General features: G+C 62.2%; 52 protein-coding genes and 3 tRNA genes (1 of these 55 only partly in view). 18 read left to right on the forward strand and 37 right to left on the reverse strand.

Annotated elements, in window-relative coordinates; all coding sequences use genetic code 11:
* The 10 genes from V7714_RS11320 to V7714_RS11365 form a co-directional block, all read right to left on the reverse strand.
* A partial coding sequence (locus V7714_RS11320) for a hypothetical protein (RefSeq protein ID WP_335709817.1) occupies positions 1–426 on the reverse strand: 426 nt, incomplete at its 3' end.
* 357 nt (positions 427–783) lie between these two features.
* A complete protein-coding gene (locus V7714_RS11325) occupies positions 784–1,824 on the reverse strand; it encodes a sulfate/molybdate ABC transporter ATP-binding protein (protein WP_335709818.1) in 1,041 nt (346 codons plus the stop codon).
* 136 nt (positions 1,825–1,960) lie between these two features.
* Positions 1,961–2,839 carry a sulfate ABC transporter permease subunit CysW gene (gene cysW, locus V7714_RS11330; protein WP_335709819.1) on the reverse strand — a complete coding sequence of 293 codons (879 nt, stop codon included), beginning with the start codon at positions 2,837–2,839 and terminating at the stop codon, positions 1,961–1,963.
* Between the two features lie 9 nt (positions 2,840–2,848).
* On the reverse strand, positions 2,849–3,682 hold the full coding sequence (gene cysT, locus V7714_RS11335; RefSeq protein WP_335709820.1) for a sulfate ABC transporter permease subunit CysT: 834 nt from the start codon (positions 3,680–3,682) through the stop codon (positions 2,849–2,851).
* 62 nt (positions 3,683–3,744) lie between these two features.
* Entirely contained in the window at positions 3,745–4,746 is a 1,002-nt protein-coding gene (locus V7714_RS11340) for a sulfate ABC transporter substrate-binding protein (RefSeq protein ID WP_335709821.1), read from the reverse strand.
* Positions 4,747–4,839: 93 nt separating this feature from the next.
* Positions 4,840–5,994, reverse strand: coding sequence for a trans-sulfuration enzyme family protein (locus tag V7714_RS11345; RefSeq protein WP_335709822.1), 1,155 nt, complete (start codon positions 5,992–5,994; stop codon positions 4,840–4,842).
* A 75-nt stretch (positions 5,995–6,069) separates the two neighbouring features.
* Entirely contained in the window at positions 6,070–7,437 is a 1,368-nt protein-coding gene (locus V7714_RS11350) for a cystathionine beta-synthase (protein WP_335709823.1), read from the reverse strand.
* A gap of 150 nt (positions 7,438–7,587) precedes the next feature.
* Complete coding sequence (locus V7714_RS11355) at positions 7,588–8,112, reverse strand: hypothetical protein (protein ID WP_335709824.1); 525 nt, start codon at positions 8,110–8,112, stop codon at positions 7,588–7,590.
* Between the two features lie 76 nt (positions 8,113–8,188).
* Complete coding sequence (locus V7714_RS11360; protein ID WP_335709825.1) at positions 8,189–8,827, reverse strand: peroxiredoxin; 639 nt, start codon at positions 8,825–8,827, stop codon at positions 8,189–8,191.
* 132 nt (positions 8,828–8,959) lie between these two features.
* Positions 8,960–9,958 (reverse strand): sulfate ABC transporter substrate-binding protein, encoded by a 999-nt coding sequence (locus tag V7714_RS11365; RefSeq protein WP_335709826.1) that lies wholly within the window; start codon positions 9,956–9,958, stop codon positions 8,960–8,962.
* Between the two features lie 293 nt (positions 9,959–10,251).
* Between V7714_RS11365 and V7714_RS11370 the strand changes: the two genes are divergently transcribed.
* From V7714_RS11370 to V7714_RS11380, 3 genes are all read left to right on the forward strand, one after another.
* Positions 10,252–11,403, forward strand: coding sequence for an efflux RND transporter periplasmic adaptor subunit (locus V7714_RS11370; RefSeq protein ID WP_335709827.1), 1,152 nt, complete (start codon positions 10,252–10,254; stop codon positions 11,401–11,403).
* Positions 11,404–11,486: 83 nt separating this feature from the next.
* On the forward strand, positions 11,487–14,573 hold the full coding sequence (locus V7714_RS11375) for an efflux RND transporter permease subunit (RefSeq protein ID WP_335709828.1): 3,087 nt from the start codon (positions 11,487–11,489) through the stop codon (positions 14,571–14,573).
* A 104-nt stretch (positions 14,574–14,677) separates the two neighbouring features.
* Positions 14,678–15,988 carry a deoxyribonuclease II family protein gene (locus tag V7714_RS11380; RefSeq protein ID WP_335709829.1) on the forward strand — a complete coding sequence of 437 codons (1,311 nt, stop codon included), beginning with the start codon at positions 14,678–14,680 and terminating at the stop codon, positions 15,986–15,988.
* A gap of 236 nt (positions 15,989–16,224) precedes the next feature.
* Here V7714_RS11380 and V7714_RS11385 read toward each other — a convergent pair whose 3' ends face one another.
* Both V7714_RS11385 and V7714_RS11390 read right to left on the reverse strand, forming a co-directional pair.
* Positions 16,225–18,060 (reverse strand): S8 family peptidase, encoded by a 1,836-nt coding sequence (locus V7714_RS11385; RefSeq protein ID WP_335709830.1) that lies wholly within the window; start codon positions 18,058–18,060, stop codon positions 16,225–16,227.
* A gap of 574 nt (positions 18,061–18,634) precedes the next feature.
* Positions 18,635–18,988, reverse strand: coding sequence for a ferredoxin (locus V7714_RS11390; RefSeq protein ID WP_335709831.1), 354 nt, complete (start codon positions 18,986–18,988; stop codon positions 18,635–18,637).
* A gap of 104 nt (positions 18,989–19,092) precedes the next feature.
* On the opposite strand from V7714_RS11390, the gene V7714_RS11395 reads away from it, so the two are divergent.
* The 3 genes from V7714_RS11395 (at position 19,093) to V7714_RS11405 (ending at position 22,871) form a co-directional block, all read left to right on the forward strand.
* Positions 19,093–21,021 carry a lytic transglycosylase domain-containing protein gene (locus V7714_RS11395; RefSeq protein ID WP_335709832.1) on the forward strand — a complete coding sequence of 643 codons (1,929 nt, stop codon included), beginning with the start codon at positions 19,093–19,095 and terminating at the stop codon, positions 21,019–21,021.
* A 130-nt stretch (positions 21,022–21,151) separates the two neighbouring features.
* Positions 21,152–22,099 carry a complex I NDUFA9 subunit family protein gene (locus V7714_RS11400; protein ID WP_335709833.1) on the forward strand — a complete coding sequence of 316 codons (948 nt, stop codon included), beginning with the start codon at positions 21,152–21,154 and terminating at the stop codon, positions 22,097–22,099.
* Between the two features lie 118 nt (positions 22,100–22,217).
* On the forward strand, positions 22,218–22,871 hold the full coding sequence (locus V7714_RS11405) for a glutathione S-transferase family protein (RefSeq protein ID WP_335709834.1): 654 nt from the start codon (positions 22,218–22,220) through the stop codon (positions 22,869–22,871).
* Positions 22,872–23,002: 131 nt separating this feature from the next.
* Here the strand turns inward: V7714_RS11405 and V7714_RS11410 are convergent, their stop codons facing one another.
* Complete coding sequence (locus V7714_RS11410) at positions 23,003–24,817, reverse strand: monovalent cation:proton antiporter-2 (CPA2) family protein (RefSeq protein ID WP_335709835.1); 1,815 nt, start codon at positions 24,815–24,817, stop codon at positions 23,003–23,005.
* A gap of 132 nt (positions 24,818–24,949) precedes the next feature.
* Positions 24,950–28,669, reverse strand: a complete 3,720-nt coding sequence (locus tag V7714_RS11415; RefSeq protein ID WP_335709836.1) for an EAL domain-containing protein — start codon at positions 28,667–28,669, stop codon at positions 24,950–24,952.
* A gap of 444 nt (positions 28,670–29,113) precedes the next feature.
* Here V7714_RS11415 and V7714_RS11420 point away from each other — a divergent pair, with 444 nt between their 5' ends.
* The gene (locus tag V7714_RS11420) at positions 29,114–29,797 is read left to right on the forward strand and encodes a DUF6901 family protein (RefSeq protein ID WP_335709837.1); all 684 of its coding nucleotides are present in this window, start codon (positions 29,114–29,116) and stop codon (positions 29,795–29,797) included.
* Positions 29,798–29,884: 87 nt separating this feature from the next.
* Here V7714_RS11420 and V7714_RS11425 read toward each other — a convergent pair whose 3' ends face one another.
* From V7714_RS11425 to V7714_RS11470, 10 genes are all read right to left on the reverse strand, one after another.
* Positions 29,885–30,163 (reverse strand): HU family DNA-binding protein, encoded by a 279-nt coding sequence (locus tag V7714_RS11425; RefSeq protein ID WP_284194967.1) that lies wholly within the window; start codon positions 30,161–30,163, stop codon positions 29,885–29,887.
* Between the two features lie 453 nt (positions 30,164–30,616).
* Positions 30,617–31,024: a hypothetical protein gene (locus V7714_RS11430; protein WP_335709838.1), complete on the reverse strand. Its 408-nt coding sequence runs from the start codon at positions 31,022–31,024 to the stop codon at positions 30,617–30,619.
* A gap of 12 nt (positions 31,025–31,036) precedes the next feature.
* Positions 31,037–32,266: a porin gene (locus tag V7714_RS11435; protein ID WP_335709839.1), complete on the reverse strand. Its 1,230-nt coding sequence runs from the start codon at positions 32,264–32,266 to the stop codon at positions 31,037–31,039.
* Positions 32,267–32,331: 65 nt separating this feature from the next.
* Entirely contained in the window at positions 32,332–33,852 is a 1,521-nt protein-coding gene (ubiB, locus tag V7714_RS11440; RefSeq protein ID WP_335709840.1) for a ubiquinone biosynthesis regulatory protein kinase UbiB, read from the reverse strand.
* A 33-nt stretch (positions 33,853–33,885) separates the two neighbouring features.
* A complete protein-coding gene (locus V7714_RS11445; RefSeq protein WP_335709841.1) occupies positions 33,886–34,596 on the reverse strand; it encodes an alanyl-tRNA editing protein in 711 nt (236 codons plus the stop codon).
* Positions 34,593–35,171, reverse strand: a complete 579-nt coding sequence (locus V7714_RS11450) for a ubiquinone biosynthesis accessory factor UbiJ (RefSeq protein WP_335709842.1) — start codon at positions 35,169–35,171, stop codon at positions 34,593–34,595. Before V7714_RS11450 ends, V7714_RS11445 begins: the two co-directional genes overlap by 4 nt.
* 3 nt (positions 35,172–35,174) lie before the next feature.
* Positions 35,175–35,795: an NYN domain-containing protein gene (locus V7714_RS11455; protein ID WP_284194973.1), complete on the reverse strand. Its 621-nt coding sequence runs from the start codon at positions 35,793–35,795 to the stop codon at positions 35,175–35,177.
* A gap of 97 nt (positions 35,796–35,892) precedes the next feature.
* The gene (locus V7714_RS11460; RefSeq protein WP_335709843.1) at positions 35,893–36,537 is read right to left on the reverse strand and encodes a hypothetical protein; all 645 of its coding nucleotides are present in this window, start codon (positions 36,535–36,537) and stop codon (positions 35,893–35,895) included.
* Positions 36,538–36,569: 32 nt separating this feature from the next.
* The gene (gene ubiE, locus V7714_RS11465) at positions 36,570–37,310 is read right to left on the reverse strand and encodes a bifunctional demethylmenaquinone methyltransferase/2-methoxy-6-polyprenyl-1,4-benzoquinol methylase UbiE (RefSeq protein WP_290333355.1); all 741 of its coding nucleotides are present in this window, start codon (positions 37,308–37,310) and stop codon (positions 36,570–36,572) included.
* Entirely contained in the window at positions 37,307–37,681 is a 375-nt protein-coding gene (locus tag V7714_RS11470) for a DUF971 domain-containing protein (RefSeq protein WP_335709844.1), read from the reverse strand. The genes ubiE and V7714_RS11470 overlap by 4 nt, the downstream gene beginning before the upstream one ends.
* 189 nt (positions 37,682–37,870) lie before the next feature.
* On the opposite strand from V7714_RS11470, the gene phoB reads away from it, so the two are divergent.
* From phoB to tal, 3 genes are all read left to right on the forward strand, one after another.
* On the forward strand, positions 37,871–38,557 hold the full coding sequence (gene phoB / locus V7714_RS11475; protein ID WP_284194977.1) for a phosphate regulon transcriptional regulator PhoB: 687 nt from the start codon (positions 37,871–37,873) through the stop codon (positions 38,555–38,557).
* Between the two features lie 85 nt (positions 38,558–38,642).
* Complete coding sequence (gene phoR, locus V7714_RS11480) at positions 38,643–39,956, forward strand: phosphate regulon sensor histidine kinase PhoR (protein ID WP_290333357.1); 1,314 nt, start codon at positions 38,643–38,645, stop codon at positions 39,954–39,956.
* Positions 39,957–40,144: 188 nt separating this feature from the next.
* The gene (tal, locus tag V7714_RS11485; RefSeq protein WP_335709845.1) at positions 40,145–41,218 is read left to right on the forward strand and encodes a transaldolase; all 1,074 of its coding nucleotides are present in this window, start codon (positions 40,145–40,147) and stop codon (positions 41,216–41,218) included.
* A 62-nt stretch (positions 41,219–41,280) separates the two neighbouring features.
* On the opposite strand, the gene V7714_RS11490 is transcribed toward tal, so the two are convergent.
* The 10 genes from V7714_RS11490 to folD form a co-directional block, all read right to left on the reverse strand.
* The gene (locus V7714_RS11490; protein ID WP_335709846.1) at positions 41,281–43,185 is read right to left on the reverse strand and encodes a potassium transporter Kup; all 1,905 of its coding nucleotides are present in this window, start codon (positions 43,183–43,185) and stop codon (positions 41,281–41,283) included.
* A 175-nt stretch (positions 43,186–43,360) separates the two neighbouring features.
* Entirely contained in the window at positions 43,361–43,918 is a 558-nt protein-coding gene (gene ampD, locus V7714_RS11495) for a 1,6-anhydro-N-acetylmuramyl-L-alanine amidase AmpD (RefSeq protein WP_335709847.1), read from the reverse strand.
* A complete protein-coding gene (locus tag V7714_RS11500) occupies positions 43,902–44,354 on the reverse strand; it encodes a GFA family protein (RefSeq protein WP_335709848.1) in 453 nt (150 codons plus the stop codon). The genes ampD and V7714_RS11500 overlap by 17 nt, the downstream gene beginning before the upstream one ends.
* Positions 44,351–44,983, reverse strand: a complete 633-nt coding sequence (gene nth / locus V7714_RS11505) for an endonuclease III (protein WP_335709849.1) — start codon at positions 44,981–44,983, stop codon at positions 44,351–44,353. The genes V7714_RS11500 and nth overlap by 4 nt, the downstream gene beginning before the upstream one ends.
* Before the next feature lie 22 nt (positions 44,984–45,005).
* Positions 45,006–45,356, reverse strand: a complete 351-nt coding sequence (locus tag V7714_RS11510) for a PilZ domain-containing protein (RefSeq protein WP_335709850.1) — start codon at positions 45,354–45,356, stop codon at positions 45,006–45,008.
* 36 nt (positions 45,357–45,392) lie between these two features.
* Entirely contained in the window at positions 45,393–45,623 is a 231-nt protein-coding gene (locus V7714_RS11515; protein WP_335709851.1) for a hypothetical protein, read from the reverse strand.
* Positions 45,620–46,363: an RnfABCDGE type electron transport complex subunit B gene (locus V7714_RS11520; protein WP_335709852.1), complete on the reverse strand. Its 744-nt coding sequence runs from the start codon at positions 46,361–46,363 to the stop codon at positions 45,620–45,622. Before V7714_RS11520 ends, V7714_RS11515 begins: the two co-directional genes overlap by 4 nt.
* Positions 46,360–46,932: a GNAT family N-acetyltransferase gene (locus V7714_RS11525; RefSeq protein WP_335709853.1), complete on the reverse strand. Its 573-nt coding sequence runs from the start codon at positions 46,930–46,932 to the stop codon at positions 46,360–46,362. The genes V7714_RS11520 and V7714_RS11525 overlap by 4 nt, the downstream gene beginning before the upstream one ends.
* Before the next feature lie 3 nt (positions 46,933–46,935).
* Entirely contained in the window at positions 46,936–47,961 is a 1,026-nt protein-coding gene (locus V7714_RS11530) for a quinone-dependent dihydroorotate dehydrogenase (RefSeq protein WP_335709854.1), read from the reverse strand.
* Between the two features lie 13 nt (positions 47,962–47,974).
* Complete coding sequence (folD, locus tag V7714_RS11535) at positions 47,975–48,829, reverse strand: bifunctional methylenetetrahydrofolate dehydrogenase/methenyltetrahydrofolate cyclohydrolase FolD (protein ID WP_335709855.1); 855 nt, start codon at positions 48,827–48,829, stop codon at positions 47,975–47,977.
* Between the two features lie 120 nt (positions 48,830–48,949).
* Here folD and V7714_RS11540 point away from each other — a divergent pair.
* The 5 genes from V7714_RS11540 (at position 48,950) to V7714_RS11560 (ending at position 52,355) form a co-directional block, all read left to right on the forward strand.
* A tRNA-Pro gene (locus V7714_RS11540) sits at positions 48,950–49,026 on the forward strand.
* A gap of 41 nt (positions 49,027–49,067) precedes the next feature.
* A tRNA-Arg gene (locus tag V7714_RS11545) sits at positions 49,068–49,144 on the forward strand.
* A 52-nt stretch (positions 49,145–49,196) separates the two neighbouring features.
* Positions 49,197–49,272 (forward strand) — tRNA-His (locus V7714_RS11550).
* A gap of 597 nt (positions 49,273–49,869) precedes the next feature.
* Positions 49,870–51,252 carry a DNA cytosine methyltransferase gene (locus V7714_RS11555; protein WP_335710006.1) on the forward strand — a complete coding sequence of 461 codons (1,383 nt, stop codon included), beginning with the start codon at positions 49,870–49,872 and terminating at the stop codon, positions 51,250–51,252.
* 38 nt (positions 51,253–51,290) lie between these two features.
* The gene (locus V7714_RS11560) at positions 51,291–52,355 is read left to right on the forward strand and encodes a PmeII family type II restriction endonuclease (protein ID WP_335709856.1); all 1,065 of its coding nucleotides are present in this window, start codon (positions 51,291–51,293) and stop codon (positions 52,353–52,355) included.
* A 389-nt stretch (positions 52,356–52,744) separates the two neighbouring features.
* Here the strand turns inward: V7714_RS11560 and V7714_RS11565 are convergent, their stop codons facing one another.
* A complete protein-coding gene (locus V7714_RS11565) occupies positions 52,745–52,867 on the reverse strand; it encodes a hypothetical protein (protein ID WP_335709857.1) in 123 nt (40 codons plus the stop codon).
* 311 nt (positions 52,868–53,178) lie between these two features.
* Between V7714_RS11565 and V7714_RS11570 the strand changes: the two genes are divergently transcribed.
* The 3 genes from V7714_RS11570 to V7714_RS11580 all read left to right on the forward strand — a co-directional run bounded on the left by V7714_RS11570 (position 53,179) and on the right by V7714_RS11580 (position 55,654).
* On the forward strand, positions 53,179–53,556 hold the full coding sequence (locus tag V7714_RS11570; protein WP_335709858.1) for a DUF2237 family protein: 378 nt from the start codon (positions 53,179–53,181) through the stop codon (positions 53,554–53,556).
* A gap of 55 nt (positions 53,557–53,611) precedes the next feature.
* Complete coding sequence (can, locus tag V7714_RS11575; protein ID WP_335709859.1) at positions 53,612–54,259, forward strand: carbonate dehydratase; 648 nt, start codon at positions 53,612–53,614, stop codon at positions 54,257–54,259.
* Positions 54,260–54,382: 123 nt separating this feature from the next.
* Positions 54,383–55,654: an Hsp70 family protein gene (locus V7714_RS11580; protein ID WP_335709860.1), complete on the forward strand. Its 1,272-nt coding sequence runs from the start codon at positions 54,383–54,385 to the stop codon at positions 55,652–55,654.
* A gap of 107 nt (positions 55,655–55,761) precedes the next feature.
* Here the strand turns inward: V7714_RS11580 and V7714_RS11585 are convergent, their stop codons facing one another.
* Together V7714_RS11585 and V7714_RS11590 are read right to left on the reverse strand one after the other, a co-directional pair.
* Positions 55,762–57,117, reverse strand: coding sequence for a sigma-54-dependent transcriptional regulator (locus V7714_RS11585; RefSeq protein WP_335709861.1), 1,356 nt, complete (start codon positions 57,115–57,117; stop codon positions 55,762–55,764).
* Positions 57,114–57,495 carry the end of a two-component system sensor histidine kinase NtrB gene (locus V7714_RS11590; protein ID WP_335709862.1) on the reverse strand. The gene runs 1,202 nt beyond the window's last position, so the window shows 382 of its 1,584 coding nt (coding positions 1,203–1,584); its start codon lies beyond the right edge, outside the window; its stop codon occupies positions 57,114–57,116. The genes V7714_RS11585 and V7714_RS11590 overlap by 4 nt, the downstream gene beginning before the upstream one ends.

Here is a 57,495-nt window from a genome sequence, read left to right on the forward strand (position 1 = left end):
GCCGTAGTCGCGTACGCTGCCGGCGCGATCCAGGAGGATGAAATAGGTGATGCTGCCCTTGGGCCGTGGCTCGACAGAGGCAGGCTGGCGCTTGGTCATGTCGAGGTAGAGGCGCAATTGGCCAATGTAGTCGGCGGTGGCGGCGCCCATGGCGTCGCTAAGGGTGATGAGGCTAACTGGATCTGCGTGCTCAGTGCCAACCTCGGGAGCGCCGGGGGCCGACACGGTGGCCAGGTCGACTTCAGGGACGGCAAACTCCATCGCCGGGGTCACCTCTGGCGCGGTCTCGCGAGCGGCAGACGGCAATGCTGCGTCGCTGCCAGCTTCGGGCAGCAGGCCAAGACTCAGGGAGATGACTTGCGCTTGCGGCACGCCAGCGGGCAAGGCGGTATGCAACAGGCCGAGCAACAGCAAGGCATGCAACATGACGGCCACCCCCATGCCAAGGGCGGGCTTCAGCTGGGGAGTATTTGCGCTATCGGGGGTAGCGGGACGGCGGAGGGAATAATAGGGGATTGCGGGTAAATAATGCTGGGTACTGACCATGAAACTATCTAAGCAATACTGATAACTTTATATTTTAGCACATAAAACAGGCAGGAGCCATAAATACCCTTTCTTATCAATTAAGTAGCCGCCCGCTTCGGCCAGGCGCCTTATGCCGATCAAGGCAACATCCGCCCAGGTCACCCACCCAACCCGCCATGCGGTATTGACCAAACCAATAGCCCAGCATTAGATGACTGCCAGCCACCACACAGCCTAACAGGGCGGCCCGTAGCGCTAAATCGCATAATCCTCAGCAAACACCCTGGCCGAACGTGGCCGTATATAGACCCGCTCACCCGAGGCATAGCGCTGGCCGGCGTAGGCATCGCGGCTCAGTTCGGCCTCGACCGGGTCGCCGTTTTCCAGGCTCAGTTCCAGCCGCACGATAGAGCCGATAGCCCGGACATGATCGATCTTGGCAGCCAGTGTCTGCGGCGCCGGCTCGCGCAGCAGTTCGATATCGTGTGGCCGCACGTAGGCCACGGCGCCGTCGCCTGCCACGGGGTGCTCGCCCACCTGGGCAAAACCGCCATGTACCCGGCTGTGGAACAGGTTTACATCACCGAGGAACTGATAAACGAAGGGGGTGGCGGGCGTGTCATACACCTGTTCGGGCGTGCCTACCTGCTCTATCCGCCCCTTGTTCATCACCACCACGCGGTCGGCCACTTCCAGCGCCTCTTCCTGGTCATGGGTCACGAACACCGAGGTCACATGCACTTCCTCGTGCAGGCGCTTGAGCCAGCGGCGTAGCTCCTTGCGCACCTTGGTATCCAGCGCGCCAAACGGTTCGTCCAGCAGCAATACCTTTGGCTCTACAGCCAGGGCGCGGGCCAGGGCGATGCGCTGGCGCTGGCCGCCTGATAGCTGGGCCGGGTAGCGGTCAGCCAGCCAGTCCAGCTGCACCAGATTGAGCAGCTTATGCACCCGCCGCTTGATTTCGGTATTGTTGGGCCGTGTGTGCTTGGGCCGTACCCGCAGGCCAAAGGCCACGTTCTCGAACACCGTCATATGCCGGAACAGAGCGTAGTGCTGAAAGACAAATCCTACCTGGCGCTCACGCACATGGGTGTCGGTGGCGTCTTCGCCATGGAACAGTATCTGGCCGCTATCCGGCGTCTCCAACCCGGCGATGATGCGCAGCAGGGTGGTCTTGCCACAGCCCGATGGCCCCAGCAGCGCCAACAGCTCGCCGGTCTCAACCTTGAGATTGACCTTGTCCAGGGCAGTAAAGCTGCCGAACTGCTTGGCGATCGATTGGATTTCTATGCTCATTGCGAGTCACCTGTAAGAGCCTGCTACGGGTTTAATTCGTTGAAAACTGATGCCAGTTCGATGGCTGACGCGTGCCGGCGAGGATGGGCGCCATCCCACACCGGCCTCCCTAAGCTGCATGCCATGCCTTACCTCGTCATGTTTCGTAAACGGCTGCGCGCTCCGCCGCCATCTGCCGTTCGGTCTGCCATTCCACCCAGGTCTTGGCCACCAGGGTCACCAGCGCCAGCAGGGCCAGGATGGAGGCGCAGGCAAACGAGGCCACAAAGTTGTACTCGTTGTAGAGTATCTCCACATGCAGCGGGGTGGTGTTGGTCATGCCACGGATATGACCGCTGACCACCGATACCGCGCCGAACTCGCCCATGGCCCGAGCATTGCAGAGGATCACGCCATACAGCAGCCCCCACTTGATATTGGGCAGGGTGATCTTCCAGAAGGTCTGCCAGCCACTGGCACCCAGCACCATGGCCGCCTGCTCTTCTTCGGTGCCTTGCGCCTCCATCAGCGGGATCAGCTCACGCGCAATAAAGGGGAAGGTCACAAACATGGTGGCCAGTACGATGCCGGGCACGGCAAAGATGATCTTGATATCGTGCGCTTGCAGCCAGGGGCCCAGCCAACCTTGGGCACCAAAGATCAGCACATAGATCAGGCCCGCCACCACCGGGCTGACCGAGAACGGCAGGTCTATCAGGGTGATCAGCAGGCTCTTGCCCTTGAAATCAAACTTGGCGATAGCCCAGGCTGCCGCCACCCCGAATACCAGGTTGATCGGTACCGAGATAAGCGTCACCGTCAGCGTCAGCTGCAGAGCCGATAGTGCATCGGGCTCCTTCAGCGCCTCCCAGTAAAGCGCCCAGCCCTTGCGCAGGGCTTCGGCAAAGATGGACGCCAGCGGCAGTACCAGGAAGAAACCCAGGAACAACAGCGCGCCCGTCAGCAGCAGCCAACGCACCCATACAGCCTCCTGGGTGGCGGCCGAACGAACCGTGGTTGTGGAAGTGGCCTGCATGTCGGCTCCTTACTTGCGCATGCCGTGGCGGCGCGCATGCCACCACTGGATCAGGTTGATGGCCAGGATCAGGACAAAGGAAATCAGCAGCATCACCGTGGCGATCGCCGTTGCCCCGGCATAGTCGTATTGCTCCAGCTTGCCTATGATCAGCAGCGGTACGATTTCCGACTCCAGCGGGATATTGCCGGCGATGAAGATGACCGACCCGTACTCGCCTATGGCCCGGGCAAAGGCCAGGGTAAAGCCGGTCAGCAAGGCAGGCAGCGCTGCCGGAAAAATGATCTTGCAGAAGGTCTGCCAGCGATTGGCCCCCAGGCAGGCTGCGGCCTCTTCCAGCTCGGCCTCCAAGTCCTGCAGCACCGGCTGCACCGTGCGCACCACAAAGGGCAGGCCGATAAAGGTCAGCGCCACCACCACGCCCAGCGGCTTGAAAGCCACCTGTATGCCCAGCTTGGCCAGTTGCTCGCCTATCAGCCCATTGGGCGCATACAGGGTAGTCAGGGCAATGCCCGCCACGGCGGTAGGCAGGGCGAATGGCAGATCAACCAGCGCATCGACAATGCGCTTGCCAGGAAAGGAGTAACGCACCAGCACCCAGGCCACCAGGAGACCGGCAAACAGGTTGATGACGGCGGCGATCAGGCTGGCGCCAAACGTCAGCTGGTAGGCCGCTACCACCCGCTCGCTGCTGACCACCTGCCAGAACTCGCCCAGGCTCAGGCTGCTGGTCTTGATCACCAGGGCCGACAAGGGGATCAGCACCAGCAGGCTGAGGTACACAATGGTGTAGCCAAATGCCAGGTTGAAGCCGGGCAGGACGCTGGGTTGTTTGAATCGCATGGGGGCGTCAGATCATCGGGGAGTGGAAGGCAGGGGGCGCCACGGCGCCCCCGATGCGGCGATTACTTCTTGGTATAAACCTGGTCGAAACTGCCGCCATCGTCGAAGTGGGCCTTCTGGGCACGACGCCAGCCGCCGAACACTTCATCCACGGTAAAAAGCTTGATGGCGGGGAACTGGGCCGCATACTTCTTGGCGATGGTCGCATCCTGCGGGCGCAGGTAGTTCTGTGCCGCAATCTCCTGTGCCGCCGGAGTCCACAGGAACTTGAGATACGCTTCGGCCGCCTTGCGCGTGCCCTTCTTGTCCACCACCTTGTCCACCACGCTAACCGGGGGTTCGGCACGGATGGACAGCGAGGGGTACACCACCTCGAACTGGCCACGGCCAAATTCGCGGGCAATCATTTCCGCCTCGTTCTCGAAGGTCAGCAGCACATCGCCTATCTGGCGCTGCATAAAGGTAGTGGTTGCGGCACGGCCGCCCGAATCCAGCACCGGCACGTTCTTCAACAGACCTGCCACAAAATCACGGGCCTTCTGCTCGTTGCCGCCCGGCTGGCGCAGGGCATAGCCCCAGGCGGCCAGATAGCTGTAGCGGCCATTGCCGGTCACCTTGGGATTGGGCATCACCACCTGCACACCGGGCTTGACCAGATCAGACCAGTCCTTGATCTGCTTGGGATTGCCCTTGCGCACAATCAGCACCTGCAGGCTGGTAAACGGCAGGCTGTTGTTGGGCAGGCGGCTGGCCCAGCTTTCCGGTATCAGCTTGGCCTTGTCGTGCAGGGCATCGATATCCGGCGGCATATTCATGGTGATCACATCGGCTTCCAGGCCATCTATCACCGCCCTGGCCTGCTTGCCCGATCCGCCATGCGACTGCTGTATCACCAGATCCTCGCCGGTCTTGGCCTTGTAGGCTTTGATAAAGGCCGGGTTCAGATCCTTGTAGAAATCGCGCATCACGTCGTACGAGACATTGAGCAACTCGGGGCCTGCCAGAGAGGCCGCCGACAGCGCAGAGGCCACTGCCGCAGTAAGCAATCGGGTCAGCTTGGTCATATCAGTCACGCCAGATGAAAAAAAGGACGGACTGAGGATATCAGCCCGCCCTTATTCCCATTTAGAATGCTTAATTAAACCTTAATAACCAGATCAACCTATCTGGGCCAGCCCCTGGCGCAAGTCGTCTATCAGGTCGTCCACATGCTCCACCCCAACCGACAGGCGCAGCAAATTGGGGCCGACACCTCGACGCAAGCGGTCTTCCTCGGGAATGGACGCATGGGTCATGGCCCATGGCAGATTGACCAGGCTCTCCACCCCACCCAGGCTCTCGGCCAGGGTAAACAGCTTGAGCGCCGCCAAAAAGCGCCGCACACCAGCCTCGTCTGCCTGCAGGCGTACCGAGACTATGCCACCAAAGCCGCGTGGGAACTGCTGCCTGGCCAGCGCATGCTGGGGATGGCTGGGCAGCCCGGGGTAGATCACATCGGCCACCCCGGCCTGCTGCCCCAGCCATTCGGCTATCGCCTGGGCGTTGCTGCAATGCCGCTGCACCCGCAGCGGCAGGGTGCGCAAACCTCGCAGGGCCAGAAAGCTGGAGAACGGGTCCAATACCCCACCGACAGCATTTTGCAAATAGCCCAGGCGCTCGGCCAGTTCGGCGGTGCGGACGATGGCAGCGCCGCCGATCACATCCGAATGACCATTGAGGTACTTGGTAATCGAGTGCAGCACGATATCCGCGCCGTATTCCAGCGGGCGCAGCAGATAGGGCGTGGCGAAGGTGGCATCCACCACCACCAGGGCGCCAACAGCATGGGCGGCGTCGATGGCTGCCCGCAGGTCGATCAGCTTGAGCAGGGGGTTGGTCGGTATCTCTATCCACAAGAGCTTGGTGGTGGGCGTGATGGCGGCACGCACAGCAGCGGTATCCTCGGGCGCCACATAGCGCACCTTGAGTCCGGCACTGCGATTACGCACACGCTCGAACATGCGGTAGGCACCGCCGTAGAGGTCATCCACCGCCACCACTTCGCTGCCGGCATCCAGCAGCTCCAGCACAGTAGACATGGCCGCCAGGCCCGAGGCAAAGGCAAAACCGGCGACGCCGCCTTCCAGCTCGGCCAGTGCCTTTTCAAATGCGCACCGGGTGGGGTTGCCGCTACGGGCGTATTCATAACCACTGTGCTCGCCCGGCGCGCGCTGGGCATAGGTCGAACTGGTATAGATAGGTGGCATCACCGCGCCAGTCGCGTCCGGGGTGTAGCCCGCGTGCACACTCAAGGTATCCAGGTGTTGTGTCATCGTGTCCTGCTCCTGCTTGGGCCAGGGTCATGGCCCGGTTATCGCGTCAATTACCTGCCTGTCGGTGCCATGCGCCTAGCGCCAGCGTTGCCGCCAGTGGTTGATCAGGTCGGCCTGGGTAATCAGGCCCAGAAAGCGCCCTCGCTCCACCACAATGGCCACATGGCCCTCGTTGAAGGTGCGCAGCAGCTTTTCGGTGCTGTCGGTCGGCGACAAGGTTTCCAGCTCGGTGCTCATGGCCTTGCGCACCGGCAACCGGAAATGCTCGGGCTCATCATGCACCGCCAGCAATAAATCCCATTCGTCGATGATGCCCACCACCTCGGCATCGCCCTCCACCACCGGCAGTTGCGACACATCATGGCGGCGCATGCGGGCGTAGACATCGGCCAGGGTTTCGTCGGGCCGGCAGGTCACGGTTGCCCCCAGATCATGGCGACGGGTGATCAGGTCGGTCAGGTTGCCCTGCTGCGGCAGATGCTTGAGCCCCTGGTCTATCAGCCAGCCCTCGTTGTACTGCTTGGAAAGATACTTGTTGCCGCTATCGCAGATAAAGGTCACCACCCGCTTGGGTTCGGTCTGGGCCCGGCAGTAGCGCAAGGCAGCCGCCACCAGGGTACCGCTGGACGACCCGGCCAGCACGCCTTCTACCTCCAGCAACTGCCGTGCGGTATCGATACTCTCTTCATCGCCTATGCGATAAGCACGATGCACCGCGCTGAAATCGGCCATGGGCGGAATGAAGTCCTCGCCTATGCCCTCTACCCGCCAGCTGCCGGCCTCGCCGTAGCTGCCGGTTTCCACATAGTCGGCCAGCACCGAGCCCACCGGGTCGGCCAGCACGAATTCCACGTCCGGGTCGGCCCGCTTGAAGAAACGCGACAGCCCGGTCAGGGTGCCGGCCGAGCCCACGCCCACCACCACGGCATCCACATCATGCCCCAGTTGCTGCCACAGCTCCGGCCCCGTGCCGTGCTCATGCGCAGCGGGGTTGGCCGGGTTGTTGAACTGGTCGATGTAGTAGGCGCCGGGGGTTTCCTGGGCAATGCGGCGGGCGTAGTCCTGGTAGTACAGGGGGTGGCCCTTGTTCACATCCGAGCGGGTAATGATAACCTCGGCCCCCAGGGCCTTGAGGTGGAATATCTTCTCCAGGCTCATTTTGTCGGGCACCACCAGCTTGAGCTTGTAGCCCTTGCGGGCCGCCACCAGTGCCAGGCCCAGACCGGTATTGCCGGCCGTGGCTTCAATGATGGTGGCCCCAGGCTGCAGCTTGCCTTCGCGTTCTGCCGCCTCGATCATGGTCAGGGCTATGCGGTCCTTGATGGAGCCGCCGGGGTTATGGCTTTCCAGCTTGACGAACAGCTCGCACGGGCCGGTATCCAGGCGGGTGAGCTGTATCAGCGGGGTCTGGCCTATCAGGCCTAGCATGGGATCAAAAGACATGATGAGTCTCTATAACAGGGCTAAGGCCACTGGCCGATTGTGTCGGCACAGCGCCGGAAAAGGGCAGATCCAGCTCCTGGGCGCATGACGCACCGGGGCGGCCGGAAGCCGACATAATGCAGCAAGCAGCCTGCGGTAAGGTGGCTTGGATCAGGATAGCCGGGAAAAGTGCAGCGTAAAGCCTTCACCGAGGTAGCCATCCAGCGTGGCCTGGGGCAAATCCGGTGGCAGCTCCAACACTATGCCGGCGGGCGTCAGGTCGAAATGCGACAGCATGCGGGCAAACGTGCGGCCATGCGCCGTCTTGACGTAATCGAACAGGCGGGGGTGGATGGCAATGACCAGCGGGTCTCGCCGGCCCGCCACCTTGAAATGATTGAGCGCGTGTATCAGCCGGCACAATCGGTCCAGCTTGAGCAGGCCGTCTTCACCCGCCGCCAGGGTAAACAGCTTGCCGGCCGGAAAAGGTTCGCCATCCGGCCCACGCACCTGCAAATCGGCCCGGGCGAGGTGGGCGCCGCCCACCTCGATACGGCTGAAATGACTGCGCAACTCGCACTTGAAGAAACGCCCCACCACACCGCCTTCGTCCAGCACCAGCGGATAGCCTGCTACCCACTGGGTCGGCAGGCTGCCTATCAAGGCAGCCAGCGTCGCCTGCTGATCAGGGCTCATGATGCCTGCACCCCGGCGGTAATCCGAACGGCGTCAAAGGCGTGGCCTAAAAGCGCGTGCTGCATGATGGGCTCCCTCAGCGGTTAGGCTGCGGTGTCAGGCGCAGATAGGGTCGCAAGGCACGGTAGCCCCGTGGAAAGCGGCGCTGTATTTCCTCCGCATCGGTCAGGCTGGGCACGATCACCACATCATCGCCATCCTGCCAGTTGGCGGGGGTGGCAACCTTGTGGTTGTCGGTCAGCTGCAGCGAATCGATCACCCGCAGTATCTCGTGGAAGTTGCGCCCGGTGCTGGCAGGGTAGGTCAGCGTCAGCCGTATTTTGCGCTCCGGGTCGATCACGAATACCGTGCGCACCGTCAGGTTGGCCAGCGAGTTGGGATGGATCATGTCGTACAGCGTGGCCACCTTGCGGTCGGCATCGGCCAGAATGGGGAAGTTGAGTTTGACGTCCTGGGTCTCCTCAATATCGCCCACCCAGCGGTTGTGTGATTCCAGGCTGTCCACACTGACAGCCAGGGCCTTGACGTTGCGCTTGGCAAACTCCGCCTTGAGCTTGGCGGTAAAGCCCAGCTCGGTGGTGCATACCGGGGTGAAGTCGGCCGGGTGCGAGAACAGCAGCACCCAGCTATCGCCGGCCCAGCTATGCAGCGTGATCGGGCCGTCGGTGGATTCCTGAGTAAAGTCGGGGGCGATATCGCCAAGGCGCAGGGTCATCTTTCTCTCCTCTGATCAATACGGGGTAGGGGCTCAGTTTGCTAGGGCAACGGGGGTACTGCAGCTAGGCCGGCCCATAGGGCCGCGCCATGCCCGGCAGATCATGCGCGCCCGGCCACCGCGCACCAACTATCACTTGCTATAGATTTGGTCGAACACACCACCATCGCCAAAGTGGGTCTTCTGCACCTTGGCCCAGCCGCCAAACACCGCATCGATGGTGAACAGATTGACCTTGGCGAACTTGCTGGCGTACTTGGCCGCCACATTGGCGTCGATGGGACGGTAGTAATTCTGCGCCGCAATCTCCTGTCCAGTGGGAGAGTACAGATACTCGAGATAGGCCTGCGCCACCTTGGCCGTGCCACGCTTGGCGGCATTCTTGTCGACCACGGCAACAGTAGGCTCAGCCAGGATGGACACCGAGGGCGTGACGATGTCGAACTTGTCCGGCCCCAGCTCCTTCACCGACAGATAAGCCTCGTTCTCCCAGGCGATCAGCACATCACCAATACCCCGCTCGACAAAGGTCACGGTCGAGCCACGGGCGCCGGTATCAAGCACCTTCACATTCCGGTACAGCTTGCCCACATAGTCCTTGGCGCGGGCCTCGCTACCGCCCGGCTGCTTCAGTGCCCAGCCCCAGGCGGCCAGGTAATTCCAGCGCGCACCACCGGAGGTCTTGGGGTTGGGGGTAATCACCTCCACGCCCGGCTTTACCAGATCGCCCCAATCACGGATGTCCTTGGGGTTGCCCTTGCGCACCAGGAACACAATGGTAGAGGTATAGGGGGCGCTATTGTGCTTGAGACGCTTCTGCCAATCAGCCGGCAGCAGCTTGGCCTTGTCGGCAATCTCATCGATATCGCCGGCCAGTGCCAGGGTCACCACATCGGCCTCCAGCCCATCGATCACCGAGCGTGCCTGCTTGCCTGAACCACCGTGCGATTGCTTGATCTTGACGTCATCACCGGTCTTTTTCTTCCAATCAGCGGCAAAGGCCTTGTTGAAGTCCTGGTACAGCTCACGGGTCGGATCGTAGGAGACATTGAGCAAATCGATACTGGCAGCCTGGACAGACAAGGGCAGCAGAGCAGTGGCGACAAGGGCAGCAAGGATCTTGCGGGACATGGTGCGCTCCGGTTGTTTGTTTTGATGTCGCCACTGTACCGAAGACCATAAATTACAATAATGAATTTGAAATTAGATTTTTATTCCATTTAGAAATATCGTGGGTTTTTCCGGTCACCCGCGCCGTCGCCGTTTGCAGCTTGAATCCGGATACATGTTTATAAACATCTTCGTCATCGGCCAGCAAGGATGCCGATGCTAAACTCAACAAAGCCTGAACTGAACACACTCGCAGTCTGTTGCTAGTGCCATCACTTGGGCCGTCCCACCTTAAACTGTTCCAGAGGAATACCATGTCACGCCCCATTGTTCCCTGGCTGCTTGGCGGCAGCCTTGTTGCCGTCGTCACCTGGGCTGCCATCAAACCCGCTGGCGGCCAGGCAGACAAAGGTGGCCCCGGCGACAAGCCCACCCTGGTCAGCACGGTATTGAGCCAGGCCCAGGATGTACCCTTGCGCTTTGAAGCACAGGGCACCGTCACCGCCTTGAACATGGTGGAACTGCGGCCGCAGGTATCCAGCACCATACGCACCATCCATATCCGTGAAGGCCAGGACGTCAAGGCAGGCCAGCTGCTGTTCACCCTGGATGCCCGCGAGGACAGCAGCCGGGTCGAGCAAAGCAGTGCCGAGCTGGCCCAGGCCCGTGCACAGCTGCAGGAAGCCGAGCGCAACCTGGCCCGCTCCCGCGAGCTGTTGAAACAGCAGTTCATCTCGCAGAGCGCCGTTGACAGCGCCCAGTCCACCGCCGACAGCCTGCGCGCCAGTCTGGCAGCCAAGCAGGCCGCATTGGGCTCGGCCAAGGTGGGGCTCAGCTACCAGAGCATCAGCGCCCCGTTTGCCGGCCGGGCCGGCGCCATCGACTTCCACCCCGGCTCGCTGGTACAGCCCGGCATGGCACAAGCCTTGACCAGTGTTACCCAGCTCGACCCAATAGCCGTCAGCTTTACCCTGCCCGAGCGCGAGCTGCAGCGGCTGCTGGCCGCGCAGCAGGCCGGCCAGGCCCCGGCCTATGTCACGCTGGACAACGGCGAGCGAATCCTGGGCAAGCTCAGCTTCATCGACAACAACGTCAATGCCGATAGCGGCACCATCCGCCTCAAGGCGGAGTTCCCCAATGGCAAGCACCAGCTTTGGCCAGGCTCTTTCGCGCGGGTGGCGGTAGACCTGGGCATGGAAAAACAGGCCGTCACCCTGCCCGCCGGCGCCCTGCAAACCGGCCCGCAAGGCCAGTTTGTCTACCTGGTGGCGCCCGACAATACCGTCAAGCCCCAAGCCATCAAGCTCAGCCGGGTCATTACCCAGGACGGCAAGCAATATGGCGTGGTCAGTGGTCTGCCCGCCGGCAAGAAGGTCGTGGTGGAAGGCGGCCAGAACCTGCGCCCCGGTGCCGCTATCAGCGAAGGCAAGGCCGGTGGTGAAAAACGTCAGGGCAAACCAGGCTGACCACCCCAGCGGCACCGCCTACCACACCATGCCCCCAGGGCCTGCCCGGCAGCACCGCCCTGATAACGCAGCGTAGAGCCCATATGCATCTCTCAGAAATCTGTATCCGCCGTCCTGTCATGACCACCCTGCTGTCGGTGTCGGTCGTGCTGCTGGGCCTGTTTGCCTACCAGAAGCTGCCGATTGCAGCGCTGCCGTCCTACGACACGCCCACCATCAATGTCTCGGCCAATCTGGCTGGGGCCTCGCCCGACACCATGGCGGCCTCGGTGGCGACACCGCTGGAGAAGCAGTTCTCCACCATTGCCGGCCTCAAGCTCATCACTTCCACATCACGCCAGGGCTCCACCAATATCACGCTGGAGTTCGACGACGACCGCGATATCGACAAGGCTGCCGTCGACGTGCAGGCTGCCCTGCTGCAGGCACAGCGCAGCCTGCCCGAAGACATGGTGGACCTGCCCTCCTACCGCAAGGTCAACCCGGCCGATGCGCCCATCATCCTGATCAGCATGACCTCACCGTCCATGCCACTGTCGGAGCTGAACAACTATGCCGAGAACCTGATCTCACCCAGCTTGGCCACCATAGCCGGGGTGGCACAGGTGAATGTGTTTGGCCAGCGCAAGTACGCCGTACGGGTGAGCATGGACCCCGACAAGCTAGCCGCCCGCGACCTGACCATGGCCGAAGTCGCCGCTGCCTTGCGCGCCGCCAATGCCAATAGCCCTGTCGGTGTGCTGGATGGGCAGCGCCAGCAGCTCATCATCGAAGCCAACAAGCAGCTGAGCCGCGCCGAGGATTTCCGCAATCTCATCGTCGCCCTCAAGAACGGCACCCCGGTGCGCCTGGGCGAGCTGGCACGGGTGGAAGACAGCATCCAGTCGGTGACATCGGCTGCTTATATCAATGGCGAGCTGGGGGTGGTCATGGGCGTGCAGCGCCAGCCCAGTGCCAATACCGTGGCCGTGGTAGACCGCATACGAGAGGTCATACCCGGCTTGGTCGAGCAGATGCCGGACTCGGTCAGGCTGCAGTTCCGCAATGACCGCTCCACCTCCATACGCGAGGCCATCCACGATGTGAACTTCACCCTGGGCCTGACGGCGGCCCTGGTGGTGCTGGTGATCTTCCTGTTCCTGCGCCGCGCCACCGCCACGCTCATCCCCACCGTCACCCTGCCGATCTCACTGATCTCCACCTTCGCCCTGATGGCCTGGCTGGGGCATTCGCTCAACAATATCTCGCTGCTGGGCATTACCCTGGCGGTGGGCCTGGTGGTGGACGACGCCATCGTGGTGCTGGAAAACATCGTCCGCTATATAGAAGAAGGCATGAAGCCTTTCGACGCCGCCATCAAGGGCGCCCGCGAAGTAGGCTTCACCATCGTCTCCATCTCGCTCTCGCTGGTGGCCGTCTTCATCCCCATCTTCTATATGCCGGGGGTGATAGGCAAGCTGTTCCACGAGTTTGCCCTGGTGGTGAGCCTGGCCATCCTGGTCTCGGGCGTGGCCTCGCTGACGCTGATTCCGCTGCTCTGCGCACGCTTTCTCAAGCACGAGGACGAAAGCAAGCCGGCCAATGCCGTCAGCCGTGCCTTCGAGCGCTTCTTCGACGGCCTGCTGGGTGCCTATCGCGACACGCTGGACATCGCCCTGCGCCACCGTCCCTTTGTCCTGGGCGTGGCGATGGTGACCTTTGGCCTCACCGCCTGGTTCTTCTACACCATACCCAAGGGCTTCTTTCCCGAGGAAGACATCAACCAGATCACCGCCCGCAGCGAGGCCGCGCTGGATACCGCCTACCCAGCCATGCATGCACTGCAGAAGCAGGCCGAGACCCTGGTACGGCAGAGCCCCCATGTAGACCAGGTGGTCTCCATCGTCGGCGGCGGCTTCAACAGCAATAACGGCGGCCGCATGTTCATTACCCTCAAGCCCAAGGGACAGCGGCCCGACATGCAGACCGTCATTGCCGACCTGCGCAAGCGCACCGGCAATATCGCCGGCCTGCGCATGTTCTTCAGCGCTGACCAGAATCTGCAGATAGGTAGCGTGCAGTCCAACAGCAAGTTCCAGTACGTGCTGCAGAGTGTGCAGTCGGACGAGCTGTACGAATGGTCAGACAGACTGCAGAAAGCCCTGCGTGAGGAGCCCCTGCTCACCGACATCAGCAGCAATGCCCAGCGCAAGGGACTGCAGGCCACGCTCAAGATAGACCGCGAGCAGGCTGCACGGCTAGGCGTCAGCATGGCCACCCTGCGCGATACCCTGTACGCCGCCTTCGGCGACAGACAGGTCGCTACCATCTATACCTCGGCCGATGACTATGCCGTGATGATGCGGTTTGACGACGCCTACCGTACCGACGAAACCGCCTTCGAGAAGGTCAGGGTACGCGCCAGTACCGGCCAGTTGGTGCCGCTGAAAGCCTTTGCCCAGGTAGAGCGGACCGTAGGCCCGACCTCGGTCAATCACCGTGGCCAGCTGCAGGCCGTCACCTTGTCGTTCAACCTGGCACCCGGCGCCACCTTGGGTGAGGCGCTCAAGCGGGTCGATGCCATCAAGGCGGAACTGGGTGTACCTCAGACCGTGCTGACTACCCTGGGCGGTGATGCCGCTACCTTCCAATCCAGCCAGACCAGTCAACTGGCCTTGATATTGATCGCACTGGCGGTCATCTATGTACTGCTGGGGGTGCTGTACGAGAGCTATATCCACCCCATCACCATCCTGGCCGGCCTGCCGTCGGCGGCGGTAGGGGCACTGGTCACCCTCAGGCTGTTCAATATGGAACTGACCCTGATCGCTGTGATCGGCATCCTGCTGCTGATAGGCATCGTCAAGAAGAACGCCATCATGATGATCGACTTTGCCATCGAGGCCCGCCACCGGGGCGAGACCGACCCGGTGAAGGCCATACGTGACGCCTGCCTGCTGCGCTTCCGCCCCATCATGATGACCACCCTGGCCGCCATGATGGGTGCCCTGCCCATCGCCGCCGGCCTGGGGGCAGGGGCCGAGCTGCGGCAACCGCTGGGTCTGGCGGTCGTCGGTGGGCTGGTGTTCTCCCAGCTGATCACCCTCTATATCACGCCAGTGCTCTATCTGTTCTTTGACGGCCTGCAGGCGCGCTTCAGTGGCAAGCCCGCACCGGCACACCCTGGCTGAGGGTCTGACGCCGCGCGCACTTCCCCCATATGGATGATGGCATAGCACCCTTGCCCAGCTAAATTGCAGAGATCGTGGCGGTGGCGCCAGCAACGGGGGGAGTCATGGGCAAGGTGCACAGCGTTGGCAACAACGGGCGGCATGCGGGCAGCGTCCGCGCAAGCTGGCCAGCCCACCGGCTGGCACTGCTGACACTGGCCGTCTCAGCTATGCTGGCCCACGCAGCACCCAGCCCTATCCTGGCTGCAGGCCAACCGGTCGATTGGTGGTTCGCCTTCAAGTTCAACGCCCAGACCTTTCCCGGCTGCGGCCAGGCGGCGGCTGTCAATACCTGCGCCTTTGGCGGCACCCTGCAGGCGCCCCTGCAGGCACCGTCTTCGGGCTATAGCCAGCAATATGTCTATGCCAGCAGCGCCAACGCCGTACTGCAGCAGGGCAGCAACTGCCTGGGTACGACGCCCACCGACCCGGTAGGCGCCACCTTCGGCCAGGTCTACCAGGGCAGCAGCTATTACGTGGTATGGAACGACCAGTTCTATTCCGCCCCCGATGTCGCCCACTGCGGCAAGAGCTGCAGTGCGCCGTGGGGGCATTCGAAAGGCCTGCTCGCCTGGGATGACACGGGCAATGGCCTGGTCATGCAGGTCAGCACCCCCTCCTGGCCGGCGGCAGCCAGCCAGGCAAGCCCGCGCAGCGGTGATGGCAATACCCTGGGCTGCATAGCCTCGACCGACAACATCATGGTCAGCCAGCATTTCTTTGCCCTGCGCCTGAATCGCGCCGATGTCCGTAGCATCCTGCTGGCCATGCAGACCGCCAGCGTGGTGACCGACCCCACCAACCCGCAGATTGTGCGCAATGGCGGCCCGCAGGAGATTCAGGATCTGGTGTCGCAGCTAGGTACAAAGTCGCAGGCACGTACCGTCACCTCCGTCCCCCTCTCCACCGGTGTGCGCATCATCGCCAAGCCCGCCCGCCTGCAGGTGCCTCCCTGGCAGCTGGTATCGACCGAACTGCAGAGCGCCGCCCTCAAGGTAGCCAGTTGGTGGGAGGCCGACAAACCCAGCCAGGTTATCCCCAGTACCGACGGGTCCACGGCGCCCGCCTGCTGGGACAGCAGCCTGGCCAAGCCCGGCCCGGTGATCAATGTCTTGGCCGGCCTGTGGGGCGGCACGCCATTCAGCCTGACCGGCGGATTGGGCAAAAACCACAACCATGCCAAGCTGGGCATCAGCACCTCGGGCGACCGGCCCTACGCCATCTTCGGCGACATGAACCAGGAAGGCACACTCGCAGGCAAATGCGGTGCCTCGCAAAATGGCCGGGGAGGCATGTTCTTTGTGGTCGAGGATGCGGCACTCAACCGCAGCCTGGGCGAGTTGATCGGCGGCGCGGTATCGCCGCCCACCAATTAGCGCCGACCGAGCGCGAATGCAGAAGTGCGCCCATGCTGGGCGCACCATGAAAAGGCCGACACCATGGTGTCGGCCTGGGTATTGCATGGCAGGATAGCCGGCGCGTACCGGGAGTAAGGTTGCAGCGCTGGTCGGTCAGGAAACCGCCCAGCCCCCTGTGTGCAACCTTGACTTACGGCCAACCATCCAGCGGGGCCAGAGCTGGCCCCGCCTGCAGTACATCATGCAGCGACCGATTACCAGGTCAGCTTCAGGGTGTACTTGCCGTTGGTGCTGCCGGTGCCGCCCGAGTAGTAGTACACACGAGCGTAGTAGGTAGCCGAAGCGCTGCCGTTGTTCTTCACCGAAGCGCTATCGACCTTGCCTGCGCCCAATTCGCTGGATGCCACTTGGCTGCCTGCGGAGTTGTACAGGTAGAGGTCGTAGTCAGCGGTGGTCGAACCCGGGGTCATGACTGCAGCCAGGGTCTTGCCAGCAGGCAAGGTCACCTTGAAGTAGTCGGTGTCGCTGCTGGAACCCATATTGCCGCTAACGGTGGTGCCGCTGGTGGCCACGCTGTTGGCAGCGGTACGGGTGTTGTTCGACTCGGTCTCGTTCATGGTGGTGCCGCCGCCCGGAGGTTGGGTGGTACCGATGGCAGCCTGCACGGCAGCATAGGCGTCCAGCATGCCAGTGCCGCAACCGCTACAGGTGGCCACGAAAGGACGAGCCGACGACTTCAGCTTGGCTTCCACTTCATCCGGCGTCAGCGTGGGCTTGGCCGCAATCATCAGGGCAGCAACAGCGGCTACGTGCGGGGTAGCCATCGAGGTACCCTGGTAGTAAGCGTAGTTGTCTGCACCTGGCGTGGTGGTACCGGCGTTCAGGGTCGACAGGATGCCGTTGGCGTCACCGCTGCTTTGGTCGCCGCCAGGGGCAGCGATATCCACCAGGGTGCCGTAGTTGGAGTAGTAAGCGCGAGCACCGGTCTTGCCATAGGCAGCCACGGCCACCACGCCCGAGCAGTTGGCCGGGCTGGAGTTGCTGACGTTCTGGTTCTCGTTACCAGCGGCCACGATCACCACGGCGCCATTGGCACGTGCGGCGTTGATGGCGTTCTGGCTGGTGGTATCACAAGCACCGCCACCGCCCAGGGACAGGTTCAGCACCCGTGCCTTGTTCGGGTTGGTGGGCAGGCCGCTGACAGTACCGCCTGCTGCCCAGATCATGGCATCGGCGATGTCCGAGGTATAGCCGCCGCACTGGCCCAGAACGCGCATCGGCACGATCTTGGCATTGGGGGCAATACCGGCAACGCCAGCGCCATTATTGGTCACGGCAGCAATGGTGCCGGCAACGTGGGTGCCGTGCCAGCTGGAGCCGTAGGCGGGGTCGCCTTGCTGGCACTGGTTGGCGGCGGTGTAGTCACCGGTATCCTTGGCATCGCTGTCGCGGCCATTACCATCGTTGGAGACGGCGGTATCGTTGATCATGTCGTAGCCGCCCACCACATTGGCAGCCAGGTCGACGTGAGGACGATAGCCGGTATCGATCACAGCCACATTGACGCCGCTACCGGTGGACAGATCCCAGGCGTTCAGCACATTGATGCCGACCGAGCTGGTCTGCAGGGCCCACATATCAGCCCAACGGCTGTCGTTAGGCGCAGCAGCCATGGCCGTCATCACGCGGTCAGCTTCAGCGTATTCAATATTGGCATCAGCCTTGGCCATCTGCTCGGCCAGGGTGGCGACTTCCTTCACCTTCATGCGCTTGTCCAGCTTCCAGACCTGGGTGCCCAGACCACCGGCGCGCAGGAAAGTCACGTTGCCGCCGAAACGGGCAGCCACGGCTTGCAGACGGCTTTGACGCTCGGCCTGGATACCGGCCTGCAGCGATGCAGCGCTTGGGCCAGCCAGTTGAGCGGCGCTCAGACCGGTAGCCTTGTACTTCAGGATGATGCGATTCGTCATGTCGATGGTGTTCGACTTGGACGAACCCGAACCCGCTACCGCCGTGCCAGCCAACATGGCCAACGCGAGGGCGACACCGCCTTGCTTGAACAACGGTGCCCACTCAGTGTTTCTTCTCATTGCTTATTGCTCCGTTTGCACTGCTACTTCGCGCCGGGGCTCCGCCGACGCTGGATGTAAACCACCGACCCTCCCCCATGGATGTGGGGCGGGGACGTGGAGCCTGGGGGGTGTTCGGTCGGCCAGCGTCAGGCTGGCAAGGGCGAGTCGGCCGCAGCATGGCGGCACACGGCAATAGCGTGGTAACCCGGCGATAGCGCCAGGGCGGGGGAAAGCGCAACAGCGCTCGCAAACCAGGACATGCCTAACCCTCCGACAGCAGGAAGAAGCGAAAACACTCTCCCCACCGTGACGAAAACGGTGAGCCGGGCAACGGCCCGGCGGCTTGTGTTCAGTTACTGGAATTGCATTGGGGAAGCCTGACTGTCGCCATCGGGCTTGTGGCCCGGATCTGACTGTCTTCAACCCGCGCAGCGGCGAGAACTCACGCGGCGGGTAAAACCGGTCTATGTGCCGGTTGGTGTGGGATGCAATCTAAGCGACATCGTGCCGTACCAACAATTTTTTGTAGTTGCGCTGTTTGCAAACTGCAACACATGACAGTGAAGAACCGCACCAATCAAGGCGCTGCCGCTCACCAGTCCACTTTAAGCAAACCGGGTGGCAGCACCACATGGCAAGCCAGCCTGGGCAGCGCTGGCGTATCGGCCAAACATGTTGCAGCGCACTGTTCTGCGGTCAACAGGCCCTGGCGCGCCAGCACATTGCGCTCCTTGCCCGACATCACGACCACGGCATCCTTTTGTACCGGATAGGCCGTCAGATGAACCAGACACGCACCACAAGTGCCACGGCCACACCGCCAGTACAGTGGCAGACAGCCGTCACGGACCAGATCGCGCACCGTATCGATCAGCAGACTGCCTGTCTCGGCCTCGGTCTCCAACGGCGCGGCCATGCCGCCACCTTGCAATATCAACTTGGTCATAGGCTTCATGGAATGACAGTCGGCGCCGCTATGCAAGTTTTGCCTGATAACCCTTGCTATAGCTTGTGTTACAGTCGATTCAACCTTGCCCGAATGCCCGCCTTATGAAGCCTGCCCTGCCCGCCCTGCTGCTTAGCCTTGCCACCCTGTTCAGCCACGCCGCCCTGCCCGACGACATGAGCGCAGCGCGCGACGCAGCCCGCACCGGCCGCCTGACCCAGGTAGCCGACCTGACCGAGCGTATCGACGGCACCCCGCTGGAGATGTACCCCCGCTACTGGTTGCTCAGCGCACAGATCGACGATGTCGCCGATAACGAAGTCAACGACTACCTGGAGCGCTATCAAGGCAGCCTGCTGGCCGACAGGCTCAGGGGCGACTGGCTCAAGAGCCTGGGCAAACGCGGCAACTGGGTGGTTTTCGCACGTGAATGGCCCAGGCTGTTGCAGTGGGAACCCGCCAGCGAGCTGCATTGCTATCGCCTGCAACTGGCCATGCAGCAAGGCGACATGGCCACCGTGCTGCGCGAGGGCAAGCCACTGTGGTTCAGCGCCAAGGGCTTAGCCGACGCCTGCGCTCCGATATTCGACCAGCTGTTCAAGCTCGGCTACCTCAACAATGAATCGGCCTGGGCGCGCATACGGTTGGCCTTTGATGCCAACAACCCCGAGTTCGCCATTCAGTTGCTGCCCAGGCTGGACAACCCCGCTGGCATGGATGCGCGTACCGTGCGTGCCATTGCCGCCAAGCCGGACAAGGCTGCCACCCTGCTGGCGCTCAACAGCCGTGGCGGCCGCGAACTGGCCTTGTTCGCCGTCGACCGCTTGGCGCGCAGCGCGCCCGATGCCGGCGTATCCCTGCTGGGCAAGCTGAGCGAGCGCCTGCCGGAAGCCGACCGCCGCCATGCCTGGAGCCAGATTGCCTACCAGGCGGCCCGCAAGCTCGATGACAGGGCGCTGGACTGGTTTGCACGCGGTGCCGCCCCAGCCCAGCTCGATAACGAAGGACGCGAGTGGTATGTGCGCAGCGCGCTGCGCCAAGGCGACTGGGCCAGCGTCGCGCTGGTGATCGACGCCATGCCTGCCGAGCAGCAGCGCGACCCCGCCTGGCGCTACTGGCGCGCCCGTGCCTACCAGCAAGCCGGCAACACCGTAGAAGCCAACCGCCGCTACGCCGAATTGATGGCGGAACATCATTTCTACGCCCTGCTGGCACGTGACGAGATCGGCCCCGTGGTCGATGTCACTGCCGGCCGCTACAAGCCCAATGCCGAAGAACTGCAAGCCATACGCAAGCTGCCCGGGGTGCAGCGCGCCCTGCTGCTCAATGACATGGACTGGCGGCTGGATGCCCTGCGCGAATGGAACTGGACCATGCGCGGACTCAGCGACAGGCAGTTGCTGGCCGCCGCCGAGGTCGCCCGCCAGGCGCAGTGGTACGACCGCGCCATCTATTCAGCGGAACGCACGCGTGAAATCCACGATTTCAGCCTGCGTTTCCTGGCCCCCTACCGCGATGTCACTCAGAGCTATGCCCGGGAGCTGGAACTGGACGATGCCTGGGTCTACGGCCTGATACGGCAGGAGAGCCGGTTTGTCACCGTGGCACGCTCACATGTGGGGGCGCAGGGTCTGATGCAGCTGATGCCGGCAACCGCACGCTGGGTAGCCAAGAAGGTCGGTGTCAGCTACAGCCCAGTGGCCGTCAATGAGATAGGCACCAATGTGCAGCTGGGTACCTTCTACCTCAAGCATGTGCTGGAAAGCCTGGGCAATCAGCCCGTGCTGGCCACTGCTGCCTATAACGCCGGCCCAGGCCGCGCCCGCGTCTGGCGCGCCAACCGCGCACTGGAGGGCGCCATCTACGCCGAGAGCATCCCCTTCAGCGAAACGCGCGACTACGTCAAGAAGGTAATGAGCAACGCCATCTATTACTCCCAAGCATTTGGCCGGGGCGAGACCTCGCTGAAGAAACGGCTGGGCGTCATTCCACCCAAGGGTGGCGTGGATGTATCGCTGGGCGATACCCCCTAGCCAGCCTCTGGCCCCTCCTGGCGGATCAGCCAGGCAGGGGCGCAGCCAGCGGGTTGCCAAGTCCTCCCCTGGCTGGCCTCGCCGTGTAAAACCGGCTAGAACAATACATACCCTCTCGCTGGAGCCCACCATGCCCGTCCCTAGCAATGCCCGCCTGCTGGTCATAGGCGGCACCGGCTTTGTCGGCACCTCGCTGGCCGAGCGGCTGGCCGCCCGTGGCCACACCGTCACCCTGCCCACCCGCGACCGCGAGAAAGTCCGCCAGAACCTCATCCCACTGCCCGGTGTCGAGGTAGTGAATGCCAATGTGCACGATGCCGCCACCCTGGCGGCACTGATGCCCGGCCACACAGCCGTCATCAATCTGGTCGGCATACTGCACGGCTCGCCCGAGCGCTTTCGCCACGCCCATGTGGCACTCAGCGACAAGATCATGTCGGCCATGGCCACCGCTGGCATCAAGCGCTATCTGCATATGAGCGCGCTGGGCGCCGACCCTGCCGGGCCGTCGCACTACCAACAGAGCAAGGGCGAGGCTGAGGCCCACATACGCGCCAGCGGGCTGGATTGGACGATATTCCGCCCCTCGCTGATTTTTGGCCCGGGCACCTGCTTTGTCAGCCTGTTTGCCGACCTGCTCAAGCTGGCACCCTGCCTGCCCATGGGTGGCGCCCAGGCCCGCATGCAACCCGTCTGGGTGGAGGATGTCAGCCGCGCTTTTGTAGCGGCACTGGCGGACGATGCCCTGATAGGCCAATCGCTCAATCTGGTCGGCCCCAAGGTCTATACCATGGCCGAGCTGGTCCGCCTGATCGGCCGGGCCGCTGGCACCCCCAGGCCCGTCCTGAGTCTGCCAGATGGTCTGGCACGCCTGCAGGCCGGCCTGCTGGGCCTGCTGCCCAACCCGCCGCTGAGCACCGACAACCTTGATTCGCTCAAGGTCGATAGCGTCGATCCCGCTGGTTTCCCGGCACAACTGGGCTGGCAGGCCACAGCACTGGAGGCCATCCTGCCGCTATTGCTGACGCAGGGCCGCCCGCGTGATCGCTATCTGCAGCTGAGGCGGCAGCACCGCTAGGGCAACGCCGCCGCCGGCACTTAGCGCTATTCTCAGTCTTTTCGCTGCAGCGAAAAGCGTTTGAACCGGCCCTTACACCACCACACCCGCTGTCACCCGTCTTCCAAGGAATCATCCCATGCAACTGGTCATCGGCAACAAGGCTTACTCCTCCTGGTCCCTGCGGCCCTGGCTCTTGCTCAGGCAGGCCGGCATACCGTTCGAGGAGATCGTGATACCGCTGCAGCAAGCCGGCAGCCACGAAGCCCTAATGCGCTACGCGCCGACCGGCAAGGTGCCCTGCCTGCTGGAAGGCCCGATACAGGTGTGGGAATCACTGGCCATCTGCGAGTACCTGGCAGAGCGTTTCCCCGAGCAGCCATTCTGGCCCGCCAACCCCGCCCAAAGGGCCGAGGCCCGCTCGCTGGCAGCAGAGATGCACGCCGGCTTTGGCGCCCTGCGCCAGCATTACCCCATGAATGTGCGCCGCCAGGTACCGCCCAGCGCCCGCCCGCCCGAGGTAGAACGCGATATCACCCGCTTCGCCGCACTGGTAGAAAGCCTGCGCAGCCGCTACGCGGCCGCCGGCCCCTTTCTGATGGGCGAGTTCGGCATACTGGATGCCATGTACGCCCCGGTGGCCACCCGCTGCCACACCTACTCCGTCGCCCTGCCCGCCCGCACCCAGGCCTGGGTAGACCATATCCTGGCCCTGCCCGCCATGCGCGAATGGTATGCCGCCGCAGCGGCCGAGCCGTGGGTGATAGAGGCCAGCGAACCTAAGAGCCTGTGATCGACACAGGTCATGGACGACCGATGGCGGGCATGGCAGGCGCCAGGCCCCCCTGGCGCTGAACGTCAGCGCAGCCTGAACCCATAGGCTATTCCCCGGTTAAATCCACGCCCCCCGCACAAGCCGCCCCTTTACGCCCCCCAACTACGCATATCCTCTATGTCGGGCGCGCCACTGGCACTGGGGGCATCTTTCTCCCCGTCAGATTCAAACAGGCCTTCCAGCTCCTGGGCGGCATCGCGGGCGGTCTGCATCAGCTGGGTTTCGTCATGGTGCACCGCGTATTGCTTGTCCAGCAGGGCCTCGTCATGGGCGCGGAATGCCGCCAAGGTGCTGGCCGCACCTACCGATGAAACACCCAGCCCCTGCAGCACCCCACCGGCCATTTCCAGGCTGGCGGCAAAGGTTTCGCGGGTCGCCACCGTCACGCCCAGGTCGCGCAGGCGGTAGTAGTGGAAGCGATTGCGCGCGCGGGCGTAGATCTTGAGGTGAGGGAAGTGCTCGCGCACGGTTTCGGCCGTGCGTAATGAGGCCTCTACATCGTCTATGGCCAGCACGAACAGCTCGGCATCGGCAGCGCCCGCCGCCCGCAGCACATCCAGCCGCGAGGCATCGCCGTAGTGGATGCGGTTGCCAAAGCGGCGGACAAAGTCCACCTGTTCAAAGCTGTGTTCCAGCACCGTGGCCGGTATCTTGCGCATACGCAGCACCCGCGCCACGATCTGGCCAAACCGGCCAAAGCCGGCAATGATGACCCTATGCTGGTCCGACTGGATCTGATCGAACTCACGCACCGTCTGCTCGTCCAGCCGTGGCGCAATCCAGCGCTCATGCAGCAGCACCACAAAGGGCGTCATGGCCATGGAGAGCGTCACCACCATGGCCAGCAGGTCCGCCGTCGCCTTGTCCATCAGATGCTGGCCCACGGCCAGGGTCAGCAACACAAAGGCAAATTCACCGCCCTGCGCCAGGTAGACTGCAAACCGGCGTTGGGTACGGCCCTCCATGCCGGCCAACCGGCCTATCAGCAATAGCACGGCCGCCTTCACCAGAATCAGGCCCAATGCCAGGCCCAGCAACAGCAGCGGCTGCGCCAGCAGCAGGCCAAGATTGGCCGCCATCCCCACCGCCACAAAGAACAAGCCCAGCAGCACGCCCTTGAACGGCTCGATATTGGCCTCCAGCTCGTGCCGGTATTCGGAATCCGCCAACAGCACCCCAGCCAGAAAGGCCCCCAGCGACAGGCTGAGCCCGGCCGCCTCCATGCCCCAGGCGGTCGCCATGACGATCAGCAGGGTGGCCATCACGAACAGCTCATGGCTATTGGCCTTGGCCACCTTGCGCAACAAGGTGCGCAGCACGAAACGCCCACCCAGCACCACACCCGCCACGGCGGCCAGCGACACCCAGGCGGGCGGTCGGCTGGCTGTCGAGGCCAGCGGCGACAACAGCGGTAAAATGGCCAGCAAGGGGATGACAGCCAGATCCTGAAACAGCAGCACAGCAAAGCCGTCACGCCCATGGCGGGTGGTGAGCTGGTTCTTCTCAGCCAGCATCTGCAGCACAAAGGCGGTCGAAGACAGCGACAGCGCCAGGCCTGCCACGGTCGCCGCCAGCCAGGGCAGACCCAGCAGCCAGGCCAGCAGGGCCAGCAACAAGGAGGTCAGCAGCACCTGGGCACCGCCCAGGCCAAACACCGCCCGGCGTAGTACCCATAGCCGCGAGGGCTGTAGTTCCAGCCCGATGATGAACAGCAGCAGCACCACGCCGAACTCGGTGGTGTGCAGTATGGCGTCAGGCTGGGCAATCAGCCCCAGGCCCCAGGGGCCTATGGCCACCCCTGCCGCCAGGTAGCCCAGTACCGAGGCCAGGCCCAGGCGCTTGAGCAAGGGCACCGCCACCACGGCGGAAGCGAGCAGTACAACACCTTGCGAGAGCAGCGACATGGGCAGACAGTTCTGTTGAATGGACAGGGGTGGATAATCGCACGCCTGGCCCACACCGCAACAGACCCTAGGGATTTCCGAAAAGGGATATGCACCAGTCAAGCACGCCAGCAGCAACCGGACAGCAATCGTTCAGCGCAGTTCAGTACTGGGGCGATAGCGGTTGAACGCATCCCGGATATGCTCGCGCAGTTGCTCATCCTCCCAAGGCTTGGTCAGAAAGCGGAAAACTGCGCCGCGATTGACGGACTCGGTCACCACCTGCAGGTCAGAGTATCCCGACAGGATAATGCGCACGGTGTCGGGATACATCTCCTTCACGATGCTGAGAAATTCCGCCCCTGACATATTGGGCATGCGCTGGTCGGAAATGATCACCTGTACCCGGTTGACCGCCAGCATCTCCAGTCCCTCGGCACCGCTATTGGCCATCAGCACCCGGTAGCCTTCGTTGCGCAGCATGCGCTTGAGCGCCAGCAGGATGCTGGTCTCATCGTCCACCAGCAACACGGTACGCGACTCCCCATCGGGGCGCTGCACCGGCGCCAGTTGCCTGCGTTCGCGCAGCAGGGCGACAAAGTCATCCGCCGGCAAGGGTGGGCTGAAGTAATAGCCCTGTATCTCGTCGCAGCGTTGCTCCCGCAGGTAGTTGAGCTGCCCCTCCGTTTCCACCCCCTCTGCCACCACCTTGAGCTTGAGCTGGTGCGCCATGGCAATGACTGCCGTGGCTATGGCGGCGTCGCCCGGGTTGACCGTGATATCGGTGACAAAGGTCCGGTCTATCTTGACCAGGTCGAATGGGAAGCGCTTGAGATAGGCCAGGGACGAATAGCCGGTGCCAAAATCATCAAGCCCCAGCTTGATGCCCTTGCGGCGCAAGGCCTGCAGGGTATGCACAGTGTCATCCGGATTGCGCATGACCACCGATTCGGTCAGCTCCAGCTCCAGATACTGCGCATCCAACCCCGCATCGGCCAGGGCGGCCAGGATGGTCTCCTGCAAGGGGCTTTTATGGAACTGCACGGCGGAAAGGTTGACGGCAATAGGCACCAGCTCGCAATGCGCCAGCGCCCAGCTGGCCTGCTGGCGGCATACCTCCCGCAGCACCCAATCACCGATGGGGACGATCAAGCCACTCTCTTCGGCCAGCGGAATAAAGCTGGCCGGCGGCACCAGCCCCAGCTCTGGGTGCTGCCAGCGTATCAAGGCCTCCGCGCCCACGATATGGCCGGACTGCAGGCAGACACGCGGCTGGTAGTGCAGGACAAACTGGTGGTCATCCAGCGCCGACTTCAGCGCCGCTTCCAGCGTCAGTTTCTGGGCAATGCTGGAGCTGATTTCAGGCGAATAGTAGGAATGGGACTCCACCAGCCGCTTGGCCTGCTTCAGGGCCATCTCTGCCCTGGAGAACAGGGTTTCCGCATCACCGGCATCGTCGGGGAAAAAGGCGATGCCCGCCCGTGGCGACAGGAACACGCTGCCCGATGGCACGGTAAACGGCTGCTCCAGCGGCCCGAAGATACGCCGCCGAAGGATGGAGGTGGCATCGGCCTCGCGCGCGAGCTCGCCGACTGCCACGGCAAAGGTATCGGCCGAGACCCGCGCAATGGTGCAGGGCTCCGCCACCGACGCCATCAAGCGCTCCCCCACCGCCTGCAGCAGGCCATCACCGATATGCCGGCCCAAGGTATCGTTGAGCTGCCGGAAATGCGCCAGATCGACCATGATCACCACCACCCGCACCTCGCTGTGCCGGGCATTCTGCAGCATCTGCACCAACCGGTCGTGGAACAGGGTACGGTTGGGCAAGCCGGTCAGCGCATCGTAATAGGCCAGCTGATGCAATTTTTCGCCTTGCTCTATGTACTGCAGGGCAAAGGACACATCACCTGCCAACTCATTGAGCAGCCGCATCTGCTCGTCATCGAAGTAATCGGCATCATGGGCATACAGACTCAATATGCCCACCGGCGCCCCACCCACCCGCAGCGGCATAGCCACGGCAGAGCGAAAGGCATTGAGCAGGGAAGGATCGCTCAGGCTGCCATCAGCATAGCGCCGCAGCCAGTCATGGTAGATCGTGGTGTGGCCGGTGCGCATGGCCTCGCTAAGGGTCTGCCGTGGGCCTTCGGCATCCAGCGCCCGGTGCAATTGCTCCAGCAGCGCCGGGCTGGCCCCTTTGCTGGCGGCCGGCCGGATAGCCAGCGTGCTCTGGTCGCGCAGCCCTATCCAGGCCGCACCGAACCGCCCCACTTCCACCAGAATACGGCAAGTCTCATCAAACAAGGCTTGGCGCTGATGCACCCGCACGATGGTGGAATTGATGGCGGACAGCACCGCATACAGCCGATTTAGCCGGCTTATCCTGTCCTGCTGGGTCTTCAGCTCGGTAATGTCTTCGGCGATACCTGCCACCCGCTGCAACACGCCCTGCCCATCCACAATGGGAAAACCCCGGGCGCGTATCCAGCGCACGGTGTCATCGGGCCGGACGATGCGGTACTCCTCGTCGAATCGCCCGCTGCTGGTCATGCGCGCGATGATCACCCCTATCTTGACGTGATCATCAGGGTGTATGGCCCTACCCCAGGATTGCGGATCGGCATACAGGCTGTCGCAGCTTTGCTGCCACACCGCCTCATAGGCCGGGCTGATGTAATAGATCTCGGTGTTGTCGGGGTTGCTGAGAAAAAAGATTTCGTTGATGTTCTCCGCCAACTGCTTAAAGCGCTGGTCGGTCTCCTGCAAGCGGGATTCGGCAGCCTGGCGCTGGCTGATCTCCCGCTCCAGCGAACCGGCGTAGTGCTGGACACGCTCGTACAGCACCAGATTCTCATAGGCCAGCACCAACTGGGCCGCCAGCGTCACCGCAAGGTGCTCATCATCGGTATTGAAGTCGGCCTGCCCCTGCGGCTCGGCCACATACATCCAGCCGTGTATGGTGGTCAGGGAGCGCAGGGGCACGGCCAGCAATGCTTGGACAGCCGGATGCCCTGGCGGCAGGGCACCGGAGGGATGCTGCCTGCCGGTATGCCAGCATTGCACCTGCTCGGATGCCAGCACCTGGTATAGCAGGCTGCCCGCCGCCGGCACTGCCGCCAACGCGGTCAGCAGTTGCGGCTGCAGGCCACAGCCACGTACATGCCACACGCCATGCCGGTCGCTCAGGCCCACTGCCGCATAGCGCGCCCCCAGTATGGCCTGGCAGGCCGTGACAAAGACAGCCTGCATGGCATCCACATCCCGCTCGGATGTCAGACTCAAGCCCAGCTCGATCACCGCAGCGCGCTGCGCGGCAAGTCGCTCCAGCCCCACAGCCGAGAGCGATGCCGCAGCCTGCAGCGCCAGCCACGCAGGCTTGTGAAACTCGCCATCCTGGGGTTGGGCGTCAGATGCCACGCGGCCAGGAGGATTGCCATCGACGGATGCTTGCAAGGCGGCGACGACAGGCTGCGATCCAGCCGGGCGGTCAGGGCTATGCCGGCTGCGCAGTGCAGTCTGTACTACAGCCAGCAGATGCGACGATTCATAGGGTTTTTTCAGCAGCTGCAAGTGCCCATGGCGCTGGCACAACTGCAGGGCCTCCGTCGCCTTTGCCGCATCGGCGCAGACCAGAACCGGCGTTGCTGCTCCTCCCACATCGCCCAGCATCACACTAAGCAGCTCAGCGATATCGGCAGCCAGGCAGTTCATGTCCACCACCACCATATCGGCGGTCAAGGCCCTGTCTCGCACCTGAGCCATCACCTCCGCCACTGACGCCACCTGTACCCTGTAGCCGGCCCGCCTCAGCAGGGCTGCCAGCAGGTCGCGCTGGTACAAAAGGTCATTGATGACCATCAGGGTTGCCATGCTCTCCTCCTCGACGCCCCATCATGGCAGATGTGGAGCACGACAACGGCAAGGCTATCTGTACGACAGCTTGTTCGGGTAAGCGGGAAAGACCACCATCTGCGATGTCGTCTGCTGGCCCGCCCGGCGCTGGACGCATGCAATGCGGCAAGTTGCAGCGCCTTTCTTGATGGATAGCAGCCCCGACTGCCACCCCGCCTCCCCCATTTGGGTGAGCACGGCAAAAAGCACATCCCATCGGTGCCCAAAGCCTGCCCCACACCCAGGGCGCCATAGCTTTGTCCTGCTCATACCCTGAAAAACCTGCATCCCGCCCCGCCTACTGCTAGCTGTATCAGACCGAGCCTGTGTCGGATTGGACACAGCCGGCAGCTTTGCCTATACCACGGAGGCACACCATGCCAGGTGCAGCATCCGCCTGAAGGGAACTGCCAGAAAGGCCCCATGGGGAATATCACTTACCTCCTGCGCTACGACGATGGCCGGCAGCAGCAGTTTGTGGTCGACGCCACCACCCCGCCCGACGGCAGGCATGCCGGCTGGTTGGACTTGTCGTTCCACCGCTGCCGCCACTGCCCCCTGGATGAGGCAGCGGTCCCGCAATGCCCGCTGGCGGTGCGCCTGAGCCATCTGGTCAGCACCACCAGCCTGCAATGCTCGCACGAGGCGCTGCAGGCTACGGTAATCACGGAGGCACGTACCGTCAGCCTGCGCACCACGGCGCAGCGCGCCCTGAGCTCATTGATGGGTTTGCTTACCGCAACCAGCGGCTGCCCCCATACCCGTTTCCTGGCTCCCATGGCCAGCTTCCATCTACCCTTTGCCACCGAACGGGAAACCCTCTACCGGGTTGCCTCCATGTACCTGCTGGGCCAATACCTGCGGCAATCCCAAGGACAGGTAGCAGACTGGCGCCTGCAGGGCCTGCGGCAGGCCTACCAGCAGCTGCACATCATGAATCGCGACTTCGCCGAGCGCTTGCGTGCTGCCACGCAGGACGACGCGGCGGTCAACAGCCTGGTGCTGCTGGACATCATGACCCGCTATGTGCCGGATTTCATCGACGAGTCCCTGAACGAATTCGCTACCGAATTCGCCGCATATGGCGTACAGCCCGCTGACACTTAGCGCCTGCAGTCCACCGCGAAGGCAATAAGAAACCCCGCCAGGGCGGGGTTCTTACGTACGGCGGGGGAGACCCCGCCAGCACGACGATCAGCCGTTGACGGCATCCTTCAGGGCCTTCAGGGCGCTGAAAGCTGGCGACTTGCGCGCGGCGATCTGGATGGCTTCGCCCGTCTTGGGGTTACGGCCGGTCTTGGCAGCCTTGGCCTTAACCGAGAACTTGCCTACGCCCGGCAACACAGCCTCTTCGCCCTTGGCCAGGGTGTCGCGCAGGGCATCGCCCAGGGCATCGACAAAAGCTTCGGTAACGGTCTTGGGTTGTTGGGTACGCTCGGCAAGTGCGTCGATCAGCTCTTTTTTGGTCCGCATGGAATTCTCTCAGAATGGGTGTCTTGGGCAAGCCCAGCCAAGCACCCCGTCAAGGGGTCCCCAGGGGCTCGATGGCGCATCGCAACCCGCCGTACTGCCTTGCAGCAAGCGGGCCGGTTCGATGATCAGCGCGCACCCTACCTCATAGCGGCGCAGCAATTCAACCCGTATGTGGTATCGGATATCCCTGCTGCGGCCTTGCCACAGCAAGCTATTGCGGAAATTTCGCTTGCTGATTAGATGCTTAGTGAGCAATGCCCGCCCGTCGATCACTTTGCGCACTGGCGAGTCCTGATGACGATTTTGTTGCCCGATTGATGCTATCGGCATGTGCCGCCTCGCCTCCGGCAGACACATGCCACCGCGCCGGCACATGAAAACGGGCGCCCAAAGCGCCCGCTTCATTGCACCACAACAGCAGAACTGGCTACGCCAGGCGACTGCCCGCAGGCTTCAGAAGCTGCCCACCACCTTGACCGTACCATCGACCGAAGCCTTGTCGACATAACCGACAGCATTGGGATTACCCGCCACAAACTTCTTCACCTCGGCGCTGCCGCCCAGCTCCTTGGGCGGGGTGCCCTTGCCGGTAAACTGCATCTTGGCCCAGTGTGCCTTCACCCCTGCCGAGTCCTTCTTCAGCACCTTGGTGCTGAATTCAGCTCGGGTGGCGCCATCGGTCTGCTCCACCGGCGTAGCCGCCCCGCCACCGGGAAAACTATTGGCCTTACCCAGGAACAGGTTGGCCACCTGCTCGGCCGACAGGCTATCCACCGCCGCCTTGGGATTGACCACCACGGCCACATCCGCCTGCGCCACTGCGGTCAACAGGGTGACCAGCACGAAATGACTGATTTTCATGGTCGTCCCCCTTTAGAAAACAAAATCGACAGCAACGGTGTAGACATTCACCGACTTGCCGGCAAAGCCGGGTTTGGCGGCCGCAAAGAAATGATCCTTGCCCACTTCCGTCTCCACCCGGTCAAACTGGGCTTTGAGCGCCACGTTCTTCCAGGCATTCCAGCGCACGCCCACGGTCGTGGTGCTCTGATCGGCCCCAGCCTTGGTATCGATGATGGCCGCCTTCAAACCAGCCAGGCTGGGAGTAGGGGTAGGCAGGTTGTCTGCGGCATGGTTCAGGTCGGTACGGACATCGGCGTAGCTGACATAGGGCATGAAGTCACCGAACCGGTAGCCCAGGGTGGTGTACCAGCCATCGGTATCCTCTACCAGGCTATCAGTGCGGCGCTGGGTGTATTCGCCCTGGAACACCAGTTGGCCGTCGTCGTAGATGGCCCCCAGGCCAGCAAACGAGGCTTTCTTTTTCTTGATCTCCAGTTCATCGGTGGCCCTGCCCCAGGGGTCGCGCACCGATGCCGGCAATGCAGGGTTGGCCGCCACACCGCGCATGGTGGCAATCAGGGTGGTCAGCCCAGGGCTGGTGGCGGTGATATCCGTGCCCACATAGCCGGCCCGGAACAACCAGGAGCCCATTTCATAGGTGGCGTTGACCCCCAGCAATTTCTTGAAATGGAAATCAAAGCCGCTGGGCAACTCCGACTTGGACTCACCCACATAGGGCTGCACCGTCAAGGTATTGTCGCCCAGTGACATTTTCCAGATCAGGTCCAGGCCGCCGTAGGAGGCCCCGGCAACCTGGCTGTATACATCCACCGGCGGCCTTGCCCAGGTATTGGCGTAGCCCACGTTGCGGTAGTCCGAAATCAGGAAGATGGGCAGGCCCATGCGGCCGCCGCGTACGGACAGATCAGGCGTGATGTTGTACTTGAGAAAGGCCCATTCGGCATCGGGCTTGAAGTTACCGTCGCGGTTCTTTTGCGACAGCACCTGCACGGTAGCGGAGAACTGCTCGTTCACCTTGCCGACCACTTGCACCCCTAATTTGGTATCGACACCAAAGTTGACAGAGCGGTCCGCCCCGTTGGGCTGGCGAGTGCCCGAGCGGAACTGGGCATCGTTGGTATCGGTCTTGACGGCACTGACCGTGCCAAAACCGGAAACACTGAAGCTGGACTCATCCGCCCAGGCCGTGACGGCCAGTGCGGAGGTTACGGCAAGAGCTAGGGGCTTGAAGGTTCGCACGTGCAGTCTCCGGGAGTTGAAGGAAGGGCGCATGTTCTGCCTCGCCTCCCGGAGCGCCTGCCGGGCTAGCGTAATACCAGTGCCAGTATCACCAGCAGCGCCGCCAGCAAGCCGGCGATGGTGGCCAGCCATTCATTGCGCTGGCGCTGGCTCTCGAGCAAATGCTCAGTCACTTCAATCAGCTTAGCCTGCCTTGCCGGGTCGGCAAGGTTGGCAATGGCTCGCGGCAGCGCAGGCAAAGTCTCCGCCCAATAAGGCGCTTCGTTCTTGATCTGGCGCAACAGCGCACGCCAGCCCACCTGCTCGTTCATCCAGCGCTGCAGAAAGGGTTGCGCGGTGGCCCACAGGTCCAGCTGGGGGTCGAGCTGGCGGCCCAGGCCTTCGATATTGAGTAGGGTTTTTTGCAACAAAACCAGCTGTGGCTGGATTTCCACATTGAAGCGGCGGGAGGTCTCGAACAGCCTCAGCAGTATCTGGCCCAGCGATATCTCGGCCAGCGGCTTGTCGAATATGGGCTCGCAGACGGTCCGTATGGCCGCCTCCAGCTCCTCGGCGCGGGTTTCCTTAGGCACCCAGCCCGATTCGATATGGGCTGTCGCCACCCGCTTGTAGTCGCGCTGGAAAAAAGCCAGGAAATTGATGGCCAGGTAGCGCCTGTCGTTGTCGGACAAGCTGCCGACTATGCCGAAGTCCAGGGCGATATAGCGATTGTCCGGCGCCACAAAGATATTGCCGGGGTGCATGTCAGCATGGAAAAAGCCATCGCGGAACACCTGGGTAAAGAATATCTCCACCCCGAAGCGCGACAGTTTTTTCAGGTCTATGCCGGCAGCCTGCATGGCATCGATCTGCGAGATGGGCGTGCCGTCCATCCATTCCAGCACCATGACCTTGCGGCTGGTGTAATCCCAGAACACCTCGGGCACGATCAGCTTGTCGCTATTCAGAAAGTTGCGTCTGAGCTGGCTGGCATTGGCGGCTTCGCGCTGCAGATCCAGCTCGTCATGCAGATAGCGATCAAACTCGGCCACCACCTGGCGGGGCTTGAGCCGCTTGCCATCGGCAAACAGCTTCTCCACCAGCCAGGCCATGACCTTGAGCAGGGCCAGGTCCGATTCGATCACCGGCAGGATGCCGGGACGCAATACTTTTACAGCCACCCGCCGGCCATCATGCAGCTCGGCATAGTGCACCTGGGCGACAGAGGCCGACGCCACGGGGCTGGCGTCGAAACGGCGGAACACCTGCTCCAGCAGGCAGCCCAGCGCCTCGGTAATGACCTGCTCGGCCAGCCGGTTGTCGAAAGGCTTGACCTTGTCCTGCAGGCGGGCCAGCTCGTCGGCCAAGTCGGGTGGCAGCAGATCGCGCCGGGTGGACAGCACCTGGCCGAACTTGACAAAGATGGGCCCCAGCCGCTCCAGTGCGCGGCGCAAACGGACCGCGCGCGGGGCATCCAGCCGGCGCCAGAACAATACCAGCCGGACCAGCGCCTCCAGCCCACGCACGCGCTCATGGCCAAGGATGAACTCATCAAGGCCATAGGCAAAGACGATACGGATGATCTTGAAGAGGCGCAGAAGGAACATGAATGGGACGGGACAGTACCCGCCTGCTGTGTGTTAGGAGGCGAAGGCGATGATGATGCGCTTGTTCTGCTTGCCTTCGCTGCGGATCTTCTGCACTACCAGGCGGCCTACCTCGGCAGTATTGTGCACATGGGTACCGCCACAGGGCTGCAGGTCGGTGCCGGTCACCTCGATCAACCTGACCGTGCCCGTGCCACGCGGGGGCGATACCGACATGGTCTTGACCAGTTCGGGATTGGCATCCAGCTCGGCTTCGTCCACCCAGCGGGCCGTCACGGGCTGCGCCGCCGCCACCAGGGCATTGAGGCCTGCTTCGATGGCATCCTTGTCCAGCGCTTCCATCTCCACCGCAAAATCCAGCCTGGCCTTGTCCACCGCCACCTGGCCACCGGTGACCGGTGCCGCCACCACCTTGCACAGCAGGTGCAGGGCAGTGTGGTAGCGCATATGGGCGTAGCGGCGATCCCAATCCAGCACCAGGGTCACCTCCTCACCCACCTGCGGCAAGCTGCTGCCCTCGGCGGGTAGGTGCACCACGGCATCCGCCGTCGCCCCCTTCACCGTATTGCTGATGACGACACTGCTGCCATCCTGGCGCAGCAACTGGCCGCTATCGCCAGGCTGGCCGCCGCCGTTGGGGTAGAACACGGTGCGGTCAAACTGCAGCCCCTGCTCGTCCACGGCTGTGACGGTGGCAGTACATTGGCGCAGATAGGCGTCGGTACGGAACAATAGCTCGCTCATGGCATCTCGGGTGGCGTGGTGGGTCGTTCCAGCCGCTGCAGCCGTTTCTCCAGCCTGGCCACGTCGTCACGCAGGGTATCCACCTGCGCCACGAAATGCGCCGTGGCCGGCCGGGTAGCCAGCAGCCGCGCTTCTTCCTGCAGGTATTCCTGGGTGGCTTCGGCCAGGTTGCGGGCAATACGGCGGGGGTCGCCCACCAATTCGCGTGCCCAACTGGCCAGCCGGTGCGCCGGTATGTCGCCGACCACCCGTGCCAGATCCGCCTCCGCATCCCAATCCAACGCCTGCAGTACCCGGCCTACCGTGGCCGCCAACTGGCTGTCGCCGGTCAGTTGCAACTCACGCTCGGCGGCAGGGTCGCGCAAGGCCAGGCGGGGCAGCAGCCAGGGGGCAATCGCGATACTGGCGTGAGGGGGGGCCTCGCTGGCCAGCAGATGGCCGTCCTCACCAATGGCAAACACCAGGCGTAAAGGCGGCACGCTGATGGCAGCCACCTGTCCGGCATGGTGGCGCAACTCGCCCCGCAGGTCTGCCCGCTGGTTCAGCAGGTGATTGAGCAAGGCCAGCCGCAGCATGGATCAGACCGGCTGTTCGTCGTTGTAGCGCTCGTTGGGCTCGCGCCAACGGTCAACAAAACGCAGACGGCTCTTCACCGGATCGGTATCCACCTCGATGATGCGGCGTGCATAGGGCCGCAGTACATCAGCGATGCTGTTGAGCGAACCGATCAGGTAGAGATCGACGTTCTCGTACTCCACCAGGTTCTGCACCGGCTCATGGAAATCGCCATCGCCGGCAAACAAGGCCAGCTTGGTCCATTTGCGCTTATGGAAGGAACGGGTCATGTGATAGACCAGGCCCACGTCAACCGCCTTTTGGGTGGTGATCTCGTAGGTCACATGTGTCTGCTCGGGGTGCACCACTGGGCCGCCGCCAAGGTGGTTGGGCCAGTACAGCTGTTTTTTCTGCAGCCAGTAGTTCTTCACCCGCAGGCCAGGGCCCTTGGGATAGGGAAACGACAAGGCATTGTGCAGCTTGGAGGACATGGACTGGTTGTCGTCGGCATTGAAGAAATAGCCTTCATCCACCTGGTCACCCAGTTCCTCTTCTATCAGCTTGCGCAATTCCAGGTAGTTGATCTTTTCCCGGCCGAATGCCTTATAGGCATAGGCGCCGTCGATAAACAAACCAATGCTCATTTTTAACGTTCCCAGCAAGTCAATAAATCAAATTATCGAGTGTCGGCCAAGTTTCCACCTCCGGCCGTTTTGCTGCATGGCGTCCACCATGCCGCTTTTAGTCCAGTAACGCCAGCACCACGGCAAGCCCGGTACCTACCAGATCGATCGCATCAATCAGGTTGCCGCTGCCGTTGCTGGCCTGCGCCGGCACTGGCGCCGGCCTCGCGGCCGGTGCAGCAGCCGCTTGCGGTATGGGCACGGCACGATAGCCTTCCAGCGCCTTGGCCACCGCCTCCTTGTCCAGCACCGCTACCGGCGCACGGCAGTAGCCGCAGGCCTCGTCCTTGCGGATATCGACCGGCGCACCACAGCCCGTGCATTTGACCTGGGCCACGGTCACCGCCAATGCCTGCCGCTCCGGTGCGCTCAGGTCGCGGACAAACTGCTTCTCGCGCAGAAAATGCCAGAACCCGATCAGTCGGCCATGCCCTGCGCTGCAGCGATGGTAGACAAAGCGGTTATTGCGCACTGCATCGTGAGTCAGCTGCATAGCAACGCCACAGCGTACGCAGTTAAACTTGTCAGGCAGGCCGTAACGGCCTTCTTCCTTATGGACATGCAACAATTCGAACAGTTGCACCACCGCCTGGGGCGCCAACTGGGCGCTCTCGTGCTGGTCCAGCCAGATCAACTGGCAGCTGAAGCAGAAGTCCAGTTCCACCGTGCCGCCCTGGCGGCGGGCATAGTGGGCCGCTGTCATCGGTGCGCGGCAACCGGGGCAAGGCACCGCCATCAGAGTTTGAAGCCTTTATGCAGTGCCACCACGCCAGCGGTCAGGTTGAAGTAGTCCACCTTGGCAAAGCCCACGTCGCGCATCATCTGGGCCAGTTCTTCCTGGCCTGGGTGCATGCGTATGGACTCCGCCAGATACTGGTAGCTGGCCGCATCATTGGCCACCAGCTCGCCCATCTTGGGCAGCAGCTTGAAGGAATACAGGTCGTACAGCGGCGCCAGCGGCTTGGCCACCTTGGAGAACTCCAGCACCAGCAGGCGACCGCCGGGCTTCAGCACGCGCAGCATCTCGGCCAGCGCGGCATCCTTGTGGGTCATGTTGCGCAGGCCGAAAGCCACGGTAACGCAATCAAAATAATTCGCCGGGAAGGGCAGCTTCTCCGCATCGCACTGGGCCACCGGGTTCAAGTAACCCTTGTCCAGCAGGCGGTCACGCCCCACGGTCAGCATGGAGCTGTTGATGTCGGTCAGCCAGACCTGGCCGCTCTTGCCCACCCGCTTGAGAAAAGCCAGCGACAGATCACCCGTGCCGCCAGCGATATCCAGCACCCTGCCGCCCTCGCGCACACCACTCTGGGCAATGGTGAAGGCCTTCCATACCCGGTGCAGACCACCGGACATCAGGTCGTTCATCACATCGTATTTCTTGGCCACAGAATGGAAGACCTCGGCCACTTTCTGGGCCTTCTGCGATTCGGCAACGGTCTTGTAGCCAAAATGGGTGGTTTGGTCTTCGCTCATACGGGGTCTCGAGAGAGGCCGGCAAGCGCCAGCCTTTGCAGGTAGTCGTTCCAGTTGGCCGCCTGATCGCGGCCCAGCTCGTACAGCGTATCCCAGCCATACAGGCCACTGTCGTGGCCATCGTCAAACACCAGCTTCACGGCATAGTGGCCTACCGGTTCAATGCCGCGTATCCCTACCAGGCGCTTGCCCGGCACGGTCTGCATAGGCCCGCCATGGCCACGCACCTCGGCTGACGGGCTATACACCCGCAGGTATTCGCAAGGCAGGTGATAGCGCGCACCATCGTCGAACGCCACCTCCAGCACACGGCTGGCCGCATGCAGGGTAAGTTCGGTAGGAATGGGGCTATCGGAGCGCAGGCCAGCCATGGGGAAGCGATATCATGTACACGTCAACTCACTATGATACCGCGTTGGGCCGCCTGCCGGGTATGGGTATATCCCAGGCATGGGGCAAGGCAGCGCATTATAATCTGATGACTTGTAATATTTCCGTCACGCTGGTTACTTAAGCTCGCAACAACTCCTCAATCCAGAGCACAACAGAGCCTACCCAAGATGCCAGCCAATATTCTGCTCGTCGAAGATGAACCCGCCATCCAGGAACTGATCGCCTTCAATCTGCAACAGGCCGGACACCACGTCCTGCGCGCCGATTCTGCCGAGGCCGGCATGAGCGTGGTGAGGAACGCCCTGCCCGACCTGATCCTGCTGGACTGGATGCTGCCCGGCATGTCCGGCATCGAGTTCGCCAAGAAGATACGCAGCGACGAGCGCACCCGGCAGGTGCCGGTCATCATGCTGACCGCCCGCTCGGAAGAGACCGACAAGATCAACGGCCTGGAGACCGGGGCCGACGACTACATCACCAAGCCCTTCAGCCCCCGCGAGCTGCAAGCCCGCATCAAGGCGGTGCTGCGCCGCCGCGCGCCACAGATGACCGACGACCTGGTCGAGGTCAAGGGCCTGTCGCTGGACCCCGCCACCCACCGCGTCAACGGCAACGGCCAGCCCATAGACCTGGGCCCCACCGAGTTCCGCCTGCTGCACTTTTTCATGACCCACCCTGAGCGCGTGCACTCCCGTGCCCAATTGCTGGATCATGTATGGGGCGACCATGTATTCGTGGAGGAACGCACGGTGGACGTGCATATCCGCCGCCTGCGCTCGGCGCTGGAGGCCACCCGGCACGATGCACTGATCCAGACCGTACGTGGCACCGGCTACCGGCTCTCCGCCCTGTAAACTCGGCACAAGCCGATAGTGGTCGCGGCACGGCGGGGCTATCAGGCCGCCGTGCCTACTGCGTTTTTCTGAACGGACTGACTTCATGTTCTGGTGGCGTACTGCCGCGCTGCTGTTAGGCGCAATCTTCCTGGCCCTGCTGCTGCAGCCCATCGTCGGCTGGCGGATATCGCTGGCCGTGCTGTCGGGCAGCCTGCTGGCCCTGCTGGGCTATCACCTCTACAACCTGGATCGCCTGGGCCGCTGGCTCAACGACCCCACCCCCGATACTGTGCCGGAAAGCTACGGCGCCTGGGAAGGCGTCTACAGCCGGCTGTACCGCATGGTGCGGGCGCAGGGCAAGAGCCAGCGCAAGCTCTCGGCCGCCCTGGACCGCTTTGTGGCCGCCGGCGAAGCCATGCCCGAGGGCGTGGTGGTGCTGGACAGCAATGACCGCATCGAATGGTGCAACCCGCGCTCCATGCAACACCTGGGGCTGGATCGCAAGAAAGACCTGGGCCAGCATGTGGCCTATCTGGTACGCCTGCCCGCCTTCCAGCACTACCTGACCACCCAGGACTACAGCCAGCCCGTCATCCTCCGCAACGTGGCCGGCAGCGACACCATACTCAGCGTGCAACTGGTGCCCTTCGACAGCACCCGCAAGCTGCTGCTGACCCGCGACATCACCCAGCTGGAGCGGGTGCAGACCGTACACCGCGACTTTGTCGCCAATGTCTCGCACGAGCTGCGCACGCCGCTGACCGTGGTAGGCGGCTTTCTGGAAACCCTGATCGACATGCCCGATATGGATGTCGCCACCCGCCAGTCGCAGCTGAAAATGATGTTTGACCAGACTGGCCGCATGCAGCGGCTGGTGGAAGACCTGCTGACGCTGTCGCGACTGGAAAGCGGTGCCGAAGGCCGCGAGGACAGGGTCGATGCCGTGCAACTGGCGCAGATCCTGGCTGCCGAAGCCGAGGGCCTGTCCAAGGGCCGCCACCAGGTGTGCGTGGAGGTACTCAGCGAGGCCGGCCTGCGCGGTAACTATGACGAGCTGCACAGCGCCTTTGGCAACCTGGTCAGCAATGCCGTGCGCTACACCCCCGAAGGCGGCCAGATCAGGCTGAAGTGGCGGCTGGAAGACGGCTGCGGGGTGTTCGCCGTGGAAGATACCGGCCTGGGCGTCGAAGCCCAGCACATCCCCCGCCTGACCGAGCGCTTCTACCGGGTTGATCGCGGCCGCTCCCGCTCCACCGGCGGCACCGGTCTGGGCTTGGCCATCGTCAAGCATATCGCCCAGCGCCATCAAGCCAAGCTCGAAGTGAGCAGCGAGCTGGGCAAGGGTAGCTGCTTCCGTATCCGCTTTCCCGCCAACCGGGTGCTGGAACCGCAGGAGTTGCTGCTGAGCAGCAAGTAGGTCGCCCCAAGAGGCCTCAATGTCTCGACAGGCAATGCCGCATTGCGACCAAAGTGCGTTTTCTGGAAGCGCCCCGGAGCAGCGCAAAGGCAGTTCATAGCTTGTCTAGACTGCCATTGGTGCCTGTTGCCCTGGGCTCACGGTCTACCCTAAGATGGGCCTCTTTGTTCCACCTGCAAAGCGTTGCCATGAACCCCCTGCTTGTCGCCAAATCCCTGGGCCAGCGCATCTGGCTGGACAACCTCTCCCGCGAACTGCTGGCCGGTCCGCTACAGAAACTGATCACCGAAGACGGCCTGGCCGGCGTGACCTCCAATCCGGCCATCTTCCAGAAATCCATTTCCTCCGGTGCCGGCTACGGCGACGACCTGGCCCGCCTGAAAGCCCAGCCGCTGAGCGCCGAGCAACGCTTCGAGGCCCTGGCTGTGCCTGACGTGCAGGGGGCTTGCGACCAGTTTGCCGCCAGCTATCACGCATCCGCCGGCCTGGATGGCTATGTCAGCCTGGAGGTCTCGCCCTATCTGGCCCGCGATGGCGCCGGCACCCTGGCCGCTGCCCAGCGCCTGTGGGCGGCGATAGACCGACCCAATGCCATGATCAAGATACCGGCGACGGCCGAGAGCCTGCCGGCCTTTACCGCCGCCATTGCCGCCGGCATCAATGTCAACGTCACCCTGATGTTTGGCCAGCAGCACTGCGACGCCGTGTTCGACGCCTACGTCGCCGGCCTGCGCCAGCGTATCGCCAGTGGCGGCAGCGTGGCCCAGTTGCGCTCGGTGGCCAGCCTGTTCCTGTCCCGCGTTGACACCCTGGTAGATACTAGGCTCGATGGCCTGGGCCAGGCCGGCCAGGCGCTCAAGGGCAAGGTCGCCGTGTCGGTCGCGCGGCAGGCCTATGCGCGCTGGCAAGCCCGCTGGCACGGTGCCGAGTGCGCCGATCTGCGTGCCGCTGGTGCCCATATGCAACGCCTGCTGTGGGCCAGCACCGGCACCAAGAACCCAGCCTATCCCGACACCCTCTATGTGGATGAGCTGATCGGCCCCGACACCGTCAACACCCTGCCCGACGCCACCCTGGCCGCCTTCCGCGACCACGGCAAGGCCCAGCCACGGCTGCTGGACGACCGCGAGCAGGCAGCCGCCGTACTGGCGCAGTTGGCGGAACTGGGCGTGGACATGGATGCCGTCTCGGCGCAATTACAGGCTGATGGCCTCAAACTGTTCGACGAAGCCTTCGACAAGCTGCTGTCCCTGCTGGCCTGAACGATAGCCCCAGAAACGCAAAAGCCGGATCACTGATCCGGCTTTTGCGTTTCTGGCGGTAGCTACATCTCGACCTGCGTACCCATCTCCACCACCCGGTTGGCCGGAATCTTGTAGAAATCGGTGGGACGGGAGGCATTGCGCTGCATCCAGGTAAATACCTTGAGCTGGGGCCAGGACATATCGTAGCGCTTGGCCGGATGGCGATCGCAGATGATGGTCTCGCGCGAAAGGAAATAAGAGGTGGTCATCTCGTCGCAAACCAGGCCATGGTCACGCTCTGCCAGCACCAGTATCTCGGGCACCGACGGGTCTTCGGTAAAGCCGTAGGTCGCCACGATCTGCCAGAACGATGCCGACAATCGCGTCACCTTGAGCTTATCCTTGTCCGCCACCTTGGGCACATCGGTAGAGCCTATGGTGAGGAAGATTACCTGCTCGTGCAGCACCTTGTTGTGCTTGAGGTTATGCAGCAAAGCATGTGGCGTGGTATCGGCGCTGCCGGTCATGAAGATGGCCGTCCCCTCCACCCGGTGCGGCGGGCTGGCCTCTATGCTCTGTACGAACATCTCCAGCGGCAGTTCGCCATCGTGTATGCGGTGGAACAACTGTCGCCTGCCTCGCTTCCAGGTAAACATCATCACCAGCATGACCAGGCCTACCGCCAGGGGGAACCAGCCCCCGGTAGGTATCTTGGGTACATTGGCCGCCAGCAGTGCGATGTCGATGGTGGCAAATGCCACCAGCAGCACCCGTATGGCTCGGGTGCGGCCAGGGTTGTTCACCTGCTTGAGCGCCACAAACGCCGTAGCGGTAGTCATGATCATGATGCCGCAGATGGCAAAACCATAGGCCGGCAGAATGTTGGCCGAGGTCTTGAAGCTGAACACCAGCAGCAGCACGGCCACACACAGCGCCCAGTTAACACCGGGGATATAGATCTGGCCGATCTCGCTATCGGAGGTATGCTCGATATTCATGCGCGGCATATAGCCCAGCTGTATGGCCTGGCGGGTGATGGAGAACACCCCAGAAATCAGCGCCTGTGAGGCGATCACGGTGGCGCCAGTGGCCAGTATCACCAACGGCAAGATCATGCTCTTGGGCGCCAGCAGGAAGAAAGCCTGGCCGACGGTGCTGGGGTCGTGCAGCGCCAAGGCGCCCTGGCCATAGTAGTTGAGCAGCAGGGCCGGCAGCACCACGCCAAACCAGCCATACTGTATGGGCTTGCGGCCAAAATGGCCCATGTCGGCATAGATGGCCTCGCCGCCCGTCACCACCAGCACCACCGCGCCCAGCGACAGGAACGCCAGTAATGGCTGTGCCGCAAAGAACTGGATGGCGTAATGCGGCGACAACGCCTTCAACACGCTGGGGTCGCGCAGGATGCCGCCTATGCCCAGCACGGCCAGCGACAAAAACCAGAGCACCACCACCGGGCCGAAGAACTTGCCTACTCCGGCCGTGCCGTGCCGCTGCACGGCAAACAGCACGATGATGATGACCACGGTCAGCGGCAGCACCAGGCGCTCAAATGCCGGGTCGATGACCTTGAGCCCCTCCACCGCAGACAGCACCGATACCGCTGGCGTCAGCACCCCGTCGCCGTAGAACAGCGCCGCACCGGCGATGCCCAGCAGGATAAAGATGGAGAACTGGCCACGCTGGCGCTGGGTATTGCGCAGCGCCAGGGCCATCAGCGCCAGAATGCCGCCTTCGCCGTTGTTGTCGGCGCGCAGCATAAACAGCACGTACTTGAACGAGATCACCAGCAGCAGCGCCCAGGTGATCAGCGACAGGATGCCCAGCACATTCGCCGGATTGGGCACCAGCCCATGATGCGGGCTGAAGCACTCGGCAAAAGCGTAGAGCGGGCTGGTGCCGATATCGCCGTACACCACCCCCAGGGCGGTCAGCGTCAGGGCGGCAAGCTTCTTGGGGTCTTGTGGGTCTTGCGTGGCGCTCATGTCAGCTTTCTATGCAGCAAACAAGGTAAGGGGCGAGCCCGACTGCCCTGCAGGCGTCGGGATGCGCCCTGATGGCGGCGGATTATAGACCTGCCGCGCCAGCATGGTGCGATGCAATAAGGATAATGCCGCCGAATGGTGCAGCCTTTGCCACACCAGCTTGCTGGTTTGCCACCTAGCCCGATACATCTCGCCCCGCCTGGAAGGTGGCCGGGTAGCGCTCCCAGTTAAAATAAGGGCCAGGATCGGTCTTGCGCTCGGGGGCAATATGGCAATGCCCCAACAGGTGCCGTATCGGGTAAGCCTCGGCCAGGGCGGCCAGCAGGCCATCCAGCGCGTGGTACTGGGCTGCCTCATAAGGCCAGGCGTCGCCCCCCTCCAGCTCTATGCCTATGGAGAAATCATTGCAGCGCTCGCGCCCCTGCCAGCGCGACACACCGGCATGCCAGGCACGCGCCAGGCAGGGCACAAACTGGATGATCTCGCCATCGCGGCGGACAAAGAAATGCGCGGAGACCCGTACATGCTGCAGCTCCTCGAAACAGGCATGCACGGCCGGATCGCAGGTATTGGTAAACAACCGTATCGGGCCGTCCCCGCCAAACTCGCCAGGCGGCAGACTGATCGAGTGGATCACCACCATATCGATGGCCATGCCCTCAACCCGTGCGTCCTGGTTAGGCGAAACTATGCGCCGCACGCCGTCCAGCCAGCCTTCAGCGTCTATCTTCATGGTGCCAGGCCTCCATCAGTTCGCCAAAGCCGTCGGGGTTGCCGGGGTAGCACAGGCCCTGCAATGCGGGCCGCACCCAGGGCTGGGCGCTGTCGGTCCAGATATGGCCAGCCGGCTGCAGGCCAGTGCTATCGTCCAGGCTGCCGGGCTTGATGCTCAATATCTCGTTGCCGACCACCTGGTGGAACAAGCGGCTGCCGCAAACCGGACAGAAGCGGCATGCCATCTGCCTACCCGAGGGCAGATCACGCGTCCAACTGGCCAGGCTGCCGCGCAACAGGGTCAGCTCCGCCCCCCGCAGCCACAGGGCCATGCCGAATGCACTGGCAGATTGCCGCTGGCAATCGGTGCAGTGGCAGGCAAACAAGGTCAGTGCTTCGCCGCTGACGCGGTAGGCCACCGCCCCGCATTGGCATGCCCCGCTATAGGACGTCACTCGCTCTTGCCCTTGTAATCGCACAGGTCACGCACGATGCACACCGGGCAATCCGGCTTGCGCGCCTTGCAGACATAGCGGCCGTGCAGTATCAGCCAATGGTGTGCATCCAGCATGAACTCGCGGGGTATCACCTTCACCAGCTTGTCCTCCACCGCCCGTACATCCTTGCCCGGCGCCAGCCCGGTACGGTTGGACACCCGGAATATATGGGTATCGACCGCCATGGCAGGCTGGCCAAAGGCCGTGTTCAGCACCACATTGGCCGTCTTGCGACCCACCCCCGGCAAAGCCTCCAGCGCCTCGCGGGTCTGCGGCACCTCGCCATCATGCAGCTCCATCAGCATGCGGCATAGTTCTATCACATGCTTGGCCTTGCTGCGGTACAAACCTATGGTCTGGATATAACGCTCCAGCCCATCCTGGCCCAAGGCATAGATGGCAGCCGGGGTATTGGCCACCGGATACAGCTTGCGGGTGGCCTTGTTGACGCCCACGTCGGTCGCCTGGGCAGACAGCACCACGGCCACCAGCAGCTCAAACGGGCTGCTGTATTCCAGTTCGGTACGGGGCTCGGGGTTCTGCGCGCGCAGGCGCTCAAAAAAGGCGCGGCGACTATCTTTGTTCAAGGTGTGATTTCCGGCGGCGTGGCTACGCGGTCTGCTCAACGTGGCGGATAAAGGATTCGATCAGGGTAGCCGTCGCGCGCGGATCAGACACAAAATCGACGAACGCCAGACCCACGTGATAGCGGTTGCCCTCTATCGGCCGGCAACTGGCGATGCGGCAATGCGCCTGCACGATATGCTCGCGGCCATCCAGCGGCAGCATGAAATAGACATGGCAGTCACCGCCGGTGGCTATCATGCGGTCATGCTCGATACCCAGGCCGGCACTGGAGATATCCTCGATATTCCCCAGCAGGCCAGGGCCTTGTCTGGGGACAACCTTGACCCAGGTCTTGAAGCGGATACGGTTATGCAGTCGGGTATTGAGCTTCATGATCCATGTATAGGTCGTCCGCCAACCCGTGCAGGGCTATTGCGGCTTTTTGTCTTTTTTCTCCGGCAGCACCATCACGGTCTGCCAGACCTCCGCCTCGCGCATTTGCGCCAGCTCGCGCTTGTGCCGCATATGCCTGACACCAACCACAACCAGCAGCAGTGGCAGCAGCAGCAAGAGCAGCAAAGCCAGCGAGTTATAGCCGTAAAACAACAGGACGAGAAACAGGACGGTAAAGCCTGCCGCCCCCCAGATACCCATATTCATTGCGATTCATCTCCGTTTTTGCCGGGCGGCGCCAACCTGGCGGCGGCCTTGGCCATGATGGCCTCAAGTTTGGCACGACGCGCCGCCGCCGGGTCTAGCGCTGGGGCGGCCAGATCGGCCGCCTGTCGGCTCGCCGCCTTATCCAGGGCCGCCGCAATCTTCGCCTGCTTGGCCGCATCGGCAAAATGCGGGTCATCCCGCTTGGCCAGCGCCTTGGCAGCCAGCCTGTCCGCCCGCTCACGCTTGTCGCGCGCCACCCGCGCCAGATGGAAACGATGGCGCGCACGCCACTGCACCGCCTGGGCCTCCCGCGCCACTGCAGCCGTGGGCCGCATAGCCGGTACCATGCTGATGCAATCCACCGGGCACGGTGCAATGCACAGCTCGCAGCCCGTACACTCATCCACCAGCACTGTATGCATCAGCTTGGCCGCGCCCAGTATGGCATCCACCGGGCAAGCCTGGATACACAGGGTGCAGCCTATGCAATGGGTTTCGTCTATCAGCGCCAGGGCAAACGGCTTGGTCTCCCCATGTACGGGATTCAGCGGCACCAAGGGCCGCCCGGTCAAGCCGGCCAGCAGCGCCACCCCCTCTTCACCGCCGGGTGGGCACTGGTCTATACCAGCCTCCCCCGCCGCAATGGCCTCGGCATAACGATGGCAGTCGGGGTAGCCACATTGCGTGCACTGGGTCTGCGGCAGTACCGCATCAATGCGCTCGACCAGGGTCAGGTTCACTGCAGGTCCTCGGCGATCAGCGAGTACCAGGCACTATCACCGGCTGAGCCATCAGGCCGCTTGCAGTAGCGGCGCAACACGCCCTCAAACTGGAAGCCCGCCTTCTCGGCCACCCGCCGGCTGGCGATATTATCGGCCAGGGCATAGATATGCACCCGTGGCAGGCCCAATTCGCGCAGGCCGAATTCGGCCAGCATGCGCGCGGCTCGAGTCATGACGCCACGCCCGTGGCAGTCGCTGCGCAGCCAATAACCGAGGTTGGCATGGTGGGTCAGCGGGCTGTTCTCTATCATCAGCCCTATGCCCCCCAGCAGGCTGCCATCGCGGACATCCTCGATCACGCAGGCGTACTTCTGGCCAGATGGCCAATCCTGTATGCAGCGTGCCACCCACTGCTCCGCCGCCCCCAGGTCGTAATCCGCATTGCACCAGGCCAGCCAGCGCCCCACCACCTGGCGCGACACATCCACCATGGCATAAAACGGCGCCACATCGTCGAAGCGGAAAGGCCGCAGCCGTATGGTGCCGTCCTGCAACTGCCAGTCTCGCGGCAAGGTCTGCGCAGCCATGCCTCAGCCCTTGCGCGCGCGGATGGCGCGTATGCTCTCAGCCACCAGGGCCGGGCCACGGTAGATCAGGCCGCTATAAATCTGCACCAGCGAAGCACCGGCCTCCATCTTCTCGGCAGCATGGCTGCCTTCCAGTATGCCGCCCACACCAATGATGGGTACGCGGCCATTCAAGGCGGTGGCCAGCGCCCGTATCACAGCGGTGGATTTGGCCCGTACCGGTGTACCGGACAAGCCACCGGTCTCCTTGCCATGGGCCAGATGCTCAACCCCCACCCGCGACAGCGTGGTGTTGGTGGCAATCACCCCATCAAAGCGATATTCCACCAGCAAACGGGCGATTTCCTGTATCTGCTCGCCTTCCAGATCCGGCGCAATCTTCAGCGCCAGCGGCACATAGCGGCCATGGCGCACCGTCAGCCGCGCCTGCTCGTCCTTCAGCGCCGACAGCAATTTCTCCAGCTCATCCGCCCCCTGCAACTGCCGCAGGTTCTTGGTATTGGGCGAAGAGATATTCACCGTCACATAGCTGGCATAGGGATAGACCCGCGTCAGGCAGGTCAGGTAGTCATTGGCGGCCTGCTCTATCGGGGTATCGAAGTTCTTGCCGATATTGATGCCCAATATGCCCCGGTACTGCGCGGCTTCCACATTCTTGACCAGGGTATCCAGGCCGCCATTGTTGAAACCCATGCGGTTGATGATGCCCTCGGCCGCCGGCAGCCGGAACAGACGCGGCTGCGGATTACCGGGCTGCGGCCTGGGCGTCACCGTCCCGATCTCGATAAAGCCAAAGCCCAGGTCGGCCAGTGCATCGATATGCTCGCCGTTCTTGTCCAGGCCAGCACCCAAGCCCACCGGATTGGGAAAGGTCAGGCCCATCACCTCCAGCGGCCTGTCCTCCTCGCGGCTCCCCAGCACCGTGGCAAAACCCAGCGCATGCAAGGCCTCCAGGCCGGTAAAGGTAAGCTTGTGGGCGGTTTCCGGCTCAAACGCAAACAAAAGCGGGCGCAACAGGGGGTAAAGCATGGGCAGGCTCGATTCAGGGGTTCAGGTTGATGCTGGCGTCCAGCGTATTGCGCATCAGCATGGCGATAGTCATGGGGCCGACACCGCCGGGCACAGGGGTAATCCAGCTGGCTCGCTCACGCGCCGGCTCGAACTCCACATCCCCGCACAGCTTGCCATTGTCCAGCCGGTTGATGCCCACATCAATCACGATGGCACCTGGCTTGATCCAGTCGCCCTTCACGAAATTGGGTATGCCCACCCCCGCCACCACCACATCCGCCGCCCTGACCTTGTCGGCCAGGTCGCGGGTCTTGCTGTGGCAGATCGTCACCGTGGCACGCGCCAGCAGCAGTTCCAGCGCCGCCGGGCGGCCAACGATATTAGATGCGCCGACGACCACGGCATCCTTGCCTACCAGGTCCACGCCCGTCTTTTCCAGCATCACCATCACGCCATGCGGGGTACAGGGGCGCAGCAACGGCATCTTCAGGGCCAGGCGGCCAAAGTTATAGGGATGAAAACCATCCACATCCTTCAAGGGATTGATGGCCTCGATCACCTTTTCGGCATCAATATGCTTGGGCAGGGGCAACTGCACCAGGATGCCGTCCACACTCGGGTCGGCATTGAGCTTTTCCACCAGCGCCAGCAGATCCGCCTCGCTCAGGCTGGCCGGGAACTCATAGGACAGCGAGCGAAAACCGGCCCGCTCGCAGGCTTTTTTCTTGTTGCTGACATAAACAGCCGAGGCAGGATCATCGCCCACCAGCACCACAGCCAGTGCCGGCGCCCGCCGCCCCAACGCCAACCGGGCGTCAACCTGGCTGCGAACCTCATCGATGATTTCAGCAGAAATCAGCTTGCCATCAAGTAGTTGTGCGCTCATTGCGTGCTCCGATCGGCGGTGGCCAGTTGATGCAAAGGGCTGAATTCTCGCATTTTTTGCGTTTTGCCCCAAGTAGTAGCTTGACAAGGGTGCCGCCCCACCTTAGTATTCTGCCCTCTTCGGGGCGTAGCGCAGCCTGGTAGCGCACCTGGTTTGGGACCAGGTGGTCGTGAGTTCGAATCCCACCGCCCCGACCAAGATTTACAGTAGTACCAGGCAGTAGAATCAACCAGGCCCGGCGCCCGTAGCTCAACCGGATAGAGCAACGGCCTTCTAAGCCGTAGGTTACAGGTTCGATTCCTGTCGGGCGCGCCAACCAGTATGATCGGTTGGATGTCGCCAAGGTAGTGCCGCAGTGTTAACAGTGGTGGATGTAGCTCAGTTGGTAGAGTCCAGGATTGTGATTCCTGTCGTCGTGGGTTCGAGTCCCATCATCCACCCCAAGCATCAAAGCAATGGCCCAGTCGCGAGACTGGGCCATTTGTTTTTCCAATTGCCCCCATCCCGCGGGGTCCGTGCGCAAGGACTCCGCCACCTCCCCCACAAGAGCATTTAAGTGCTGTAGCGCTTTAGACTAACGTGCTGTTTATGATTAGCACTTCCCCTTAACTTAACGCATTTCGATTACGGCGGAGTCGATGTGGGCGGTGGCCCTTCCGGAACCGACATTCATGCGCATCATAATCCGTGGTCGTCGGTGGACGTTGGGTGGATAGGCGACTGCTCTTGACAGTCTCACTACAAAGCGGCCTGTGCCTAAATTGGGGGGGGGCAACTGCTCCACCCCTATGCCGACCGCAGTGGATACACAATTGTGTATCCACTGCGGTATGATGCGCATATGGCTACCAAACAAGTTGGCATCCGCATTCGCGTTGAGAGGTTGCTCCGAGACGAGTTCCAATCCGCCTGTTTGGCAGAGAATCGGTGCGCCTCGGAAGTGCTTCGAGAGTTCATGCGTACCTATGCCCAACATCACATGGGTGGTTTACAGGCAAGTCTCTTTTCGTCCGACGACCTCTATACACGTAAAGAATCAAATGACTAAGCGCACGGGGGCAGCCCCTCCCAAGAAGTACAACGTAATCTCTCTGTTTTCAGGAGCTATGGGGCTTGATCTCGGGCTCGATAGCACTGGCCGTTTTGAGCTGTTGGCCTGCGTAGAGAAAGTACCGGCATTTTGCGAAACGATTCGAACGAATCGGGCACAAGGGCGGCTACGTGCCGACCTAAAGGTTTTTGAGGGGGATATCTCCGAGCTTGACCCGGCAGAAGTCCTCGCAGCTTGCGGACTTAAGCCCGGGGAGCTTGACGTTCTAGTTGGAGGGCCTCCATGCCAAGCCTTTAGTACGGCCGGTCGCCGTATGGCCACGCAAGACCCTCGCGGGACTCTGCTATGGCAGTACCTCCGTTTCGTGGAATATATGCAGCCAAAGTTCTTTCTCATGGAAAACGTGAGAGGTTTGCTATCCGCTGCCTTGAGACATCGTCCGCTTGCGGAACGGCCCGAGCGTGGCGGACCACCACTTGAGCCCGACGAGCGTCCGGGCTCTGTAGTTCGACTATTTGCTGAGGATATGCAGAACATAGTTAGCCTGGACGGGAACGGCTACCACATGGATTGTTTCGAGGTAAATGCCGTAAACTACGGCGCACCTCAACTGCGTGAACGCGCACTATTCATTGGGAATCGTTATAACGTTGTAGTCGATTTTCCGAATCCAACACATGGCCCAGCGCACTCAATTTCTGAGCAAGTCTCTCTCATCGAACCTGACGTTGCAAAAAAGCCTTGGAGCACGCTCCGCGATGCCATTGGTAGCATAGACGATCCAGGCGAGGTAATTCTCGATTTCAGCCCACGTAAGAAGACCTATCTTAGTTTGATTCCCCAGGGCTCAAATTGGCGCAGTCTACCCTTGGAACTCCAGCAGGAATCGATGGGCTCAGCGTGGCATGCAAAAGGGGGGCGGTCTGGGTGGTGGCGTCGCTTGAGCTATGACCTTCCATGTCCAACGCTTGTCACCATGCCGAATCATGCAAGCACATCGCTTTGCCACCCTACAGCCGTGCGCGCGCTCTCGCTCAAGGAATATGCGCTGATTCAAGAGTTCCCAAAAGATTGGGTGCTCAAAGGTACCCCGAGCCAGCAGTATGCGCAGGTCGGAAATGCTGTCCCTGTACGACTCGGAACGGTAGCAGGAAACGTCATAGCGAAAGAATTGGACGCCCTAGAACAACGCAATTGGCTTGCAGTCGCTGCTAAGCCAGAGGGTTATAGGGTTGTATATGTACAATCGCACGTTCGAACCCGTCAATGGTTCAAGGACGGTAAGACATACGTGTGGGAAGATGGGGAAACCAACGACTCTGCAACTTATGAAGCGCCGCAGACCTTACGTAAAATTAGCTCAATGGCCTAAAAATGGTAACACAAAGAAGAACAGCTGCTCAAATACCGTTGTCCAAAATACTCAAAGCACGGGCTCACCGTTTCAACCCTGAAGACGTGGTCAGACTGTTCAGTTTAGTAACTGAGGAGCGGGTGGATTCATTGGCTGATGCGCTTGCGGCATACATCAGCACAAATTTGCCGGCGGCGTTTGAGCGCAGGGAAGGCATTGCGGATTACCGTACAAATCCATATGTTCTCATGACGTCTGCAAGCGTCATGAGGCTCGACGCACCAGAAGCCTTTGGTACATTTCTGTTTAATAGCAAGCTGTATATGGCGCTAGAGACTTCTTTTGGAAAGCAAATTGAGGCCGCGTTTGTTAGCCAATACCCAATTGGGTCAGAGAATAAATGGATTGAAGCCCCAGAAAAGCGGGAAGAATTTGATGCTCTTGAGGGACTCGGCCGGGACGAAAGAGCGCAACAAAGGCTAAATTCTGTTTGGCGCGAGATTGACAAATCTGTAGTCATTGGCGACCGACGCTATCTTACATCCATAAAAAGTGGGCCAAATACAATCAATGATACGCAAGTTCAAGGCATGACTCGCGCGATTATTGATAATTATCGCGCCTGGGTCGCGCAAACAAGAGAAACATATCCAAACGTAACGGGTATTGATGTGGTTCTCGGTTTGACATATGGAACAGACAAAACGACAAATAACAAAGAGAATCAAATTCTGGTAAAACTTTTGCAGAACGGATTTGAGGAAGAAGACCGCGATAATATGCCGGGTGTGGTTATCGACTCCGCAACTCGGTCCGTCCGTGTATATAGATGTATCGGCATGGATTTTTGGTCGTTCATTGGTCGCCCGGACAACCGCGCAGAAGCGAAATTTGTCTTTCTGGAGGTCTTGCTTGCTCTTGCTAAAGCACTGGGGCGTGGCATTGAGAACGCAGGCATTGAGACTCGGATTAACGCCAAGCTACAGCAGCTAGCACTATCACTCTCTCGACTAATGTTTCCACGCCAGAGCCTACCAAATTGGGTTCGAGATGATTTTTCTGAAAGTCAACTCTTTTGGTTCGCTACCGCAATAAGTGCCTTCTACGACGAGGGTATCTAGTCCACATCCTTGTGGCATTTGAGGCTGAAATGGCCTGGGTTTGGCCATTTCAGCAGCTTTTGCAGCATTGCCACCACCTTTCGGCGTACTGCAGGCGTAATTCGCCTACGTGTGCGTCACCATGCCACCAGCCCGACAAGCTGCCAATCCGGATCATATTGAAGACCGAGAAACTTAGATGACAACGAAGACACTGGATGATGCAGCCGCCCCATTGTCCTAATCGGCATTCACAGCAGCCCCCTCCTCTCCACCGACATCCCACTCATGATGGCTGCGCATCCACGCCAGCATAATAGTCAAGCGGCCAGCCTCAAACTCACGACCACCTGCAATACCCACACCCCGGCAGCCAACCACCCCACCAGCACCCGCCTTGGTGACCAAACCTATGCACCCAACCCCGCCAAAGCCATGATAAAGTTACGCTTGGCCTTATAGCTTGCCCGTATGGACGCCAAGTCCTCATCAAACTTGGCAGACTCGCCCTGCTGCGCGTGCAGCTTCTTCATAACGGGCATTGATGGCGCCCTCGTTGACCCTGTTCGGCAACCGCTTGAAGTACAGGGCCAGCGCCTCTTCCGGGTGGCTGGTACTGCGCATGGCAGCCGCCCGGGACCATAGCGCGATAGACGTCGGACCACCCTGTAGCATGCGCCAGGCTTCTTCGCCCTCCTGTTCTTGCGAGTAAATTCCCAGCAGCAGGCTGCGGATTCTACGCCAACACTGGCCCTATCACCGCTGGCCGCCCTCGCCACGATGGCACTTTGTCTTTTTCCCCGCTCCCACCATAATCGCTGCCATCTCAGCCTGCAGGATGCCCATGAAATACGCGCTCAATGTGCTCGGCCTACCGCTGGAGCCGTGCAGCCTCAAGCCGCTGACCGGTTTTTTCCGTGATGGCTGCTGCAATACCAGCCCCGAGGACGTCGGCCGCCATACGGTCTGCGTGCAGCTGACCCGCGAGTTCCTGGCTTTTTCCATGGCCCGTGGCAACGACCTCAGCACACCCCGGCCCGAGTTCGAGTTTCCCGGCCTCAAGCCTGGCGATCGCTGGTGCGTCTGCGCCGCCCGCTGGGTGGAGGCCCTGGTGGAAGGCGCAGCCGCGCCCATCGTGCTGGCCGCCACCCACGAGGACGTACTGGAGCTGGTGTCGCTGGAAACCCTGGTGGACTACGCACTGGAGCTACCGCCCATCTAAGAGTCCTGCCATATGAACACACCCTATTCACCGCAAACCGAGGAGTTTTCAACGCATGAGCAATGATCTCGACAACCTGTTTGCCAACAATCGCCGCTGGGCGGACAAGGTCAAGGCCGAGGTACCCGATTTCTTCGAGCAATTGGCCAAGCAGCAGACGCCGGAATATATGTGGATAGGCTGCGCCGACAGCCGCGTGCCGGCCAACGAGCTGATAGGTCTGCTGCCGGGTGAGGTGTTCGTCCACCGCAATGTGGCCAACCTGATCGTCCACTCCGACCTCAACTGCCTGTCGGCGGTGCAGTTCGCCGTCGACATGCTGCAGGTCAAGCACCTGATCGTATGTGGCCACTATGGCTGCGGCGGGGTGCGTGCGGCACTGGAAGACCGTCGCGTGGGCCTGGCCGACAACTGGCTGCGGCATATCCATGACCTGCGCCGGGTACATGGCCGCTGGCTGGAGAAGTTCCCGCCCGAGATGCACCTGGACAAGCTGTGCGAACTCAATGTGATCGAGCAGGTGGTAAACGCCTCGCAGACCACGGTGGTGCAGGATGCCTGGGCGCGCGGCCAGCAGGTCGCCGTGCATGGCTGGGTGTATAGGCTGTCTGACGGGCTGCTGCATGATATGCAGATTACCGTAGGCCACCCCGAGGAACTGATGGACCGCTACCGCGATTTCTTCAAGCGCGATCTGCCCTGATCGCCCGGCAACCCGCCCAGGCACACGCCCGGGCGGGCTTAAGCCGCTGATACAGAAAAGAAAACTGGACACATCCCGGCGATTTGCGTAGCATCCGCGCCCCTCTTGAAAAGGTGCGTTCCGATGTATTCCTCCCCTGCCCGTGCCTGCGGCATCGACTTCGGCACCTCCAATTCCACCGCAGGCTGGCTGCGGCCGGGCCAATCGGCGCTGCTGGCGCTGGAAGACGGCAAGCTGACCCTGCCCTCGGTGGTGTTCTTCAATGCCGAGGAAGAATCCGTGGCCTTTGGCCGCCAAGGCCTGGCCGAATACCTGGACGGCTACGAAGGCCGCCTGATGCGCTCGCTCAAGAGCCTGCTGGGTTCCAGCCTGATCGACGGCCAGACCGAAGTGCTGGGCCGCGCCCTGCCTTTCCGCGAGCTGCTGTCGCGCTTTATAGGCGAACTCAAGCTGCGGGCCGAGCAGTCGGCCGACCGCGAATTCGATACGGCCGTGTTCGGCCGGCCGGTGCATTTCGTGGACGACAACCCCGCCGCCGACCAGCAAGCCCAGCGCACCCTGGAGGAAACCGCGCGCGCCGTGGGCTTCAAGGAAGTCAGCTTCCAGTTCGAGCCCATTGCTGCTGCCTTCCACTATGAACAAACCATTACCCGCGAGGAGCTGGTGCTGATTGCCGATATCGGCGGCGGCACCTCGGACTTCTCGCTGGTTCGCCTATCACCCCAGCGTACCCGGCAGCTGGACAGGCGCGACGATCTGCTGGCCAACGGCGGCGTGCACATAGGCGGCACCGACTTCGACAAATACCTCAGCCTGGCCGGCCTGATGCCGCTGCTGGGCTACCGCACGCGCCTGCGCAACAACGCCGAGGTGCCATCCAGCTATTACTTCAACCTGGCCACCTGGCATACCATCAACTTCACCTATACCCGCAAGATCTGGATGGAGCTGCAAGAGGTCTACCGCGACGCCATGGAGAAGGACAAGCTGGACCGCCTGCTGAGCCTGATCGAACAGCGGGCCGGCCACTGGCTGGCCCTGCGGGTGGAGGAAGCCAAGATCGCCCTGTCCGACCAGCCCAGCACCACCCTGCTGCTGGACAGGCTGCAAACCGGCCTGACCCACGATATAGACCGCCCCACCTTCGAGCAGGCCACCGGCAGCCTGGTGGATGATGTGGAACGGACCGTAGCCCAACTGCTGCGCGATGCCGGGGTGCAGGCCGAGGGCATAGACACGGTGTTCTTCACCGGTGGCTCCAGCGGCATACCGCTGCTGCGCCGCCGCATCGCCGCCCTGCTGCCCGCTGCCCGCGCGGTCGAAGGTGACCTGTTCGGCAGCATAGGCGCCGGCCTGGCCGTGGAAGCCATGCGGCGCTACGGCCCTGCCGACTGAAGTACCGCGCATCTGGCTGGCCACCCAAGCAAAAGCCCGCGGCAGAGAGCGGGCTTTTGCTTGGGTGGCATCGGCTGCACCGGCCAATATGGCAGACTGGTCTACACCTAGTTGATGCCCAGACGCTCCATCCGATAGCGCAGCGATCTAAAGGTCACACCCAGTATCTTGGCTGCCTGGGTCCGGTTGAATCGGGTCTTGTCCAGCGCTTCCAGTATGGCTTCGCGCTCGGTCCGGTCCAGGTAGTCCTGCAGCGGATACTTGTCGCCTATGGCGGCAGCCGGCAGGGCCTCGTCACCGTCGCGCAGGCTCAGCTGCAGGTCTGCCACCCGTATCTGGCGGCCATCGCACAGCGCCAGCGCACGCTCCAGCACATTTTCCAACTCGCGCACATTGCCAGGGAAGTCATAGGCACTGAGCGCCTGCAGCGCATCAGGCGCCAGCTTGGGCTCATCCATGCCGTTGCGTACCGCCAGCCTCGCCAGCACCCCCTTGGCGATCACCGGTATGTCCTCGCGCATCTCGCGCAGCGCCGGCATCTTCAGCTCGATCACATTCAGGCGGTAATACAAGTCCTGCCGGAAACGCCCCTCCTCCACACACTTGGCCAGGTTCTGGTGGGTGGCGCAGATGATGCGCACATCGGTGGGGATTTCCTTGGTATCGCCCAGCTTGCGCACGCTTTTTTCCTGTATGGCCCGCAGCAGCTTGACCTGCATGGCCAGCGGCAGATCCGCCACTTCATCAAGAAACAGGGTGCCGCCGTTGGCCGCCTGAAAAAAACCATCGCGCTCAGCGTCAGCACCAGTGAATGCCCCCTTGCGGGTACCGAAGAACTCGCTCTCCATCAGGTTCTCGGGGATGGCGCCGCAGTTCACCGCCACAAAGGGCTGGGCCGCCCGGCTGGATTGGGCATGGATCAGCCGTGCCGCCCGCTCCTTGCCGCTGCCCGATTCGCCGGTCAGGTAAACCGGCGCCTGGTTGCGCGCCAGCCTGTCTATCAGCTGCAGCGCCTGCTGCAGCGCTGGCGATTCGCCTATGAAGGTTCGCTCGCCCTGCTCCACCACCTTGGCGGCCGGGGTATCCAGCACCAGTGCCGATCGCACCAGGGTGCGCAGCTGGTCCAGCGATACCGGCTTGGCCAGGTAGTCAAAGGCGCCAGCCTTGAGCGCCTCCACCGCATTGTCCAGGCTGCCATAGGCGGTAATTACCGCAATCGGCACATCGAATCCCTGCGTCTGGATATGCCTGACGACATCCAGGCCTGAACCATCGCCCATACGCATATCGGTCAGGCACAGGTCTACGCCGCCGGCGTCCAGCACCACCTTGGCCTCTTCCACGCCGCTGGCCATCTTCACATCCAGACCCATCTTCAGCAGGGTCAGCTCGACCAACTCGCGCAGATCCGGTTCGTCATCAACTACCAGGATGCAGGGGACTTTGCTTGTACGTTTGCTCATGCAGGGCGGGCCGGAAAAGTGATACGGAAACAGGCACCACCATGCTTGTCGCCCGGTGGTGAAGACACATATTCGAGCACGCTGGCATTGCCAGCGCAAATCTCGCGGGCAATATACAGGCCCAAGCCCGTCCCTTTGGCATCGGTGGTAAAGAAAGGCTCGAACAGCTTGCTCACATCGGCTGCCGGTACACCCGGGCCGTCGTCATGCACATCCAGCACCCAGGCATCGGCCAGCCGCGCCACCCGCAAGCCCAGGGCGCCATCCTGCCGGGTGCTGTAGCGCCAGCCATTGCGGCACAGATTCCACAGCACCTGGTGCAACTGCCCCTCATCAAAGCGGGCCACGGCCCCCTTGGGGCAGTGCAGGGTCAGCTCG

This window comes from Chitinimonas sp. JJ19 (genome assembly GCF_036961565.1).
Classification (GTDB): Bacteria; Pseudomonadota; Gammaproteobacteria; order Burkholderiales; family Chitinimonadaceae; genus Chitinimonas.

Bases quoted from the DNA above. Each gene is read 5' to 3' on its own strand.
- V7714_RS11325 (WP_335709818.1), bottom strand. From the start codon at position 1,824: ATGAGCATAGAAATCCAATCGATCGCCAAGCAGTTCGGCAGCTTTACT.
- cysW (WP_335709819.1), bottom strand. From the start codon at position 2,839: ATGCAGGCCACTTCCACAACCACGGTTCGTTCGGCCGCCACCCAGGAG.
- cysT (WP_335709820.1), bottom strand. From the start codon at position 3,682: ATGCGATTCAAACAACCCAGCGTCCTGCCCGGCTTCAACCTGGCATTT.
- V7714_RS11340 (WP_335709821.1), bottom strand. From the start codon at position 4,746: ATGACCAAGCTGACCCGATTGCTTACTGCGGCAGTGGCCTCTGCGCTG.
- V7714_RS11345 (WP_335709822.1), bottom strand. From the start codon at position 5,994: ATGACACAACACCTGGATACCTTGAGTGTGCACGCGGGCTACACCCCG.
- V7714_RS11350 (WP_335709823.1), bottom strand. From the start codon at position 7,437: ATGTCTTTTGATCCCATGCTAGGCCTGATAGGCCAGACCCCGCTGATA.
- V7714_RS11355 (WP_335709824.1), bottom strand. From the start codon at position 8,112: ATGAGCCCTGATCAGCAGGCGACGCTGGCTGCCTTGATAGGCAGCCTG.
- V7714_RS11360 (WP_335709825.1), bottom strand. From the start codon at position 8,827: ATGACCCTGCGCCTTGGCGATATCGCCCCCGACTTTACTCAGGAATCC.
- V7714_RS11365 (WP_335709826.1), bottom strand. From the start codon at position 9,958: ATGTCCCGCAAGATCCTTGCTGCCCTTGTCGCCACTGCTCTGCTGCCC.
- V7714_RS11370 (WP_335709827.1), top strand. From the start codon at position 10,252: ATGTCACGCCCCATTGTTCCCTGGCTGCTTGGCGGCAGCCTTGTTGCC.
- V7714_RS11375 (WP_335709828.1), top strand. From the start codon at position 11,487: ATGCATCTCTCAGAAATCTGTATCCGCCGTCCTGTCATGACCACCCTG.
- V7714_RS11380 (WP_335709829.1), top strand. From the start codon at position 14,678: ATGGGCAAGGTGCACAGCGTTGGCAACAACGGGCGGCATGCGGGCAGC.
- V7714_RS11385 (WP_335709830.1), bottom strand. From the start codon at position 18,060: ATGAGAAGAAACACTGAGTGGGCACCGTTGTTCAAGCAAGGCGGTGTC.
- V7714_RS11390 (WP_335709831.1), bottom strand. From the start codon at position 18,988: ATGACCAAGTTGATATTGCAAGGTGGCGGCATGGCCGCGCCGTTGGAG.
- V7714_RS11395 (WP_335709832.1), top strand. From the start codon at position 19,093: ATGAAGCCTGCCCTGCCCGCCCTGCTGCTTAGCCTTGCCACCCTGTTC.
- V7714_RS11400 (WP_335709833.1), top strand. From the start codon at position 21,152: ATGCCCGTCCCTAGCAATGCCCGCCTGCTGGTCATAGGCGGCACCGGC.
- V7714_RS11405 (WP_335709834.1), top strand. From the start codon at position 22,218: ATGCAACTGGTCATCGGCAACAAGGCTTACTCCTCCTGGTCCCTGCGG.
- V7714_RS11410 (WP_335709835.1), bottom strand. From the start codon at position 24,817: ATGTCGCTGCTCTCGCAAGGTGTTGTACTGCTCGCTTCCGCCGTGGTG.
- V7714_RS11415 (WP_335709836.1), bottom strand. From the start codon at position 28,669: ATGGCAACCCTGATGGTCATCAATGACCTTTTGTACCAGCGCGACCTG.
- V7714_RS11420 (WP_335709837.1), top strand. From the start codon at position 29,114: ATGGGGAATATCACTTACCTCCTGCGCTACGACGATGGCCGGCAGCAG.
- V7714_RS11425 (WP_284194967.1), bottom strand. From the start codon at position 30,163: ATGCGGACCAAAAAAGAGCTGATCGACGCACTTGCCGAGCGTACCCAA.
- V7714_RS11430 (WP_335709838.1), bottom strand. From the start codon at position 31,024: ATGAAAATCAGTCATTTCGTGCTGGTCACCCTGTTGACCGCAGTGGCG.
- ubiB (WP_335709840.1), bottom strand. From the start codon at position 33,852: ATGTTCCTTCTGCGCCTCTTCAAGATCATCCGTATCGTCTTTGCCTAT.
- V7714_RS11445 (WP_335709841.1), bottom strand. From the start codon at position 34,596: ATGAGCGAGCTATTGTTCCGTACCGACGCCTATCTGCGCCAATGTACT.
- V7714_RS11450 (WP_335709842.1), bottom strand. From the start codon at position 35,171: ATGCTGCGGCTGGCCTTGCTCAATCACCTGCTGAACCAGCGGGCAGAC.
- V7714_RS11455 (WP_284194973.1), bottom strand. From the start codon at position 35,795: ATGAGCATTGGTTTGTTTATCGACGGCGCCTATGCCTATAAGGCATTC.
- V7714_RS11460 (WP_335709843.1), bottom strand. From the start codon at position 36,537: ATGACAGCGGCCCACTATGCCCGCCGCCAGGGCGGCACGGTGGAACTG.
- ubiE (WP_290333355.1), bottom strand. From the start codon at position 37,310: ATGAGCGAAGACCAAACCACCCATTTTGGCTACAAGACCGTTGCCGAA.
- V7714_RS11470 (WP_335709844.1), bottom strand. From the start codon at position 37,681: ATGGCTGGCCTGCGCTCCGATAGCCCCATTCCTACCGAACTTACCCTG.
- phoB (WP_284194977.1), top strand. From the start codon at position 37,871: ATGCCAGCCAATATTCTGCTCGTCGAAGATGAACCCGCCATCCAGGAA.
- phoR (WP_290333357.1), top strand. From the start codon at position 38,643: ATGTTCTGGTGGCGTACTGCCGCGCTGCTGTTAGGCGCAATCTTCCTG.
- tal (WP_335709845.1), top strand. From the start codon at position 40,145: ATGAACCCCCTGCTTGTCGCCAAATCCCTGGGCCAGCGCATCTGGCTG.
- V7714_RS11490 (WP_335709846.1), bottom strand. From the start codon at position 43,185: ATGAGCGCCACGCAAGACCCACAAGACCCCAAGAAGCTTGCCGCCCTG.
- ampD (WP_335709847.1), bottom strand. From the start codon at position 43,918: ATGAAGATAGACGCTGAAGGCTGGCTGGACGGCGTGCGGCGCATAGTT.
- V7714_RS11510 (WP_335709850.1), bottom strand. From the start codon at position 45,356: ATGAAGCTCAATACCCGACTGCATAACCGTATCCGCTTCAAGACCTGG.
- V7714_RS11515 (WP_335709851.1), bottom strand. From the start codon at position 45,623: ATGAATATGGGTATCTGGGGGGCGGCAGGCTTTACCGTCCTGTTTCTC.
- V7714_RS11525 (WP_335709853.1), bottom strand. From the start codon at position 46,932: ATGGCTGCGCAGACCTTGCCGCGAGACTGGCAGTTGCAGGACGGCACC.
- V7714_RS11530 (WP_335709854.1), bottom strand. From the start codon at position 47,961: ATGCTTTACCCCCTGTTGCGCCCGCTTTTGTTTGCGTTTGAGCCGGAA.
- folD (WP_335709855.1), bottom strand. From the start codon at position 48,829: ATGAGCGCACAACTACTTGATGGCAAGCTGATTTCTGCTGAAATCATC.
- V7714_RS11555 (WP_335710006.1), top strand. From the start codon at position 49,870: ATGACTAAGCGCACGGGGGCAGCCCCTCCCAAGAAGTACAACGTAATC.
- V7714_RS11565 (WP_335709857.1), bottom strand. From the start codon at position 52,867: ATGAAGAAGCTGCACGCGCAGCAGGGCGAGTCTGCCAAGTTTGATGAG.
- V7714_RS11570 (WP_335709858.1), top strand. From the start codon at position 53,179: ATGAAATACGCGCTCAATGTGCTCGGCCTACCGCTGGAGCCGTGCAGC.
- can (WP_335709859.1), top strand. From the start codon at position 53,612: ATGAGCAATGATCTCGACAACCTGTTTGCCAACAATCGCCGCTGGGCG.
- V7714_RS11580 (WP_335709860.1), top strand. From the start codon at position 54,383: ATGTATTCCTCCCCTGCCCGTGCCTGCGGCATCGACTTCGGCACCTCC.
- V7714_RS11585 (WP_335709861.1), bottom strand. From the start codon at position 57,117: ATGAGCAAACGTACAAGCAAAGTCCCCTGCATCCTGGTAGTTGATGAC.